The following is a 55,728-nucleotide window of genomic DNA, read 5'->3' as shown; positions in this document are numbered from 1 at the left end:
AAAAATAGTTGACATTTTATTTTTTAAAAGATATACTATAGTCAAATATATGTGACATAATCAAATAAGGAGGAAGAATGAATCGTGTGAAAGAATTCCGCAAGGAATTGGGCATATCCCAGCTCGAACTTGCAAAGGATATCGGTGTCTCTAGACAAACCATCAACATGATTGAGAATGACAAGTACAATCCTACTCTAGAACTCTGTCTCAATCTCGCTCGTAGTCTCCAAACAGACCTCAACAGTCTTTTTTGGGAAGATGATTTTTAACAAAAGGAGAAAAAATGAAAAAAGAAACCTTCACTGAAAAACTGATCAAACGCACATATGGTATTTCTGGACCACTTGATGAACACAAGCAACGTGAGGCTGACCGCATCGGAAATAAAATCTTTATGGTTCTCTTTTATCTCATGATTTTGGGCAATCTCATTCCCTTTGTCCTTGCTTATAAATATCCACAAATCGTCGCATTTGGATATCCAATCATCATTTTTCTGGTTTCTATGGTTTGTGCTATCTATGTTAGCATTCAAACTAAAAAAACAGGTATTACTGCTATCGACCCTGATATGCTGAGCCAGAAAGAACAAAAACAATTGCGCTACCCTGGTCTTAAAGCTGGTCTAGTCTATGGAGTTTTTATGTTCTTTGGCATGCCACTTCTCAATGTCTTAACGGATGATGGCAAGAACTATTTCAACTCTCTTTTCAATCTAGGTCATTTCACATCAATTCTTTTCGCAGCCTTCTTTTTCGGATTAATGATGCAACTTGTCGTCTGGCTTCGCATTCGAAAAGCCAAAAAAGATCAAGACGACTATTAGGAGGAAACTTATGAAATCATTACAAACTTTAATTCTCAGTCATATTTTGGTCAGCATCTTTGTTACCTTTTTCCTAGTTTATGGTCAAGTTACGCGTCCTTTTCTGATAGTCTTCCTTTTAGCCCTTCCGGTCTTGAATAAGGGACAAAGGTTTCAGAAAATCACATCAAAAAAAATACGTCTCTTAAACGCATCTCTCTGCTTTATCCTCGTATCTCTCCCACAACTAATTACGAATTCTATGGATTGGAGATATCTCCTATTTCTAACCATCTGTATCATTTTTAGTTTGGTCTACTTCTATACTCTCTATCAACTCTTTAAAGAAGTTAAGCAAAAAGAATGTTATTAATCGCTCTAAAAATCACCCCCTAACACTTCCTCGTGCTAGGGGTTCTTTTAGTTCCTTAAATATCGTATATACTCTACTAGTACGTAGATGAGGATTGTTAAACAAATGATAGTTTCTAGCCAAACGGCGAGGTTGAGGACCGGAAACTGCAGAATGCCTTGGGACATTTTCAATGAAGTTGCTGTGATGATGGTTGGAAAGGTTAGGGCTGAGAAGGCTGGTTGGAAACCTTGTTTTAAAATCCTTGGCAAGCGACTAAGGACAAAGAAAAAGAAGGTCTGTGATGCAAGGATCATAACTAGTAAAATCCAACTAGGAAGACTGTATCCTCCTACTCTCACTAATGCTGCCAAAAGGAGAGAAAATGGAGCACAATAGATTCCTTCTTGCCCCAGCAAAGCGAGCGGCAACGGATTTTTCCTCAAATCTTGATAAATTAGAGGGTAAAGGATAAGGGTTAAGATAAAACCAAAAATCCAAGCTCCATAGGCAATCCCAACAATCCCCACCACGGGGTAGGTCAAGCTCGCTACTGCTATTCCTACATAAAGAACTGTCCAAGTTGGTGTTGCACTGGCCCTTTGTTTAACCAAGGCATAGTTCTTTGTAAAGTATGAGATGAGATAAACATCTAGAAGAAAAGCAAACCACCAGAGAATCTGTGCAACAATGCTCATGTTCGGGGGTAAGATTCGTAATAAATACGTTGATAAAATCATCCCTGCCATGGGAAAGGTTGCCATTCCTGACAAAACAGGGGCTTTCTTTAATTCCTGCTTACTTTCATGCCAGTTATTGAGGTGGCTCACCCAAAAATAAAACCACAAAATCAAGCCTGACAAACTAAAGATGTGTGATAAAAGCGGAAAAATATCCAAAATGAGATTTCCTGCTCCAGCCAATCCCAATAAACAACCTGAAAAGGCTAAGGGGAGTTTTTTCATACCAACCTCCGAAAATGACGTTACTATCAGTATAGCATAAATAAAGCTCAGTTAGACAAGCCTTCATCAATTTTTTTTGGCTATAAAACGATTGTCCCCTTTTAAAATACTCACTAACAATAATGATTAAAATAAATTCATCAAAAAAGTACCTATCACTTGATAGGTACTCTTTTGACATTTCATTCTATAGCTTGGTTAGCCTTTAAAGGTTACGATAGTCGCTCCAGAACCACCTGCATTTTGTGGCGCATAGCCAAAGCTCTTGACTTGCTTGTTTCTTTGGAGGTATTTGGTTACTCCTTCACGGATGACTCCTGTACCGATACCATGGATGATGTCTACTTGAGCCATATTGTTGAGTAGAGCTTGGTCGATAAAGGCATCCAAGGCTTCCATAGCTTCCTCATAACGTTTGCCACGAAGGTCTAGTCGAGCCTGTGGACCTTTACCACCTGCCCGTTTGACAACGTTGACTTGTTTTTTCTTGACTGGTGCTTCTTGCTGAGCCTGAACCAAGTCAAACTCTCTTTCCTCAAGGGTCATCTTAATCAAGCCAACTTGAGCCTCCCAGCGACCATCCTTGAGTTGATTGGTCAAGGTACCTCGTTGACCATAGCTTAAAACGATGATATCATCCCCAACTCTTGGAGCTCGTTTTTTCTTAGCCTTTTGGAGGACTTTATTTTTAGAAAGATCAACTTTTTCAGGTGCTAACTTCTTGAGTTTGGCCTTGGCTTCGATAATTTCATGTGGTTTTAGTTGAGATTTACTGTGAAGATTTTTTAGAATATCATCACTTTCTGCCAGAGCTAAGTCAACAATCTCCGCAGCTTGCTCACGCGCCTTATTGAGTTCAGTTTCCTTTTCACGATTGAGCTCGTTATAAAGTTTTTTAAGGGCACGATTCATCTTGAGGTTTTCTTGCTCGACTTGGCGAATATTTTCAAGACGTTTACGGCTTTCAAGCGTCTGCTCTTCCAATTGCTCAATAATACGATTGACATCATTGTCTTGGTTAATCTGCTTGCTAGCGTCACCTACGATGACATCTGACAAGCCGAGACGTTTAGCAATCTCAAAGGCGTTGCTTCGACCAGGTACGCCTTGCATAAAGCGATAGGTCGGGCGCAAACTAGCTGTATCAAACTCCATGCTGGCATTCTGAACATAAGCCGTTTCAATCCCATAGGCCTTGAGTTCAGGATAGTGAGTGGTTGCCATAGTCTTGACCTGACGCAAGCGCAAGTCTTCTAGGATAGACATGGCAAGGGCTGCACCTTCTTGGGGGTCTGTTCCTGCTCCAAGCTCATCTAGCAACAAAAGCGAGTTTTGATTGACCTTACCAAGAATATCAACGATATTGGTCATGTGACTAGAGAAGGTTGAAAGACTTTGTTCGATGGATTGTTCGTCTCCAATATCCGCAAAGACCTCCTCAAAAATTCCCACACGACTTCCCTTATCCGCCAAAATCGGCAAACCTGACTGAGCCATCAATTGCGTCAAACCTAAGGTTTTAAGCATAATGGTCTTACCACCCGTATTGGGACCAGTGATGACGATGGCTGTTAGATCTTTACCAAAGTGTACATCATTAGCAACAGCATTTTGCACCAAGGGATGACGAACATGGAGGAGTTGAATCTCCTGGTCCTCAGAGACTTGAGGAACTACTGCTCCTGTCTCTTGGATAAAGCGAACCTTAGCCCGAATCAAGTCTAAATGTCCGATAATCCAGGCATCATTAGCAATTTCAGCCGCATGAGGTCGCACTCGCTCAGAGAGTTCCTGAAGAATGCGCATCATCTCATAGCGTTCGTCTGCACGTAGACTTGCGATTTCTTCACTCAGCTTGACTACTTCACGCGGTTCGATATAGACAGTGTTCCCGCTGGCAGAAATATCATGAACCACACCAGCAATCTTATTACGATAGGTATTTTTGACTGGAAGAACTTGGCGACCATTTCTACTAGCGATGATACCTTCTGTCAACATCTGAGCCTTTTGTTTGAGAAGTTCTTGCAAGACGTCACGAACTTGGCTCTCGCTATCATGGATTTTACGACGGATTCGTGCTAGTTCTTCACTAGCAAAATTCTCAATAAATCCAGCTTCATTGATGGCTTGGAGATTTCCCTGCAGATGTGGAAAATCATGAAGTTTCTCAAACCAATTTGCCAAGTGGTCCAAGCGGACATTTTCAAGATTATCATAGAAGTTTTTGAGTTCACGGCTGGCAAATATGACACGTTTGAGAAGGAGAAATTCCTCTATGTTGAGATCAGCACCCATCTCCAAACGTTTGCAGGTAGCCGCAATATCTTTTGTTGCCGAAATACTGAAATGAGGATGCTCAACAAAGAGTTCTTGCATCTCCTTCATCTCTGCAAAGGCCTGTCTAATTTTATCAGCTTTATCTGTTGGGACTAGCTCTTTTAACTGTTCTAGTCCTTGTTCCGTCAAAAGATGAGGTTCAAATAAAGCCTTGACCTTGTTAAATTCTAACGTTTCTAGTATTTTTGTATTCATCTTATTTCCTTAGTATAAAAAGTTATGGCTTTTCTTATTTTCAACTCTTTAAATCAATCTCTTACTTTTCGAAATTGTAAACAAAAGGCTAGGAATAGTTCCCGCCCTTTTTAACCGATTATTTTAGTAACCCAAAGCTGTTTAATAAAATTAGTTGTGAATGGAATGCTTTGGATGATATGTCTAGCTACAAAGCTATTTTCAAGTGAATTTTGAACAATTTGTAATGGCACAGTTGCGAGAATCGTTAGCATCATCTGGAAGACAAACAAGGTCACACCGATTGATAGCACACCCGCACCGATACGGTAGTATGTCCCATCAAGTATCTTACTTGGTACTAGGTTTAGAAAAAGACCAAGCAAACGGCCGATGCAGTAAAAAATCGTAAAGGCTAAGAGGAAGCCGACACCTGCATAAAAAACCTTATCTAGTTGGAAAAGTTGATTGGATGGGAAAAAGAAAGTTCCCTGTCCTTCCTGCGGATTAGCATAAGGGATTAATAAATTGAACTTCTGCCCTAAAGCTAGGTAATATTTGCTTGCAAAATAAGCAGAGACAATCGTTGCTACAAGATAATATGCTTGCAAAATAATTCCTCTGCGGTAGCCAATATAAAAGCTCCAAGCAAGGATTAATAAGAGTAGAATGGAAATCATAGGGAATCCTCAATCTTACTCTGCTCTTGTTTAGCCGCAACCACTTTATAACGGAGCGATTCTAACTCTTGCTCCTTGTCATCAAATTCAATCTCACGGCTGAGCTGTGTTGACAAGCAGTTAACCGCTAAGAGAATAGCTACTGTCTCATCATCAGCTCCAGGCATTTGTTCTTTGATTGCTTCATACTTTTCCGTCGCAACTTTAGCAATCTCCTCCATGAAAAGATTGTCATGTTCAGTTGTCAGCGTTAATGTTTTTTTCCCAAATGTAAACTTGAATCGATTTAAATTTGCCATAAAATTCACCTCAAGATATTATACCAAATTTCACTAAGTTTGTCAGTTTTTTCCAATTCTAGCGCTTTTATGGTACAATAAAGACTATGGCAAGTATCACATTAACTCCGAGCGAAAAGGAAATTCAGGCTTTTGTTCAAGAACATGAACAAGCACTCACTCCTAGTAAAAATCCTTATATTCGCTACTTTTTAAAACTTCCTCAAGCCAGCGTTTTCGTCTATACATCTGGGAAAGTCCTCTTGCAAGGAGAAGCTGCTGAAAGCTATGCTAGCTTTTTTGGTTATCAAGTAGCACAAATAGTTAGTGGGCAAAATTTCCCCTTGATTGGAACAGATGAGGTTGGAAATGGTTCCTACTTCGGTGGTCTGGCTGTAGTGGCGTCATTTGTAACTCCTAATCAGCATGACTTTTTACGAAAACTCGGGGTTGGAGATTCTAAAACACTAACTGACCAAAAGATTCGTCAGCTTGCCCCCCTTCTTAAGGAGAAGATTCGGCATCAAGCACTCCTTCTTTCGCCAAGTAAGTATAACGAAGTCATTGGTGAGCGCTATAATGCTGTTTCTGTCAAGGTAGCTCTTCACAATCAAGCAATCTTTCTCCTCCTTCAAAAAGGAGTCCAACCAGAAAAGATTGTCATTGATGCCTTTACGAGTGCTCAAAACTATGATAAGTACTTAAAAAATGAAGCCAATCATTTCTCAAATCCAGTTACACTTGAGGAAAAAGCTGAAAGTAAATACTTGGCTGTAGCAGTTAGCTCCATCATAGCGCGTGACCTCTTCCTAGAAAATCTTGAAAGCCTAGGGCAAGAGTTAGGTTACAAACTTCCTAGTGGTGCTGGTGCTGCTTCTGATAAGGTTGCCAGTCAAATATTAAAAGCATATGGAATGAAGGGCCTTAATTTCTGCGCCAAACTTCATTTTAAAAATACTGAAAAAGCCAAAAAACTTCTATAGAGGTGAACCATGAAATATTTTAAATCATTTATAAGAGAGTGGGGAGTTTTCTTCCTAATTATTGCCTTAGTAGGTCTCAGCCGTCTCTTTCTCTGGAGCAATGTTCGTGTAGAAGGACACTCTATGGACCCTACTCTAGCTGATGGAGAAATTCTCTTCGTTGTCAAACATCTCCCTATCGATCGCTTTGATATAGTTGTCGCTCATGAGGATGAAGGGAATAAAGATATCGTGAAGCGAGTCATCGGATTGCCAGGTGATACCATCCGTTACGAAAATGATAAGCTCTACATCAACAATCAAGAAACCGATGAGCCTTACCTAGCAGATTATCTCAAACGCTTTAAAGAGGATAAACTCCAATCAACCTATACCGGAGATAGCTGGGATGGGAAAAAAGGCGAGTACTTCAGAAGTCTTGCTGAAAAAGCTGATGCCTTTACCTTAGATGTTAACTTCAATACTAGCTTTACCTTCACTGTTCCAGAAGGACAATACCTCCTACTTGGTGATGACCGTCTGGTATCTAGTGATAGCCGACATGTTGGTACTTTTAAAGCAAAAGATATTATTGGAGAGGCAAAATTCCGTTTCTGGCCACTCAAACGTATCGGAACATTTTAAGAACACTAAGAGGCCGAGAACACGAATCTCAGCCTCTTCTCATTCTATTCTGAATGATAGATTTCATTCAGGAATGTAAAGGAATTATATGGAAGTCTATTTTACAGGTAAGATTGAACGTATTATTTTTGAAAATGTCAGTAATTTTTATCGTATTCTCCTCCTAGATATCGAAGACACCAATGCTGAGGACTTTGATGATTTCGAGATCATTGTTACAGGGACCATGGCTGATGTTATCGAGGGAGAAGAATACACTTTCTGGGGACAGATTGTCCAACACTCCAAATACGGAGAACAACTGCAGATTTCCCGTTACGAAAGAGCAAAACCAACTAGTAAGGGATTGGTCAAATATTTCTCTAGTAGTCATTTCAAAGGGATTGGTCTCAAAACTGCTCAGAAGATTGTGGAACTCTATGGAGAAAATACCATTGATGAAATCCTAGAACATCCTGAAAAACTTGAGACTATCTCAGGGCTGTCTTCAAAAAGTCGTGAGGCCTTTGTATCCACACTCCGTCTCAACTACGGGACTGAAATGGTTTTAGCCAAGCTTGCCAACTACGGAATCCCTAATAAATTAGCTATTCAAATTCAGGATACCTACAAAGAGGAAACTATCGATATCGTTGAAAATTATCCCTACCAGTTGGTAGAAGATATCAAGGGTTTGGGTTTTACCATCGCAGACCAATTGGCGCAAGAATTGGGCATTGAAAGTCAGGCACCTGAACGTTTCCGAGCAGGACTCATTCATAGCCTTTTAAACGCTTGTATGGAAAGTGGGGATACTTATGTTGAAGCCAGAGATCTATTGGAGAAGACTCTAAATCTACTTGAATCCTCACGTCCCGTGGAATTAGAGCCCAGCCAACTCGCTCAAGAATTGTCCAATCTCATTGAAGAAGAAAAAGTCCAACAAGTTGATACGAGAATCTTTGACAACAGCCTCTTTTTCGCTGAAGAGGGAATTCACAATCACCTCATTCGCATCCTTGAAAAAGAAGAACCCAATAAACATGAAATAGAAATCATCCAGGATCATATCGCAACTGTTGAGGAAGAATTAGGCATTCAATACGATGCCTTTCAAAAGCAGGCTATCTGCGACGCTATCCAAAACAAGGTCTTTATCCTGACAGGTGGACCTGGTACCGGAAAAACCACTGTTATCAATGGGATTATTGCCGTCTATGCTCTATTAGAAGGACTGGACCTTCGAAAGAAAAGTAATCTACCTATTCTCCTTGCTGCTCCAACCGGTCGTGCAGCACGTCGTATGAATGAACTAACAGGCTTGCCGAGTGCAACCATTCACCGCCACTTGGGTATGACTGGTGACGACGACACAAGCCATTTAGAAGATTATCTAGATGCTGACTTTATCATCGTAGACGAGTTCTCTATGGTAGATACTTGGCTAGCCAATCAACTTTTCTCAAATATTTCCTCTACTAGTAAAATTCTCATCGTTGGAGATAGTGATCAGTTGCCATCGGTTAGCCCAGGTCAAGTTCTGGCTGACTTACTCCAAATTCCAAGTATTCCGCAAACACGCTTGGAAAGAATCTACCGTCAGAGCGAAGAATCAACCATTGTCACACTTGCGAGTCAGATTCGTCAGGGAATTTTACCTGCAGATTTCACTCAGAAAAAGGCAGACCGTTCCTACTTTGAAATCGCTAGCAACCAGATCCCAGCGACCATTGAAAAAATCCTAGACGCTGCCATCAGAAGTGGCATCCCTGCACGAGACATCCAAGTTCTAGCTCCTATGTATCGTGGAGCAGCAGGAATCGATTCCATCAATCAACTCATGCAAGAACTGCTCAATCCTCTTCAAAAGGGACAGATTAGTTTTGAAGCAAGTCAGTTTCAGTATCGTAGTGGTGATAAGGTCATTCATTTGGTTAACGATGCAGAAGTCAACGTTTTTAACGGAGACTTAGGCTACATCACGGACCTCATTCCTGGAAAATACACTGAATCTAAACAAGATGAAATGATGATTGATTTTGATGGGAACGAAGTCGTCTATCCACGCAACGAATGGTATAAAATTCGTCTTGCCTACGCCATGAGTATCCATAAATCTCAAGGAAGTGAATTCCCCGTTGTGTTTCTTCCCATCACCAGTGCTAGCAAGCGTATGCTGGAGCGTAACCTTATCTACACTGCTATTACTCGGGCTAAAAGCAAACTCATTCTACTCGGTGAACTTCAAGCCTTTGATTATGCGACTAAACATATCGGAACTGCTCGAAAAACCTATCTGATTGAACGTTTCAGCGACTTAACTGAAAGCTCTCAAGAAGTAAATGAGCCAATTCTTGAAACAGAAAACCAGATTGATCCTCATCAACCTTACATCCTAACTGAAGATAACTGGACTAGTATCCCAGCCATGATTGGGATTAGCCAAGATGACCTTGAGGAGTTTTTCGGAAAATAAAGCACAAAAAAACCACCGAATCCGGTGGTTTTTTATCTTTTCAGATTATTTTACTGTTGCAGTGCTTGTGATCAATTCAACAGCTTTTTTAATTGTGATATCGTGTTTCAACATGTCAGCTGAAAGCAAGCTTTGTACTTGGGCAACTTCCATGTTGTAATCTGCAGCCAATTGCTCGATTTCTTTTTGGATTTCTTCTTCAGTAGCGTCAAATCCTTCAGCTTTCGCAACTGCTTCGATAACAAGGTTAGTCTTCGTACGTGACTCAGCTTCTGCTTCGTATTGTTTGTGAAGGTCTTCTTGAGTAGTTCCAGTGATTTGGAAGTACATGTCAGGGTTGATACCTTGACGTTGCAAGTTTCCAAGGAATTCATTTACTGAACGGTGAACTTCTTCGTGAATCATTTCTTCTGGAAGGTCAACGATTTCAGCGTTTTCTACAGCTTTATCGATTGCAGCACCTTCAACAGCATCAGTGTATGCTTCTTCTTTAGCAGCAGCTAATTCTTTGCGGTATTTTTCTTTCAATTCAACAAGAGTTTCAACTTCTTCGTCGATATCTTTTGCAAGTTCATCGTCAAGAGCTGGAACTTCTTTAGCTTTAACTTCGTGGATAGTTGTTACGAATTTAGCTTCTTTACCTGCAAGGTCTTCTGCTTGGTAGTCTTCTGGGAATGTTACGATAACGTCAACAGTTTCACCAGCTGAATGTCCAACTAATTGGTCTTCGAAACCAGGGATAAATTGACCTGAACCAAGTCCAAGTGAGAAGTTTTCACCTTTTCCGCCGTCAAATTCAACACCGTCGATAGAACCAACAAAGTCAATAACAACAGTGTCGCCGTTTTCAGCAGCACCTTCTTTGATCACCAATTCAGCCAAGTTATTGCGTTCACGTTCGATACGCTCTTCAACATCAGCGTCCGTTACTTCTTTATCTACATCAACTGATACTTCAAGGTTTTTGTATTCACCCAATTTAACCTCAGGTTTTGTAACAACTTCAGCAGTGATAACCCAATCTTGACCTTTTTCCATAGAAGTTACGTCGATTTTTGGTTGAGCAACTACTTCAAGACCAGCTTCTTTAACAGCTGCTTCATAAGCGTCTGGTAAAAGAGCGTTCATTGCATCTTGGTAAAGTGCTTCCTCACCAAATTTTTGGTCGAAGATAGGACGTGGAAGGTGACCTTTACGGAAACCTGGAACGTTAAGAGTTTTCTTTACTGAGTTAAATACACGGTCCAATTCTGGTTTGATTTGGTCTTGAGAGATAGTGAAAGTCAAGACACCACGGTTTGTTTCTTTGTTTTCAAATGATACAGACATTCTGTCATTTCTCCTTAAAATTTTTAATACAGTCCATTATACCACATAGTAGCGAACTTTTTCAAGTAATGGATGCGCTTTTCGTCCATGCTTCAATTACATCCTATATCCCTTAAAATTCATCAGAAGCCACCAAATGATGTTGAAAAGCATAAACTGCTGCCTGGGTACGATCACTGACCTCAAGTTTGGCTAGGATATTGGAGACATGGGTCTTGACTGTCTTTAGGGAGATAAAGAGCTCATCTGCAATGCGCTGATTTTCATAACCCTTGGCAATCAGTTGAAGGACATCGCGTTCACGCGCAGTTAATTCTTCGTGAAGTTCCATATGATTGCGGTGGTATTCTACTTTCTTACTCACCTCTTGTTCGATAGCTAGCTCTCCAGCTGCCACCTTTTGAACAGCATGAAATAATTCATCAGCACTTGACGTCTTAAGCATATAGCCTCTGGCCCCAGCATTCAAGACCGGCATGATTTTTTCATTGTCTAAATAAGAAGACACAATCAAAATTTTAGCCTCCGGCCATTCTTTGAGAATAGCTAGAGTTGCATCAATTCCGTTGACTTCAGGCATAACAATATCCATGACGATCACATCTGGACGAAGCTCCAAGGCCATGGAAATCCCTTCGGCTCCATTAGTTGCTTCTCCGACAACTTCTACATCATCTTGTAGTTCAAAATAACTTTTTAAACCAAGTCGCACCATTTGGTGGTCATCTACTAATAATAGTTTCATTTTATTTCCTTTTGTTAGTCAATCAAGCAAGGGGATCCGAATATCCACTGCCAAACCCTGCTTCGGTGCTGTTAATAGTTGTATGCTCCCTGCCATATCTTCCACTCGTTCTTTGATATTGCGTAGTCCATAGCTTAGTTCATCAACATCATCTAACTGAAAACCGCGACCGTTGTCCACTACTTTCAACTGTAATTCTGTTTCATTCTGATAAAGATAAACATCTAGACAAGAAGCTTGGGCATGACGGAGAGTATTACTAATCAATTCTTGGACGATACGAAAGACATGCTCCTCAATCTTTTTAGGCAATTCGTCTACCTGATATTTAAAACTGACTTTGAGTTCACTTTTTTCTTCCAATTCTTTGAGAAGCAACTGAATCCCCTCAACCAGACTCTTTTGTTCCAGTTCTATCGGTCGTAAATGCAAGAGTAGAATACGTAAATCTCTTTGGGCTGTCTCCAAAATAGCTGTCACACTCTGGAGTTGTGTCTGCATCTTCTCTTTGTCTAATCTGGAAGCTTGTTGACTGAGTCCTGACAAAATCATATGGGCAGCAAAAATTTCTTGGCTAACCGTATCATGCAAGTCACGCGCGATTCGCTTGCGCTCCTTTTCAATAATCACTTCTTCCTTGACCAAGGCTTGATTGTCTGCTTTTTGAATGGCTTCTGTCAATAAACCAAGCTTGCCTGATAAGTTTCTAAAACTTGCGTCTAAATCAGCATCTCCAAGGCTTTTAATATCTTTACCAGTTAGTAGACGATTAAGATTTGCTTGGATTCTTCTTCTTGAAATTTCGTCAACCATTGTCCAAAACAAGACCAATAAAAAGGCTAGAGCAAGGCTAAACATCAAAGCTAGAAATAGGATTTTCTCTGTCTTTTCTAAATCTTGGAAGAGAGAAGTCCATTCCAAATCTAAGACCTTAAAAATGCTTCGAAATAGAAAAGCAACAAAGAGAAAAGAGGTGACACCAATTAAAATATAGGGTTGCTTTTTCATTCTCTCACCACCTCAACATCTCCAACCATAGTTGTCAAAAGAATCTTAACACTCTTGGGACTCTTGAGATAATCTCTGGTTTCTTGATGAAATTGCTCATTACGCAAAGCACGTTTAGGCTGGTCAAAAAAGGTTAAATCTCCGTACAGAGAATTGACACTTAGACTGACTTCAACATCCACTGGTACGATAATCCTAGTCGTACCGACCAGTTTTCTCAAGATGATGACATTATCATGATTGCTCAAAATCACGTGCTCTAGATGAATGGTATCCTTTCCCATAAGGCGAAAGAGATTGATATCATCAAAACGACAAGTCTGGTAACTTGAAAAATGATGGAGATTCCCAAACCAGCGATTTTTCTCCCTCTTTACCGTCACTACTTCTTCAAAAAACAGATTGGTATCTTCTCTTTCCTGGTTCATCATAGGGTAAAGCAGGAACAGGCTGTATATCAAGGCCACAAAGATGGCTAAAATGACAAAGGGATTGAGCATGATGATAAAGAAAAATAAGATGCTCACCGCCACTAAAATAAAGTTATTTCCCTGTTTTCCAGTATAATATCGAATCAGCAGTAAAAACAAGAGCAACATCAGTAGAAAACGGGAAAAATGCTCTGATACCATCATAATCAGAGCTCCTGTTAATAAACAAGCTTCAATAAATAGAAAAATTTGAAATTTTCGCATGTATCCGTCCTCTCTATTTAATTGTATCACAAATCCCAAAAGTCACATCCGTCTGAGGAATGATAAAGAGGTCGGGACTAAAATCCCGACCTCTTTCTTTACATTTGGTCTTTTGCTTCTTTTAATTTTCCATATAGAAGATAGTCGACCTCTTGCAAATCCTCAATTTTTTTACAATTAAGGGCACACATAATCAAGCGTAGGTCTTCCTTCCAGCTTTCAATAATGGAAATAACGACATCAACAGAGTAATTTTCAACCAGCTCTAACATAGTGCGTGATAGACCAACTGCCTTGGCTCCAAACACTAAGCATTTGATGATATCTAGTGGATTGCGAACTCCTCCACTAACCAAAAGTTCCATCTTGTCTTTCCAGTCTTGGGCATTCAGAAGAGCTTGCATGGTCGATTGACCCCAATCATTGAGGTAGTCACGTTGACCACTGCGACGGTTTTCGATATAGGCAAAGCTGGTTCCCCCACGACCAGACAAATCAACGGTTCGTATTCCCATCTCATAAGCCTTAGCAATGGTTTTCACATCCATACCAAAGCCGACTTCTTTTAAAACAAGTGGCATAGAGATTTGCTCAGCATAATCTTTCAGATTATGTTGCCACAATCTAAATTGACGTTCACCCTCTGGCATGAGCAATTCCTGCATGACATTAACATGAATTTGCAAGAGGAGGGGATTCATCTCTTTCACTGTTTGTAATCCTAGTTCTACAGGTTTGTCTAAGCCAATATTGGTTCCAAGAAGGAGGTCAGGGTAACTAGTTTTGACTGAAAAAGAGTCATCTGAAGGATCCTTAAGAGCAGCACTGTAGGAACCTGTTACAAATAAAATCCCACAGGCTTCAGCCACCTGAGCCAATTTTTGATTGATTTCTCTCCCCTTATCGCTTCCACCCGTCATGGCATTGATATAAAAGGGGAAATCCCATTTTCGCCCTGCAAATTCTGTCGAAAGATCAATTTCATCTAAGTCATATAAGGGTAGCGAAGAATGAATCAGTTCAACTTCATCAAAACTATTATAAGAACTGTTTTGTTCAAGGGCATAGCGGATGTGTTCATCCTTCCGATTTGTCGTCATGTTCCATCCTTTCTTGATACAAGAGCTCAATTCCTAAATCAGCCCAGCGTTTTTTCAGTAATGTGGTCGAATCTTGGTCAAAACTAAGTGCTATCCCACAGTCTCCACCACCAGCACCACTGCTCTTAGCAACAGCTTTCAAATCTCGGCTGGCATTTTTTAGTTGTCTGAGCGAAGGTGTGTAAATGTCTGAACTCAAGCCTTCTAAAAGTTGGCTGGCTTGTTCCAGCAAGTCAATAATGGTTTCTTCTTGACCTACCTCCAAAGCCTTTACCAAGTTAGCTACTGTTTCTTTTGAAGCCTGTAAAAAGCTAGAGTTCATATTATCCTTGATTTGCTTGACCATATAACTTGATACAGCCACTTCCTTGGTCCAACCAACCAGAAAATCAAATTTCAAGACCGGTTCAACACTCCTAATAGAAAAGCCCCAATCACGGTCTAATACAGCCTGCAAATCTTCCTTTTCTAGCCATTGTGCCACTTTCTCGCGGTCAAATGACTGATAGAGGACGAGGTTTTCTGATACGATACAGGCAATGTCCCCCATAGAGCCATTATCTCCTCGTTTGAGAAGGACTGCACTCGCCAATTTAAACAAGAGTTCTCTATCAGCTAATCTTTCATAGAAGGCAAGCATGGCCTTGATGACCAAAACAACCACACTGCCACTAGAACCCAAGCCGAATTTCTTCCCCTCACGCTCCATTTTCCCACGAATCTCTAAAGAAAAAGGATGCAGTTCAACTCCTTGGGCAGTTAGATACTCCTCCACCAAGGCAACTGTTTCTTGAATCAAGGTATAAGAAGAATCCGGTCGCAAGTCTACACTATAGGAAAACATATCTGAGTAGAGTCTATAATCATTAGACGCTTTAATATCAGCCGTCATATAGATGGGAATAGCCTTAATTAAGGCTAATTGACCTGGTTCTAAAATGGCATACTCCCCAGCCCAATAGAGCTTCCCACAAGTCTTAACAATCGTCATCTTGGCTCAAATCCTTTGTTTTTGAAACGATTAAGCGATAGCGTTGACCTAAAAGTTCTGACAAATGTTCCAAGTCCTCTTCCAAGCAAAGAACCTTGACATTAGGTCCTGCGTCCATGGTAAAGTAGCAAGATTCTCCTTGTTCTCTAAGCTGACGAACAAAATCCATAGCCTCATAACTAGCATCTGTCAGATAAGAGAAGGAGGGAGTGGCTGTCTTTGTCGTAGCGTGCATAGCCAAGGCGTTTTTCTCTGTTAATTCTCCAACTTTCTTAAAGTCATTTTCCTTGAGGTAGACCAACATATCCTTGTAATCCTGTTCAGATTGACGAACCCACTCATCAAAAGTCGTAGAAGTTTCGACACAGAGCTTCATACCATCTCTACTGGAAATTGGTTTTTTCTGGTCTTCCAAGACCAACATAATCATAGCTAGTTTCAAGTCAGTTTCGACAGGATAAATCTCTCCACTATCCTTGTCCCAGGCTGCCAAGGGGCCATAAAAACTACGAGATGAAGAACCCGATGCAAACTTAGCTTCCAAGGCCAATTCTCTGCGATTCAGCCCAAATTGGAAATAGGCGTTACAAGCTTTGACCAAGGCAGATAAACCACTGGAACTTGAAGAAAGGCCTGCTGCTGTTGGCATATTGTTCTTAGTATCGATACGAACAAACCCTGCTCCTTCAGGACGGTAGCGGTCAATGATTTTACTCATCTTGGCATGCTCAGCTTCGTTTTGCAACTGACCATTGATGTAAAAGGCATCCGCCTTTGCATCTGCTGGTAAAGGAGAAAGTGTCGTCTCCGTATACATATTTTCTAAGGTTAGAGAGATACTGCTAGTCGCAGGAACCATCTCTTTTTCTGCTTTCTTTCCCCAATATTTAATAATAGCAATATTGGCATAGGAACGTACTGTTACAGGCTTTCGATCCATGTCTGAACAGCTCCTTTCTCTTCTAATCTTTCAGCTAAATCTTGAGCTTGGTGATAGTCGGCTACTAAGGCTATGATACAGCCACCTAAACCACCACCACTCATCTTAGCACCTAAAGCACCATGTTGAAGAGCAGTTTCAACCAAGGCATCAGCCTCAAGGCTACTAACTCCTATTTCTTTTAGATTTCCATGTGCTTTTGTTAAAATCTCTCCCAGCATCACGGCATCTCTTGCCTTTATTGCTTCTTCTGCTTGCTGGGTCAACTCTCCAAGTGCATACAAGAAAGGTAAAGCTTCCTTACCCTTGCTCTCTACAACTTGAATAGCTTCACGAGTGTGTCCATAGACTCCTGTATCTGCAATGACCAGATAAGCTGACAAGTCCATGGCTAGTTCTTCAAAACCAACATTCTTGATAAAACGAATAGGCTGGTCACTAAGACAGGTCTTGGCATCCAATCCACTAGGATTCATATGCGCAATCATCTCAGCGCGATTGACCAGAATTTCTAACACATCGTGTGGAAGTTCTGCTTGGTAATAATCAAATACCGCGCGAATAGCCGCAATACTAATGGCTGCCGAAGAACCCATTCCACGTTTTTCTGGAATAGCAGAGTCAATTTGGCAACGGATGTAAGCATCTTTGATATTCAGATACTCGAGGGAAGCATAAACTGCCATGGACAAGGTGTCCTCTTCAAAAAGACGCCATGGTGTCGTTGCCGGTACAACCCGACAGGTCACTTCAACCTCTAAAAGAGGCAAAGAGATGGCTGGATAGCCGTAAACGACTGCATGCTCTCCTATTAAAATAATTTTACTATGTGCCTGACCGACACCAACTTCTTTTGTCATTTAATCCTACTATCAGACGAAAAGCGTCTGTTTCTAGATAAAATTTTAGAACTTTATTCCTTTCTATTTTATTATATTTTCACAAAAAAAGCGATTGTTTCCTTCACAATCGCTTGTTTTCATTACTGAATCCACTCGCCATTATAGTTGACGTAGTAGCCACCTACTGTAGTATTCACAGCTAGGGCACCTGAACTATAGGCATAGTACCATTTCCCATTAACTTGGAACCAGCCTGTCTTCATATCGCCATTGCTTGCATTGAGGTAGTACCAAGTTGAGCCGTCTTGAAGCCAGCCTGTCGCCATAGCTCCTGATGAACGAAGGTAGTACCAATCGCCATTGATAGAAGTCCAACCTGTCATCATATCACCGTTTTGGTCATCTAGGTAATACCAAGTGGAACCTTCTTGATACCAGCCAGTTGCCATAGCACCTGAAGAACGGAGATAGTACCACTTGTTACCAAGATATTGCCAACCCGTTTGCATTGCAGCAGTTGTTGGATCTAGATAGTACCATGGAGCAGCTTTTAGCTTATCTTCATCATATGTAAGAGGAAAATCCTTAACCCAACCACGTGCTAGCTCCCCAACAGTCAATCTGTTGATGCGAGAATCAAAGCCACCATCCTTCTGTAAATAATACCAGTGCCCCTCATCATGAACCCAACCGGTTTTTAAGGTGTGATAACTTCTTTGGTCTTCAAAATAGTAGACTCGTTTCTCTGCTGGACTATCATATTGTTCCCCATGATGCTTGTTGACATTTGTAGCTGTTTTTGCTTCTAAAACTTGCTTACCAACAAATTCTTGTAGCACCCCATCTTGACCAAAGTAAAACCAATCTGGTCTAAAAGCAATATCTTGCCTTATAGAAGAACCAATCGTAACCCCTTCGTGTGGAGCAGGTATATATTGCCAGCCGACAACCATCTCTCCAGATAAAGGATCAAAATAATAGTACTTACCATCAATCACTCGCCAGTAGGTTTCTTTGAGTTCCCCCTTCTTGTAGTAGGTTCTACCATTTTCTTGGACAAATTGCCAACCTTCTGAATCAGTGACATCTGCTAATACTGTACTAGTTGCTAATAGACTAAAGAAAAATACTGCTAGTCCACCTTGCATCATTTTTTTCAAAAATTTCATTCTTGCTTCCTCCAAAATGATTGTAGCAAAGACTGAACTATATGTCAATATATAATGATTTCAAAAAAGCAGTTACACAAGGTAACTGCTTTTCTATTCTTGCATGGTATAACCCACACCACGCACGGTTTTAATGTAACTTTTTTGACCTTTTACGTCAAGTTTGCTACGTAGATAACGGATATAAACATCCACGATATTGGTTTCGGTCGCACTTTCGTACTTCCAAACACTTTCCAGCAACTGCTCTCGAGTTAAAACTTTCTTGCTTCCCATAAGGGTAGCCAAAAGGTCATATTCACGACGTGTGAGGGCGATCATTTCCTCACCACGATAGACAGTATGATGTTCTACGTCCATACGCAGATTGCGATAGGATGTCGGAACCTTCATTTGACTACAGTGTTGGTCGATAAAATCCCGACCTCGGAAAATTGCTGCAATACGAGCCACCAAATCATCAATAATGACTGGCTTGTAGATATATGAAACAGCGAAACGCTGGATTGTTTCAAGTTGGTCTTGCAATTCTTCTCGATGATCCAAGACTATAATAACCGAAGCTGGCTTAGTCCGACTCAACTGTTCTGCAAAACCCTGGGCTGTCATATCCCCTAGATGAGCATTCAGTAAAATCAAGTCATAGTCAGTCTGAAGAGCCATGGAGAGGGCTTTTTGACCCTCTTCTACCTGATCAACTCGGTATTGCTCTTTTTGGAGTTCCAGACTTAAAAAATGAGCTAGATTTCTTTCTTTCTCAAGTAATAAAATCCGTTTCCCCATGGCTGACCTACTTATTTTTCGTCATACCAAGAGTAGTGGAATGTTCCTTCTTTGTCTTTACGTTGGTATGTGTGGGCACCAAAGTAATCACGTTGTGCTTGGATCAAGTTTGCTGGAAGGTCAGCTGAGCGGTAGCTATCAAAGTAAGTGATGGCAGCTGAGAAGGTTGGTACTGGTACACCTGCTTGAACAGCAAGAGCTACGATATCACGAACTGATTGTTGGTACTTAGCTGTTACATCCAAGAAGTACTCATCCAAAAGAAGGTTAGCAAGGTCTGCATCACGGTTGTAAGCATCTGTAATCTTTTGCAAGAAACGAGAACGGATGATACATCCATCGCGCCAGATAGATGCGATATCTGCAAATGGCAAGTTCCAGTTATTTTCTTTAGAAGCTACACGCAATTGCGCAAAACCTTGTGCGTAAGAGATGATTTTTGAGAAGTAAAGGGCTTGACGGATTTTTTCGATCAACTCAGCCTTGTCTCCTTCAAATTTGAAAGCAGCTGGTTTTGGAAGCACCTTGCTAGCGTGTACACGTTCTTCTTTATAAGTTGAAATGTAGCGCGCAAATACTGACTCAGTAATCAGTGACAATGGCACACCAAGGTCAAGAGCTGATTGGCTAGTCCATTTACCTGTTCCCTTGTTTCCTGCAGCATCCAAGATGTAGTCTACGATTGGTCCATCTTGACCTTCATCATCTTTACGGCTCAAGATATCAGCTGTGATTTCAATCAAGTAGCTGTCCAATTCACCCTTGTTCCACTCAGAGAAGATTTCAGACATATCCTCTGCAGAAAGGCCAAGCAAGTGTTGCATCAAGTCATAGCTTTCTGCAATCAATTGCATATCACCGTACTCGATACCATTGTGGACCATTTTCACATAGTGACCAGCTCCATCAGGACCGATGTAAGTCACACATGGTTTACCATCTTCTGGTGCTTTTGCAGAGATTTCTTCAAGAACATCTGCTACCAATTCATAAGCTTCTTTTTGTCCACCAGGCATGATAGAAGGACCTTCAAGGGCACCTTTTTCACCACCAGAAACACCTGTACCAATGAAGTTGATACCAGAGTTCGCCAATTCTTCGTTACGACGGATAGTATCTTTGTAGAAAGTATTTCCTCCATCAATCAAGATATCGCCTTTGTCCAAGTGTGGAAGAAGGGCTTGGATCGTTGCGTCTGTACCAGGTCCTGCTTGAACCATGAGCATAATACGACGTGGTTTTTCAATTGAGTTTACGAAGCTTTCGATATCATAGCTTGGCACAAAGTTCTTTTCAGGATGGCAAGCAACAACATCTTCTGTTTTTTCTTTACTACGGTTATAGATAGCAACTGTGTATCCACGAGATTCAATATTAAGGGCAAGGTTACGACCCATTACGGCCATACCAACAACACCAAAGTTTGCTTTTGTCATGTGACACTCCTCTTATTTAATATGTTTTATTTTATCACGTTTATCTGTGAAAAGAAAGAATTTTATAACAATTTGACTAGTAGTCCAAATCATCCGCATGGCCAGAACCATTCCCAACAAAGTAACCTGTCTTACAGTTAAGGGTGAAGAGATAAGTTCCATCTGGTTTGTAAAGATTATAATAACCATTGCCATTAACGATATTTACAGGTTCCAAGATATATTGGTTTCCAGTGATATATCCACGTGCACGGGATGTCTCAAGTATTCGTTCAAGGACACCATCCGCAAAGGTCCAGGCAGGATTACTACTATCACTTACAGCAGATTGATTATACGGTACTCGACTGACACTTCTTTGCAAATTAACACCTTCGCTTGACAAGCCACTATTAGTAGATGCCGCAGTATCACTTGTTGAAGTAGATGGACTGCTTTCTGTCGTTGGGCTTGACGCTTCCTGGCTTGCTGCTGTTGTCGAAGCTGTTGTTGTACTTGCTAATTGACTCTTACCAAGGCTGATTGCTTTATCTAGAAGTTTATCAATTTCTGTATTACCAGTCTTGATATCTGTAAATTTAGCATCCGCTTTGATTTTTGCATTTGTATCCAAAACACCATCTGTAATAGCTGGAGTTTCAAATTGAGCATTCACTTCTTGGATAGCTTTTATTTGGGTTTCTAAGCTATCGTATTTTGACTTGGCAAGAGTGTATTCTCTCGCTCCCTCAAGTTTGTCTAGAAGTTCCTTCAATTGATTCAGTTGACTAAACTGGCTGTTTTTAAGAGCTGTTTTGTTTTCATCAGTATAAAACGTGTCGTAGAGCGTATTAAATTGTTCATAGACTGACTGATTGCTTACCAAGCCTGAATCTGTCGCCTTCGTTTGAAGCTCTTGAGAAGAACGCGTAATCTGACGATAAACGTAATAGCCACCTCCAAAAATTAAGAGGATTACTAAAATAATAGCTGACAAAATTGCCCATTTCTTTTTATTTTGTGGTTCATCATCTGCTTGAGCAGAACGAGATAAGGGTTGAAGTTGATCTTCATTTCCCTCATAAACCACTGCAACTTCGGAGTTATCAACCTCAGCCATTTCCACAGCTTCCAATTCATCCTTAAAAGGTTGCTCGAGAACTCTCGTTTCCTCTTCTTCGGCTTCTTGGGCAACGATTTCAGTTGTATCTGTGGCTACTGCAAGAGCAATTGCTTCCTCTTCCGGACTTAACACATTTTCTTGTTCAGTAGTTTCTCTCACTTCTTGGATCATATCATCCAAGCTTTGAGTAGACTCCTCTTTTTTCGTTTGTAAATTTTCAAATTTGTCTGCTTCGATTTCTTCACGGTGTTGCTTGATATATTTATCTAAGATAGTATCATCTGGAGTCACACCTGCTTCAACCTCTTCGTTCTTACGAATAGCCTGACCAACCGTTAAATCTTTAGCTTCTTCAAATTCAAATTTAGATTCTTGCTCATCCTTGTGATGGCGATTGCGTCTTTTCTCACTCATTTGCATTCCTTTCTATTTCGACATCTTGTCTTTTCACTCGTTGACCAAAATATTGATATAAATCAACTTTCAAAGTACCATTATAGAGTTTCCGTTTTTTATCAGCCTGACCACCAAATTTACTTTCAAAAGCTTCATCACTGGTCAGGATAAATTTACTCCAGGTTTTGAGTGGAGCAAATACGTCTCCCATCTCAGCATAGAGCTTGGTTACTCCTGCATCATCTGATAAGCGTTCCCCATATGGTGGATTCGAAATAATAACTCCATTAATCTTATCTGTTCGCAAATCCTGCACGCGCATCTGCTTAAAGTGGATATCCTTAGAAACCCCCGCAGCCTGAGCATTTGCCTTAGCAATTTCCACCATGCGGCCATCGATATCACAGCCCATGATGTCTAGCTCAATCTCACGATTAATCTTCTTGCTAGCTTCCGTACGAGTTTCTTGAATCAAACGATCACTAACCCAATTCCATTCTTCGAAAGCAAAGGAGCGGCGTAAGCCTGGCGCCATATTACGAGCAATCATAGCTGCCTCAATACAGAAGGTTCCTGAACCACAGGTTGGATCAATCAAAGGTTTATCTGGATACCAGTTTGATAATTGCAGAATTGCTGCTGCCATGTTCTCTTTAATAGGAGCACCACCTTTTTCAGTACGATAACCTCGTTTGAAAAGACTAGAGCCACTTGTGTCAATCATGATAGTCGCAACATCTTTAAGAATTGAAACCTCTATTTTAAACTCTGGACCATTTTCCATCAGCGGAACACCTTCTGGTCGAGCATAATGTTTCTGCAATTTCTTGACAACTGCCTTTTTAGAAATAGCTTGAACACTGGGTTCATTATGAAGTTTTGATTTGACACACTTAGCCTTAGAGATTGGGAAACGCGCTCCGAGTGGAAGATAGTTTTCCCAATCTAAGGCAAAAACTCCTTGAAAAAGTTCTTCAAATGTTTTAGCGGGAAAAGTCCCAACAACAATCTTAATCCTATCTGCAGCTCTTAGCCACAAATTAGTTTCAATAATTGCCTTTACATCCCCTTCAAAGCGAACGCGACCATTCTCAACTTGACAATCATAGCCAAGTGCACGTACTTCACGACCTACAACAGCCTCTAAACCCGCTGCAGCAGTCGCTATTATATTAAATGTTTGTTTCATGTCAGTCTTTAAAGACCTTTCTCTTGTTCACCTTTAAAAAATGAGGTTGAGAAAATTTCTCAGCCCCAACCTATATGCAATTTTCTATAAGCCATGTTTTGTTCCAGAAGTGACTAGGACCACTTCTTTCGATAATCATCTGTCTACCACTAACAGCTAGAAGCTGCTAGCAGTCAGAGTACTACGTTCGTTTCCGCGCACTCCATGCCCCGACCAAAATTTGGGTTGCTAGCTTGAGGGGTTTACCGCGTTCCACTCTCTCTGTTTCCAGAAAGACTACGTCACTGTGGCACTTTCAGAGCTACTAAAACATATCCGAAAACTTAGTCTCTTCACTCGCCGTAACGATCTCTCGTCCCTAGGCTTATGGTTTCGCCTAGCACAAACACTACAGGCATCACAGCCTGTGCTAGCATGGACTTTCCTCATGAAAAGATAAACTTTCCACGCGATTATCCAAAAATTGCACTACTGAATGATTCTTAGAAATCTGAGTTTTCTACGATTTGTTTACCAAATACTTCTTTTTCAAGACGATTCAAGCGTTTCAAGATATCAAAGTTAGTCATAGAAGTCGTACTTCCAAGCTCAGCAGGTTCAGACGTTACAGATACAGGTGCCGCCTGAGGTTTGTTCGCCAATTCTTCTTTCAATTCTGCGACTTCCAAGCGTAGTGATTTAACCAACGCTGCATAGGTTTCATAATCCTTGATAACATCATCTAAGAATTCATCTACCTCTGCTTTACTGTATCCACGTACTTCTCTTCCGAAATCCTGCTCAAAAATATCCTTTGCTGTAAAAATAATACTTGCCATGTCTCTCTCCATTCTCAGTTACTAGTATTATTATATAAAAAAAGGCAAACAAAAAGCAAGGTCAAAGCCTCAATTTTCGGAAAAATTTTCTGCTATTTCGTTTAAATCCTCAAATGTTAATCTTTTTGTCATATAGTTGTCTTTCTTTTTCATCAGTTCGTAAAAAAATCTCAGTTTTGTTTCATTTTCTTCATCATAAAAAAGATAGGCTCCATCTGTATTTTCAAGTAAGAAAAGTTGATAATCTCGTAATTGACCCTTGTGTTCATAGTTCGGATAGGCGTATTTAACAAAATCAACTTGTTTAAATCCACTAAGTTTGACCCGATTCCCCTCATTCCAGTTTTCCCCATGAGTCTCAAAATCAAAGATAGTCGCAAGTTGGAAACCAAAGTCATCTTTCATATCTCTGGCCACCTCCAAAACCCAGTGTTCAAATCCCAGGGTTCCCGTAAACACCAACCATTTCAATCCTTCGTCAGCCATTTTTTCCAAATCTCTACGAATGGCTTTTTTAATAATTTTTAAACGAATATCTTTGTCATTAAACAATCCTAAATCAAAGCTAGAATAGCCTAAAACCAAGGCTGTATGCATTTTTTCACCCTTTCTGTTGACCTTTGTGGTATAATAGAGTGATGTTATTGTACCAATAAGGAGGACTATGGTCAACTATCCACATAAACTTTCATCTAAACAAAGTAAAACTTCTCTACCTCAAACTAAAAATTTCGCAAATCGAGGTATGAGCTTTGAAAAGATGATTAATGCTACCAATGACTACTATCTATCACATGGAGTAGCAGTTATTCATAAAAAGCCAACCCCAGTTCAGATTGTTCGGGTCGACTACCCTCAACGAAGTCGCGCTAAAATTGTTGAAGCTTATTTTAGACAAGCTTCAACTACTGACTACTCGGGTGTTTATGAAGGATTTTACATTGATTTCGAAGCAAAGGAAACCAGACAAAAAAATGCTTTCCCGATGAAGAACTTCCATTCTCATCAGATACAGCATATGGAACAGGTTCTTGAACAAAAAGGAATTTGCTTCGTCCTAATCCATTTTTCTTCTTATCAGGAAACATATTTATTACCGGCGATTGACCTTATCCGTTTTTATCAACAGGATATGGGAAAAAAATCAATGCCGCTTGATTATATTCGAGAGCATGGTTATGTGATTGAACAACAAGCCTTCCCTCAAATACCTTATCTCGATATCGTCAAACAACATTTACTAGGTGGTAAAACAATATGAACAAACAACTTATCTGGCGCATTGCTAAATATCTAGGAATTGGATTTTTAGCAGCCTTTATCGCTGCAATATTGATTGGTGGAAGTGTCTTCTTCTACTATGTATCTAAAGCACCAGAACTTTCTGAAAGCAAACTTGTCGCAACAACTTCAAGTAAAATTTACGACAGTAAAAACGAATTGATCGCTGACTTAGGAGCCGAGCGTCGTGTCAATGCTCAAAGCAATGAAGTTCCAATTGAATTGGTCAATGCAATTGTCTCTATCGAGGATCACCGTTTTTTTAACCATAGAGGAATCGATAGCATTCGAATAGCTGGAGCTTTCCTGCGAAACTTAACTAGTAGAGGTGGACTCCAAGGTGGTTCAACCTTGACGCAACAGTTGATAAAATTAACTTACTTTTCAACTTCTTCGTCAGACCAAACAATCTCACGTAAGGCCCAAGAAGCTTGGCTAGCTATTCAGTTAGAAAGAACTGCGACCAAGCAGGAAATTTTGACATATTACATCAATAAAGTATACATGTCAAATGGTAACTATGGGATGCAGACTGCTGCTCAAAATTACTATGGTAAAGATTTAAAAGACCTTTCTATTCCACAACTTGCTCTTCTAGCCGGAATGCCACAGGCTCCTAACCAATATGATCCTTATTCCCATCCAGAAGAAGCAACAGAACGTCGTAATCTAGTCCTATCAGAGATGCAAAAGCAAGGTTATTTAACAGCTGAGCAATATGAAACGGCTATAAACACACCTATCACTGATGGTTTACAAAGTCTTAAAGGAAGCAACTCCTACCCTCCATACTTAGACAATTACCTCAAAGAAGTGATTGAACAAGTTGAAACAGAGACAGGCTACAACCTTTTAACCACTGGAATGGATGTCTACACTAACGTAGACCAAGACGTTCAAAAACGACTTTGGGATGTATACAACACGGATGAATATGTAAACTATCCAGATGATGAAATCCAAGCAGCTTCTACCATTATTGATGTATCAAATGGTAAAGTTATTGCTCAACTCGGTTCTCGTCACCAAGCTAGTAACGTATCTTTCGGTATTAACCAAGCTGTTGAAACTAACCGTGACTGGGGTTCTACCATGAAACCAATCACAGACTATGCCCCTGCATTAGAGTATGACATTTATGACTCTACTGCCTACATGCTCAAGGATGTACCATATAACTTCCCAGGTACTAGCACCCCAGTCTACAACTGGGATCATGGTTATTATGGTAACATCACTCTTCAAACTGCTATCCAACAATCTCGTAACGTACCAGCCGTTGAAACTCTCGATAGAGTTGGACTCGATAAAGCCAAAAGATTCTTAAACGGACTTGGTATTGATTATCCAACCATGGTATATGCAAACGCAATTTCAAGTAATACGACGGAATCAGGTAAACAGTACGGTGCAAGTAGTGAAAAAATGGCTGCTGCCTATGCTGCATTTGCTAACGGTGGTATCTACCACAAACCAATGTATATCAATAAAGTTGTCTTTAGCGACGGTAGTTCAAAAGAGTTTTCTGATCAAGGTACTCGTGCTATGAAAGAAACAACCGCCTATATGATGACAGAAATGATGAAAACAGTATTATACTCTGGTACAGGTCGAGACGCTTATATTTCATGGCTTCCACAAGCAGGTAAAACTGGTACATCAAACTACACTGATGAAGAGATTGAAAACCACATTAAAACAAGTCAATTTGTTGCTCCGGATGAAATGTTTGTTGGTTATACCCGTAAATATTCAATGGCAGTCTGGACCGGTTACTCAAACCGCCTTACTCCAATCGTTGGTGATGGCTTTACTGTTGCCACTAGCATCTATCGTTCTATGATGCAATATCTAGCAGAGGACGATCACCCTGGTGATTGGACAATGCCAGAAGGACTTTATAGAAGCGGTGATTACGTCTTTAAGAATGGGGCACGTAGCAACTGGATTCCTCAAACTACCCAACAAGCTACAACAGAAGCTGCTACTACAACGACCGAAAATCCAACTTCAGTTGTTGAAACGACTAATCCAAATACCGCACAGAACCCAACTGCTCCAAATACAAATCAAAATCCTCAACAAAATCAAAATTCTCAAAGACAACAATAATCAATAAAAACCTAGGAAACATCTTCCTAGGTTTTTATTTACCAAAAGATGGAGTTAATCACTAACTCCATCTTCTTTTATTTTACATGGTTTGCAAGATCTTCTTGTGCTTTTTTATTAGATTCTTCTTTTTCTTTCTTCCATTTATCTTGAGCTTTTTGATATTCATCAGCAGTTACTGGTTTATCTTGAAGTTCAAGGTACTTGTACAAGAGGGCTTCACTCATACCCTTGTTACCTGAGTATGCAAATGGAAGGGTGAATGGCACCATCTTAGACAACATTGGACGTCCAGTTTGAGAAGTTGTTGGAATAATCAAAGCGCTATCTGTCAACCAAGCTTGGGCAGCGGCATATTTATCATAACGTTTTGAAACATCTGTGACTTCATTGTCAGCTTCAACAACCATCTTTTCGTAATCTTCCAAACCAACTTGTTTGGCAGCGGCGTTGTTTGTACCAGAATCAAATCCTAGATAAGTCTTAGTATTTTCACCTACAGACGGTTTGATGATATCAAGGTAAGTAGATGGGTCAATGTAGTCTGGAGACCATCCAACGTTATCTGAGAGATCCCAATCTTCTCCAGCAGCTGTTTCAGCAAAGTAGGTAACATTTAAGACTTCATCTTTTTGAAGTTGTTGAATGTCAATGACAACATTGTCAGTTCCTAATGTTGCTTCAAGTGATTGTTTTAACGATTGAACACGTTGTACTTTTGTAGTACTTGTTTGGTCAACTGGCATATCCAAGTGAATTGGGAATTGAACACCCTCTGCTTGGAGAGCTGTCTTAGCTTTAGCAAATTCTGCTTTCGCTTTTTCAGGATTGTAAAGACCATCTTGAGCGTCATCTAGATTGACATCTTTCCACTCATCACCATAGCTTACTAATTTTTCTTTAACTAAGTCACCAAAGTTTTTACCATCAACTTGAACAAATGTTGGTGGTACAAACAAGTTACGAAGAAGTTTTGTTGCTCCACTTTCTCCATTTACTTGAGAAGCATAAGCAGTTCTATCAAAACCAAAGGCAAGAGCTTGACGGAAATCTTTGTTAAGGAGAGCTTTTTTAGTTGATGTCTTTTGCTCATCTGTAGTCTTAGAAGTGTACTTGTAAGACTGACGGTCAATATTTGTCCCAACTAAGTAAGTTGAAGAATCTTGAGGTGTATAAACGATGTTGTCTTTAAACTCTTTTTCGAGTTCAGGATAACTTGCACTTGTTGGGAAGAGACGAGCCATTGAAAAGCTTCCATCTTTGAAGTTTTCTGCAAGTTTGTTATTGTCTTGACCATCCCAGAATGATAGTTTTACTTTATCAATATGAACATTGTCCTTATCCCAGTAGTTTGGATTCTTTTCGAATTCTACTGAAGATTTAGCTACCAATGATTTCAACAAGTAAGGACCGTTATAAAGGATACTGCTTGGATCTGTTGCTTTGGCAAAGTCACTTCCTTTTGAAGTAAGAAATTCTTCATTGACCGGTGCAAGAACACCCATAGTTGTCTTAGAGTTCCAGAAGCTTTCTGGTTTATTCAAAGTGTATTGAACTGTCTGATCATCAATTGCCTTAATTCCAACTTCTGAGAAGTCTTTAACTTCACCTTTCACATATGCATCAAGACCTTTAATAGAATCTTGGACGAGATAAAGGGCTTCTGATTTATTGTCAGCTGCATATTTAAGACCTGTTACAAAGTCTTGAGCTTTCACAGCAGCATACTCTTCACCCTCAGAAGTGTACCACTTGGCATCTTTACGGATTGTATAAGTGTAAGTCAAACCATCTTGAGATACTGACCAGTCTTCTGCCATAGATGGCACAAAGTTTCCATAGCGGTCATTTTCCATCAAACCGTCAATGACGTTACTAGTGATATTAGCAGTTGCAGCCTTACCTGTTGTCAGATAGTTGAGGTTGTCTGGATCTGTTTCATAAACGTAAGAAAAAGTTTTCTCACCTTTTGCACTAGAGCCTGAACCTGAACAAGCTGCCAAAACACCTGACGCTAACAGAGTCACTCCTGCTAGGGCCATTACTTTTGAAAATTTCATAATAAACTCCTTTATGACTTTTTATACATTATAGTCCCTTTTCAGCCATGTGTCAATACAATTTTCAGAATTTTTCAAATTGATTTGAAAATATTTTCTTCCTCCATTTCTAATATGAAAATCTTTTTAGGAAAATTTCAATCATTGACATTTATCAACTATATCTTTATGATATAATGAAAGAAGAAAGTTGAAAGGAAATACCATGTCAAAAGAAGTTATTGTTGAAAGTTTTGAACTAGATCATACGATTGTAAAAGCTCCTTATGTCCGCTTGATTGGAGAAGAGACTGGACCGAAAGGAGATATCATTTCTAACTTTGATATCCGCTTGGTTCAACCAAATGAGGACTCTATCCCTACTGCTGGACTTCATACTATTGAGCACCTCTTGGCTAAGTTAATCCGTACTCGCATCGACGGTATGATTGATTGTTCACCATTTGGTTGTCGTACAGGGTTCCATATGATTATGTGGGGACGTCATTCTAGCGCTGAAATCGCAGCTGTCATCAAGGATTCACTGAAGGAAATCGCTGAAACAACAACTTGGGAAGATGTCCCAGGAACAACTATTGAATCTTGCGGAAACTACAAGGATCACAGCCTCTTTTCTGCTAAGGAATGGGCAAAATTGATTCTCCAACAAGGAATCTCAGACGATGCTTTTGAACGTCATGTCATCTAATAATAAAAAAAGAAACCAGCTTTTGAACTGGTTCCTTTTTTTATTTTCTAAATCTTGATTTAGTCTTTTTCACGAATGACCAAAACACCATCTTCCATGTCAGCTTCTAGGTGTTTAGCATCAAGATTATCCAAGTGGAAATCTGTCACTTTATCTCGGATTTGTTGTTCAACCACACGACGGAGTGGACGAACACCCATGACTTCATCGTAGCCTTCTTCAGTCATGTATTCTTTAGCAGCTTCGCTAACTGCCAAGTCAATGTCTTTCTTAGAAAGAGTCTTGTTAACTTCAACCAACATAAGGTCTACAATCTTAGAAAGATCCTCTTTGCTCAAGTGTGAGAATTCGATGACAGCATTGAAACGGTTAAGGAATTCTGGACGGAAGTAAGGTTTCAAACGATCCATAAGTTCTGGTTTATCAGCATCTTCTGTCAAGTTAGCTTCATAGCCAAAGCCTGCGTTTGAAGTTGCGATAATCACAGTATTCTTGAAGTTTACAGTGTTACCTTGACCATCAGTCAAACGACCATCATCCAAAACTTGGAGGAGAAGTGTGATAACTTGAGGGTCAGCCTTTTCAATTTCGTCGAGAAGGACGATTGAATATGGGTTACGGCGAACACGTTCTGTCAAAGTATTGCTATTGTCATCATAACCAACATAACCAGCTGTTGTACCAATCAATTTAGATACGGCTGTACGGTCGCTATATTCTGACATATCTAAACGGATGATAGCATCTTTCGTTCCGAACATATCAAGAGCCAATTGTTTAGCCAACTCAGTCTTACCAACACCAGTAGGACCTACAAAGAGGAAGCTACCGATTGGACGGTTACCTTCATCAAAACCAGCACGGTTACGACGGATAGCTTTTGCTACTGCCTCAACAGCTTTGTCTTGACCGATAACTTTCGTTTGCAAACGGTGACCCATATCTTTCAATCGTTCGATATCGGTTGCACCCATTTGTGATACTGGGATTCCAGTCATCCGTTCGACAGACTCAGCTACATCATTTACAGTAGCTGTAACCTTGTGATCTTCTGTATGATTAGCAATTTGCTTTTCAAGCTCTTCGATACGGACTTTTGCATTTAGAGCTGCTTCGTAATCTTCTTTAGCCGCAGCTTCTTCTTGTTTAGTTTTTTCCGCTTGAATTTCGTGCTCAACTGCATGTACATCTGTAACTGGGTGTTGTGCTGCCAAGTGAGCAGCTGTCACATCCACAAGGTCAATAGCCTTATCCGGCAAGCTACGTTGTGGAATATATTGTACTGAGTAATCAACAGCCGCTTTCAAAACTTCATCTGGCAAAATAACATTGTGGTGTTGTTGATAAAGATCTCGAATACCTTGAAGAATCTTGAAAGTATCTTCAGCAGATGGAGCATTAACCTTCACTTCGTTGAAACGACGAGCAAGGGCTGCATTTTTCAAGATAGTATTACGGTATTCATCTTGAGTAGTTGCGCCAATCACTGTCAATTCTCCACGTGAAAGAGCTGGTTTCAAGATATCAGCAAGACCTTTAGACCCTTGACCATCACCTGTGCTACCAGCACCAAGAATTTGGTGAATTTCGTCGAAGAAAAGGATAATATTTCCAGCTTCTTTAACTTCGTTTACCAAGTTTTGAATGTTTTCTTCAAAGCTACCACGGTATTGAGTACCAGCTTCAAGTCCAGAAATATCAATAGAAATGATCTCTTTGTTCTTGATTGCTGCAGGAACGTCACCGTTCACGATAGCTTGGGCCAATCCTTCTACTACTGCAGTTTTACCAACACCAGCATCGCCGACGAGAACTGGATTATTTTTTGTGCGACGTGAAAGAATTTCAGAAGTTTCTTGGATTTCTTTATTACGTCCAATAACCGGATCTAACTTACCTTCACGTGCTTCTGCTGTTAAGTTACGTCCAAGTTTTGCAAGAATCCCATCTTGTTTCATACCTTTACCTTGAACGTACTGAGCTTGTTCACTTCCTTCGCTTGGAAGTTGACCGGTTTGACGGTAAATAGCGAATTCTTCAGGTGTTACTTCACGGCCGTTAATCAAGTAACGACGATTTTCTGAACTGTATCCACGCATACCACCCATCAATTGGTTAAATAAATCATCCATGTTGTTAAAGTTATTAAAGTTGTTATTCATATTTCATACCTCGTTTATTTTCAAATTTACTTAGTCAAAATAATTTGACTTTCTCTGACCTTTGTTTTAAAAAATTTAGACTAGCTATTTGCTACTCTACGTATAATTTCAGGTTTTTCTTTATCCAATACAGGTTTTTCGATTGGACTTCTAAAAATACTAATGTTAACCATAGGTTGTACCTCTTTTCTAGGTTTTACCCATACTTTGATCTTAAGATAGTATATACAATCACCTTAAAATCAAGGTTTTCTAAGGACTTTCATGATCCTTATGTTTTTAGTATATCACTTTGGTCAGTTTTAGTCAAGAGATTTGACCAAATTTGACTAATTTTTTTTAAAAAATTTTTATAACAAAAAAACCAGTCAGAGTGACTGGTTTTTGATTTACTATTTATAAATCTTAGCTCAATGCATCATCCATTGAAAGAACTTCGTGGAAGACACGTTGTGTTAATTCAGTTTTTTGTTCTGGAGTGAGGTATTTAGTGTTTACACAGTATCCAGAGATACGTACGATTACGTCTTCACCTGACATGATCTTTTCGTAAACATCGTTCAAGTCCATAACGTTCAAGTTAACGTGTTGTCCACCGTTTTCGAAGTAACCATCAAGGATTGTTACCAAGTTATCAACTTGTTCGTCACGAGTTTTACCAAGAGCACGTGGTGAAACTTGAGTTGTCAATGAGATACCATCAGCTGCATAACCAAAGTCAAGGCTAGCAAGTGAGTTCAAGTTTTGCAACCATCCACCTTTAGCTTTGTTAGATGGGTTAGCACCTGGTGAGAAGAATTCAAGTTTAGACAAGTTCACAGAACCATCTTCGTTGAGGTATACACCTTTGTGGACTGGTGAGTTACCAGTTTGTTTAGAGTAAGCAACGTTAGATGTGATTGTCAAAAGTGATACAGTAGCTTCTGCGTCTTTGTAAAGTTTGTGGCTACGTAGACGAGTTGTGTAAGCTTCGATCAACCATTCTGCCAATTCGTTTGAACGTGGGTCATCTTCACCCCAACGTGGGTATTCACCGATTGTTTCGTAATCGTAGATGTAGCCATTTTCGTCACGGATTGGTTTAACTGTAGCGTACTTGATAGCTGACAATGTATCAACAGTGTTAGCAAATCCACAGATACCGAATCCCATGTTAGCACGTTGTTTAGTTGGCAAGAAGGCCATTTGAACAGCTTCGTAGTTGTACTTATCAGTCATGTAGTGGATGATGTTCAAAGCATCTACGTAAGTGTCAGTCAACCAGTCAAGAGATTTTTCAAAGTTTGCTTTAACTGATTCGAATTCAAGAACTTCGTCACGGATTGGTTCGATGTCAAATACTTTATAGTCTTTATGAACATCATCGTAACCACCGTTCAAACCAGTAAGAAGAGCTTTAAGAACGTTAACGCGAGCACCGAAGTACTGGATGTTGTGACGTTGTTCTTCGTTTTCTGGGTCAAGTGGAGACACACAACATGAGATACAGCTCATTTCACCGTATCCATCTTTAGCCATTGTTGTAACACCTTCGTATTGGATTGAAGAGTGTTTGTGGCTCATGTGCATACAGTAGCGACGGAAGTTGTATGGCAATTTGTCAGTCCAAAGAACTGTCAAGTTTGGTTCTGGAGAGTTACCGATGTTGTCAAGAGTGTTCAAGAAACGGTAGTCCATCTTAGTAACACGGTGACGACCGTCGTTACCCATACCAGCCATAGAAGTTGTGATGAAGGTTGGGTCACCTGAGTACAATTGGTCATAAGCTTTTGTACGAGCAAATTTAACTGTACGAAGTTTCATAACGAAATCATCAATAAATTCTTGGATTTCTGATTCAGTAAATGTACCACGAGCAAGGTCACGTTCTGCGTAGATATCCAATACGATTGGCACACGTCCTAGAGATGTAGCAGCACCGTTGATAACACGGCAGACAGCCATGAAGGCAATGTTTACCCATTGGATAGCTTCTTTAACGTTCATCGCTGGTTTGCGAACGTCAACTCCGTAAAGATCACCCAAGCGTACAACTTGTTGCAATGCTTGATACTGAAGGTTGATTTCTTCACGAAGACGGATTGTTTCTTCATCGATTTCTTCGATTGAGTTCCAATCGTTCACTTTTTCTTGCATCAAGTAGTCTGCACCGTAAAGAGCAAGACGCGCATAAACACCGATGATACGTCCACGTGAGTATGCATCTGGAAGACCAGTTACAGTGTGAGCGTGGCGAGCACGACGGATGTTTGAAGTGTAAGCACGGAAGATACCGTCGTTAACAGTTGTTACATATTTTGTGAAAATTTCGTGAACAGCTGGATCTGGTTCGTATCCGTTTTCTTTCAAAGTAGTTTCAGCCATACGGATACCACCTTTTGGCATGAAGTTCAATTTGAAGAGTTCGTCATTTTGGATACCGAAGATAACTTCGTTTTCTTTGTCGATAAATCCAGCAGGAATATCAGCAATAGAAGTTGGACGAGTGTCCATTGGGAAACGAGTTTCTTCGTAGTGTGCTTTAGTTTCTTCTACGATTTTTTTAATGTGAAGTGAACGCTCTGTTGGTCCTGCAAGGAAGCTTTCATCTCCATCATAAGGTGTGTAGTTAGCTTGTACAAAGCGTGATACACTTGCTTTTTCTTTCCAGTCAACACCTTTAAAGCCTTCCCAGGCTTTGTCAAAAATGTCCTGTGCTTCAACAACTGTCTTAACAACCATGTTAATGTCCTCTTTTATCTTTCTAGTAACAGTCATCTGTTACATTCATGTATTCAGTATACCACACAGTAAACGATTTCAACAAGTGAAATCACCTTTTTTTAACACTTTCTTTTATAATACAGTTGTTGTTTTCGCGATAACTGTATTATAGTTTTGAAAAAGATTTACTTATTTTCTATTTTTTCTGAAAAAGGTTATAATATAGCTAGTAATTCTATCAAAGAAAGGTCATTACATGCTCATATTTCCACTGATGAATGATTTATCTCGTAAAATCATCCATATTGACATGGATGCCTTTTTTGCTGCGGTAGAAATTCGAGACAATCCCAAACTAAAAGGGAAACCCGTTGTTATCGGTAGTGACCCAAGAAAAACAGGAGGTCGCGGAGTTGTTTCGACTTGTAGTTATGAAGCGAGAACCTTTGGCATCCACTCAGCTATGAGTTCCAAAGAGGCCTATGAACGTTGTCCACAAGCCGTTTTCATTTCCGGAAACTACGAAAAATATACTGCTGTTGGTCAACAGATTCGAGCTATTTTTAAACGTTATACGGATAGGATTGAACCTATGAGTATCGACGAAGCCTATCTAGATGTGACTGAAAATAAGCTCGGTATCAAGTCTGCTGTCAAGATTGCTCGCTTAATTCAGCAGGATATTTGGCAAGAACTCCATCTGACCGCTTCTGCCGGTGTATCTTATAATAAGTTTTTAGCTAAAATGGCTAGTGACTATCAAAAACCTCGTGGTTTGACGGTCATTCTTCCTGATGAAGCCGTAGATTTTCTCCAACAAATGGATATCGCTAAATTCCACGGTGTTGGCAAGAAAACAGTTGAAAAACTCCATCAAATGGGTGTATATACGGGTACTGACCTTTTAGAGATTTCTGAAATCACTCTCATTGATCGTTTCGGAAGACTCGGTTTTGACCTTTATCGTAAAGCTCGAGGTATAGATAACTCTCCCGTTAAATCAAATCGTATCCGTAAGTCTATTGGTAAAGAAAAAACTTACAGTAAGATTCTAAGTCTAGATGAAGATATAAAAAAAGAGCTAACTCTCCTTTCGGAAAAAGTGGCCCTTAGTCTTCAAAAACATGAAAAAAGTGGTAAAATCGTCATTTTGAAAATCCGCTATGCTGACTTTTCTACTTTGACAAAACGAAAAACTTTGGAGCAGCAAACGCAAGACCCTGAACAAATTGCTCAAAGCATTATCCAACTCTACGAAACACTGAGTTATAAAGACAAGGGTGTTCGCTTATTGGGTGTCACTGTGACTGGATTCTAAAAACCTTGAAGGAATCTCCCCTCAAGGTTTTTTTCTTATATAAATAATCGAACAAAGCTATAAAGTAGTAAGACACTACCAAGGACGATACGGTATTTACCAAACACTGTAAAGTCGTGTTTTTTGACATAGCTAGTTAAGAAACGAATGGATACCATGCTGACTGCAAAAGCAACTACCATAGCTACCAAGAGCAAGAAGAATTGACCAAAGCTCAACACTTCTCCCGCTTTGATAAATTTAAAAATCTTCAAAGCGCTGGCTCCAAACATAACTGGAATTCCTAGATAGAAGGTAAATTCAGTCACCACTGAACGACTAGTACCGTTCAACAAACCACCTACGATAGTGGCACCTGAACGACTAGTACCTGGCAAAAGGGCCAAGACTTGGAAAAGTCCAATATAGAGGGCTGTTTTATACGGTAATTTGTCTAACTCAGTGACTGTTGGCTCAATTGCTTGCGCTTTGTTGCGTTTTTCAAGAAAGATAAAGGCAACCCCATAAACAATCAACATAATGGCTACTGATACCATATTGTGAAAGTGAGTGTCAAACCAATCATCAAATTTAAAGACTAGAAGCAGAGGTAAAGTCGCAACAAAAACTTTGGACCATAACTGCCAAGTTTTACGAACTTGTACCTTATCCTTACCTAGCTTGAAGGGATTCAGCTTGTTAAAGTAGATAACCATAACGGCTAAGATCGCACCAAGTTGAATAACTACATTAAACATAGACATGAAGGCTTCATTTTGATCTTTATACTGGATAAACTCTTCCGCTAGGATTAAGTGGCCAGTACTTGAAATCGGCAACCATTCCGTAATTCCTTCAACAATACCAAAAAAGATTGATTTTAAAATTTCAATAAAATACATAGATTTCTCCTTTTTCTATCCTCCATTATATCATACTTTTAAAGGCTGTGTTTAGTTTTCTTTAGAAAGCACCAACACTTCCTCCACCGCCACCACCTGAGAAGCCTCCACCAGAGCCACCACTTCCAGATGATACAGAGAAGGTACTTGCTGTATTTGCGACCGAAGTGTATTGATGAATGTGAGCAGTAGACGTATGAAACTGTTTATCCCATCCAGCAGATACATAAAGATTCATATCTGCATTTTCAAGTTGGATATTGCGAAGCTTCATAATTTTATTCACTTTCTTGGCGTATCCATAGAGAGTTGCATAGACCAAAAGGCGATTCCAAAGTGCAATGCTCTCTAGTTCAGCCTTATCAAGATGAGCTATATCCCTAAGCATGTTTTCAAAACTTGTCCAGAGATAAAAGGCTTCTGATCCCTCTTCATTTAAGACTCCATCACGAGACGGCCCTCGAGTCACAAAATGAACCAAAGCACTAGCTAGCAAGCCCATTAAACCGAGTGACAGTAAAGGAAGTGAAAAATAACCATGTGTTTGTAAGCTATAGTAGAAGATGAGAAGGCCGAGAATACCCGTTACAGCCGAACAGACTTTCATTTTTTTCACAAGATTATTTTCTTTTTCCGTCAAAGGACGATAATAACTTGGAATTCGTAAAATGTTCACCTTGTCTCGAACACAACTTTGCATACGTTCAAGTCGTCTCTCGAAAGAACGCTTGAGGTGTAAGCCGAATTCTCGAATATGCTTCTCATCAGCTTCCTTAGCTCCATGGAACAAAACTGAAGAAACTTGATACTCAGGGAAAAGATCTGAAAGAGCCAGTTCTTTATTTGTAGAGAGAGTCATCCGTAGGCATTCCTTCTCAAAATTAGACAAACCTTTTTCACTGTTAATTTTGATCCATGGCTCTTCTTCACCTTGAAAAATGGATAAATGTCTGCGATCGACTAAATCTAACAAAGTTGCCTGGATTAGTTGTTCAAAGCTGAACTTACCAAACTTCTGCTTATTTAGAGGGCTAACTTCCTCTAAGGATGTTGAATAGATTGCTTCTGCCAAAACCATTGGAGGCAGGTCCATTGGGGGTTCGTAGAGACGATGATTCTTTGGATATACCTTTTTAAGAGTCGTATGCTGACGAAATTCTCTATAATAGTGGATTGTTACTAGCAACAGAGCCGTAAAGAAGATTGGAAAAATCCATTTTATCATGACATTGGCCTGGACTTTTTCAGCCTTTATTTCTACCTCAACTCTTTTAAAGTTACTTAGATTATCTTCGTCCAGTCCTTGGCTTGGAGCACTTGAGAAAGCTTCTCTCGGCCAATAGGCATGTAGCTCAACTTGATGGTTTCTAGGAAGATTTTTCATCTTCACTCGATAAATATCGTTTACTTTTTCGACACTACCCTCATTGAGGAGTTTACCAGTATGGAAAAAGAGTTTCTCGGCTGGTTTGTCCGATGTTACTCGAAATTCTAAATCTTTAATATCCCCTGAACTATCTGTCAGTGGTTGCCAATTCAGCTCAGCAATATCCTGATATAAGAAAAGAAGATTTTTCAATTGCCAAGTAACGGTTACCCGAACAGTATCTCCTGCATTTCCTGGATTAAGAATGATGACCTTGTAGCCATCCTCTTCTTCCTTAGTATATGAGAGAACATCCTGAACGATTTGCCCATTTTTAGATACAAGGACAGTTGGGTCATCATCAATCTCAAATCCCTTTGGCATCTTCCCTGCTTTACCGAGCCCAATCAATTGACCATTAAAATCATCTTTAAAATGGTAGGTAATTGTTTCTTGGAAAACTGCTGTATTATCTGCATGAATATTCAAATCCCCCTTATAGGATAGAATGTCGAAGTCTACTGCAAAAACAAGGCTCGGGATAAATAGTAAAAAAGTAAATACCAGGGCAAGTAACCATCTCTTTTTCATCTTACATTCCCTTTCACGTTTTTTCACTATTATATCATTTTTTAGAACTTAAGGTTTGCTTGTATTGAAAATCTCATCATTTTTAGATACAATAGAGGGAGCCATTTTTAGACTAGAAATAGGAGAAAACATGAAAAAATTATGCTTAACTATCCTTGCTAGCCTAGCCCTGACCCTAGGACTAGTTAGCCAGGTCCAAGCCGATGAATATTTACGCATCGGGATGGAAGCAGCTTATGCACCCTTCAACTGGACTCAAGACGACGATAGCAACGGTGCTGTCAAGATTGACGGGACCAACCAGTACGCCAATGGTTATGATGTTCAAATTGCAAAAAAAATCGCTAAAGACCTCGGTAAAGAACCCCTCATTGTTAAGACAAAATGGGAAGGACTTGTTCCAGCTCTGACTTCCGGTAAAATCGATATGATTATCGCTGGTATGAGCCCAACCGCTGAACGCAAGCAAGAAATTGCCTTCTCAAGTAGTTACTACACTAGTGAGCCTGTTCTCGTAGTGAAGAAAGACTCGAGCTACGCTAATGCTACTAGCTTAAATGACTTTAAAGATGCAAAAATCACTTCTCAACAAGGGGTTTACCTTTACGACTTGATTTCTCAAATTCCAGGCGCTAAAAAAGAAACTGCCATGGGTGATTTCGCTCAAATGCGTCAAGCTCTTGAAGCTGGTGTCATTGACGCCTATGTTTCTGAACGCCCAGAGGCTCTAACTGCTGAATCAGCAAATGCCAAATTTAAAATGATTCAGCCTGAACCTGGTTTTAAAACTGGAGAAGAAGATACCTCTATCGCTATCGGTCTTCGTAAGGATGACGAACGTATCAGCCAAATCAATGCTAGCATTGAAACCATCACTAAAGAAGAACAAGTTGCCCTAATGGATCGTATGATTAAAGAACAACCTGTTCAAGCTACAACTACTGAAGAAAACAGCAGTAATTTCTTTAGCCAAGTTGCTAAAATTCTAAGTGAAAACTGGCAACAACTCTTGCGAGGTGCCGGAATCACACTTTTAATTTCCATTATCGGTACTATCGTTGGTCTCGTTATTGGTCTTGCTATCGGTGTTTTCCGTACTGCGCCCCAATCTGAAAATCAATTTTTCTACGTCATACAAAATATGGTTGGTTGGATTCTCAATATCTATATTGAAATTTTCCGTGGAACTCCTATGATTGTACAATCTATGGTTATCTACTATGGAACTGCCCAGGCTTTCGGAATCAACCTAGACCGTACTCTCGCTGCTATCTTTATCGTTTCTATCAATACCGGTGCCTACATGACCGAAATCGTTCGTGGTGGTATCCTAGCTGTTGACAAGGGACAATTTGAAGCAGCAACTGCACTTGGTATGACTCATAATCAAACCATGCGTAAGATCGTTTTACCTCAGGTAGTTCGAAACATTTTACCTGCGACTGGTAATGAGTTCGTCATCAACATCAAGGATACTTCTGTATTGAATGTTATCTCTGTTGTAGAACTTTACTTCTCAGGAAATACGGTAGCAACACAAACCTACCAATACTTCCAAACCTTTACTATTATCGCAGTTATCTACTTTGTCCTCACCTTTACAGTAACACGTATCCTACGCTATATCGAAAAACGGATGGATATGGATACCTACACAACAGGAGCTAACCAAATGCAAACGGAGGATTTGAAATAATGAATCAACCCATTCTTGAAATCAAACACCTCAAAAAATCCTATGGACAAAACGAGGTTCTAAAAAATATCTCTCTCACTATCCATAAAGGAGAAGTTATTTCTATCATTGGAAGTTCCGGTAGTGGTAAATCAACCTTCCTACGTTCGATCAACTTACTTGAAACACCGACTGAAGGCGAAATCCTTTATCATGGTGAAAACGTCCTTGAAAAAGGCTATAACCTCACTCACTATCGAGAAAAACTAGGAATGGTCTTCCAGTCCTTCAACCTCTTTGAAAATCTTAACGTGCTAGAAAATACAATCGTTGCCCAAACAACTGTACTCAAACGTGATCGCTCAGAAGCAGAGAAAGTTGCTAAAGAGAATCTTGAAAAAGTTGGCATGGGAGAACGTTACTGGCAAGCAAAACCTAAACAACTTTCTGGTGGTCAAAAGCAACGTGTTGCCATTGCTCGTGCACTTTCTATGAATCCTGATGCCATTCTCTTTGATGAGCCTACATCAGCTCTTGACCCTGAAATGGTCGGTGAAGTTCTCAAAATCATGCAAGATTTGGCTCAAGAAGGCTTGACCATGATTGTTGTAACACACGAGATGGAATTTGCTCGCGATGTATCAAACCGCGTCATCTTTATGGATAAAGGTGTCATTGCAGAAGAAGGCAAACCAGAAGATCTATTTACTAATCCCAAAGAAGAACGTACAAGAGAATTTTTACAACGCTATCTTCGATAAGAAAAAAGACTGCAATGGCAGTCTTTTTTTATTTCCAAAAATGAAAAGGCAGATTCTTTTCGAACCTGCCTATATCCAAAGACTAATCTTCAAATTTTTCATGATTTTTATTGTAGAAATCAATTAAGCCGAGGGCTGTTTCAAAGGAAATGTTTTTAACTTTTGCACGTCCTTGAGCCAAAGCAATGATAGACATCTCACGCGCATTCGTTTCCTTAGAAATACGATACCCTGTGATCTTCTTATCACGAACCCAGCTAACAACTGCTTCTACTTTTTCAAAGTTAGACTTAGCCATGTTATTCTCCTATTTTTTTCTTTACGCAACTTCATTCTATATGTTTTTATAGTATTTGTCAATTGAAACACATATATTAATAAAGTTATTGCGTTAAGATTATAATTATTTAGCTTTCAAAGCTGATAATATATGGGTTCGAATATCTTCAACTCCATTAGGATTTGCTGGCAAGAATATTGTATTATTTCCTTGTTTATCTGCAAAATTATTCAATGTATCCAAATACTGATTGGTTAATAGGATTGACATAATTTGTTCTTCAGTTAATTCGACATTGGCTCCTTTTAACTCTTTAATAGAATCAGCAAGTCCATCAACAATTGCTTTCCGCTGCTCTGCGATCCCCACACCATGGAGGCGATCTTTTTCTGCCTCAGCTTCTGCCGCTGTAACGATCTTAATTTTATCTGCTTCAGCCAATTCTTGAGCTGCCACTCTCTTACGTTGGGCAGCATTAATTTCGTTCATTGATTGTTTGACTTCTGCATCCGGCTCAACTTTGGTAATGAGCGTCTTAACGATAATATACCCATACGTTGACATTTCTTCCGCTACTTGCTTTTGAACTTCTAATGCAATTTCATCTTTTTTCTCAAACAATTCATCCAAAGTTAACTTAGGAACAGATGAGCGCAATGCATCTTCAATATAAGATTTGATTTGAGCTTCAGGTCTCATCAATTTATAGTAAGCGTCTGTAACGTTTAACTCATTTACACGATACTGAGTTGCGACATTCATAGTCACAAAAACGTTATCTTGGGTTTTGGTTTCAACCACGATCTCACTTTGTAAAAGGCGTAGCTGCACACGAGCTGCAATTTTGTCAATGCCAAATGGTGCCCGTAGATGAATACCACTATTACTTAACTTTTGATACTTACCAAATCGTTCGATAATTGCAACAGACTGTTGACGAACGACATAAACAGAGCTCACTAACATAGCTCCTACAATAAGCATTAGAATCACTAGAACAAGTAAAACTTGTAAAACCATGGGAATCTCCCCCTTTCTTCACTTACATTATAGCACTCGTATATAGGTTAGGCAAATGATATGATAAAAATTTTATAGGATATTAAACAAGCATATTATATAGAGTTTCATTCCCATTCAAGTTAATATAAGACGGATCAAATTTCTCCATTCGGTGAATCAAGCCCGCATAATCATGCTTGTTAGCAAGAGCAATCCCGATTAAGACTGGTCCTGTTCCCTTGCTAGCACGTTTAATATACTCAAAACGTGTGATGTCGTCATTCGGTCCTAAAATATCATTTACAAATTCTCGAAGAGCCCCTGGACGTTGCGGGAAGTTGACCACAAAGTAATGCTTGATACCATCATAAATCAAGGCACGTTCTTCCATCTCTGGCATACGATTGATATCGTTATTCCCTCCAGAGATGATACAACAAATGGTCTTACCTTTTATATAATCTGACAGTACTTCCAAGGCAGCCACACTAGCAGCGCCTGCAGGCTCAGCTACAATCCCCTGTTTAGAGTAAAGATCTATCAAGGTCTCAGAGATTAAACCTTCATCCACTCCGATAAGCGTTTCAACATTTTTACGGGTTGCTTCATAGGTCAATTGTCCAACCTTCTGCACAGCAATCCCGTCTGCAAACTTATCAATTTCTTTGAGTTTAACCGGACCTCCAGCCTCAAATGCTGCCTTCATGGAACGAGCTCCGTTGGCTTCTACACCCAGAACTTCAATAGCCGGATTCGTTTCCTTTATATAAGTAGAAACTCCTGCAATGAGTCCTCCACCTCCTACAGGCACCAAGACAGTATCAAAATCAATGGATTCTTTTCGCGCTTCTTCTAAAATTTCATAAGCTACTGTTCCTTGACCAGCTTGAACATAGGGATCATCAAAAGGATCAATAAAGGTACGATTTTCAGCAACTGTATAGTCTTGAGCTGCCTTGGCCGAAGCATCAAAGGTATCTCCTACCAATTTGATAGTTACAAAATCTCCACCAAAGAAACGAACCTGACCAATTTTCTGTTGAGGCGTTGTAATTGGCATAAAGATTGTTGCAGGAATTTTCATCTCGTTACAAGTGTAGGCAACACCTTGAGCGTGATTTCCCGCTGATGCGCACACTACACCACGTTCACGTTCTTCCTTAGTCAATTGTGAGATGGCATAATAAGCTCCACGAATTTTAAAAGAGCGGACTCGTTGAGCATTTTCTTTTTTGAGATAAATTTTAGCTCCGTATTTTTCTGATAAATAATGATCGTAGTCAAGTGGTGTATTGGCTACGACACCACTCAGAACCTTGTGGGCCTTCACCACATCTTTTGCACTAAGCATAATCTTCTCCTTGATTCTTTTTCAAGATAAAAAGCGGGTTAGGTACCCCCCAACTCGCCTTCTATTTTTATTCTCAAAAATTAGTTGTAGATTTTGAATGCGTCATCGTCGTTTTTACCAACAAATGGCATTGCTTTACGCAACTCTGCACCAACCTTTTCAATTTCAAGGTTAGCTGCTTGTTCACGGTAAGCAGTCAATTTTGGACGTCCAGCTTTGTAGTCGTTGACAAAGTCGTTAGCAAATGTACCATTTTGGATATCAGCAAGAACGGCTTTCATGTTTTCTTTCACTTGTTCAGTGATCACACGTGGACCTGAAACGTAGTCACCGTATTCAGCTGTGTTAGAAATTGATTGACGCATTTTCTTGAATCCACCCTCGTAGATCAAGTCAACGATGAGTTTCATTTCGTGAAGCACTTCAAAGTAAGCCAATTCTGGAGCATATCCAGCTTCAGTCAAGACTTCAAAACCAGCTTCAATAAGGGCAGTCAAACCACCACAAAGAACTGCTTGTTCACCAAACAAATCTTCTTCGGTTTCTTCTTTGTAAGTTGTTTCCAAAAGACCAACGCGTGCTGCACCAACACCTTTACACCAGTCCATAGCGATGTTTTTAGCATTTCCTGTTGCATCTTGGTAGACAGCGTAAAGTGCTGGAACACCAAAGCCTTCTTCGTAAGTACGACGTACCAAGTGGCCTGGTCCTTTAGGAGCACACATGAAGACATCTACATCTGCAGGAACTTTGATGAATTCGAAGTGGATGTTAAAACCATGCGCAAATCCAACTGCATTCCCAGCTTCCAAGTTTGGAGCAATTTCTGCTTCGTACAATTCTTGTTGGATTTCGTCTGGTGCCAAAATCATGATAACATCAGCCAATTTAGTTGCTTCTGCTACTGTATAAGTATCAAAACCATCTTCTTTTGCCTTATCAAATGATTTACCTGGACGAACACCGATAATCACATCGTGACCTGAATCACGCAAGTTTTGAGCATGCGCATGTCCTTGTGAACCATAACCGATAACGGCGATTTTTTTACCGTCAAGTGCTGCTACTTTTACATCTTTTTCGTATTCCATTTGAACTGCCATAGTTTTTCTCTCTTTTCTATTTTTATTGCCTGTTAGGCTAGATTAACAAATTTAGGTTGGATTTTTAATCACGGGTAAATCCAGTTGCACCCGTACGAGCAATATTCTTGATACCGTATGGTCGAATAACACGAATCAAGGCTTCACTCTTTTCTGCATTTCCCGTCATCTGAACGGTAATGGAGCTTGGGGCTACATCGACCACAGTTGCACGGAAAGGTTGAATGATGGCCAAAATTTCTGCTCGCTTCTCAGCTGGTGCAGCAATCTTAACCAAGATAACTTCTCGCTCTAGGTGAGGTTTATCAGTGATATCACGAACACGGATAACGTCGACCTGACGGTTGAGTTGTTTGATGATTTGCTCCACTTCATCGTGAGATGCAACATCAATGATAATGGTAATCCGTGACACATTAGGATTTTCTGTCGCCCCTACCGAGATACTCTCAATATTGACTTGGCGTCTAGACAAAACACCGGTAAAACGATTGAGAACTCCTGACCGGTTTTGAAGTTTGGCTGTTAACATTCTACGCATTAAACTTCACCCCCAACATCTCATGATTACTCTTACCAGCTGGTACCATCGGTAAAACATGCTCTTTACGAGAAATATCTACCTCGATAAACATTGGTACATCTTCCAAGATGACTTCCAAATCCTTTTCTAAGGTTTCAGGATTATCAAATTTATAATTCTTAACTCCATAGGCTTGAGCCATCAATTGGAAATCTGGGAGACTGTCAAAGACTGACTCTGATGTTCGCCCATCGTAGAAGGCTTCTTGCCATTGACGAACCATTCCAAGTGAATGGTTATTAAGCATGATGACCTTGATTGGAATCTTGTAGATGTTCAAGATTGCCAATTCCTGATTGGTCATTTGGAAACCACCATCACCGACAAAGAGCACGACCTCCTTATCTGGATTAGCAATTTTTGCTCCAATGGCTGCAGGAACTCCAAATCCCATGGTTCCTAGTCCACCTGAAGTTACGAGTTGACGCTCGTTTTGGTATGGATAGTATTGAGCCGTCCACATTTGGTGTTGTCCGACGTCAGTTACGACAATGGCATCACCCTTAGTCAATTCACCAATTCGTTCAATAACTGCTTGTGGTTGGACGACACGTTCCTTCTTATCATAAGAACGAACACGATTCTTATCTTTGGTAACTTTTTCAATCCATTTTTCAGTGTTGTTACGAACGATTGGCTCCGCTAGTAACTGTTGCAAGGCCTTTTTAGCATCTCCAACAACTGGGATATCAACAGCGATAATCTTACCAATCTCTGCTGGATCGATATCAATATGCGCTACTTTGGCATTCTTCGCAAATGTCTTAGGATTACCAGTCAAACGGTCATCAAAACGACACCCAATCGAAATCATAAAATCAGCTTCTGTCATTGCGATATTAGCTGCAAAGGAACCATGCATACCACCCATTCCTAAAAATAGTGGATGGCTAGTTGCAATTGTCCCCTGTCCCAAAAGACTGGTAACAACAGGAATTTGATAACGCTCTGCAAATTCATTTAACTCCGTAGCAGCCTCTGCATAACTAATCCCACCACCAGCTAACAAAACTGGCTTCTTAGCCTTAGAGAGTTGCTTCAAGATCTTCTTGATTTGCATCTCATTAGGCTCTAAAGTTGGTTGATAACTTGGTAAATCTATCTCTGAAGAATAGACAAAGTCCGTTTCAAGAGCAGAAACATCTTTTGGCAAGTCAATAACAACTGGCCCTGGGCGACCTGTAGTTGCAATATGCACAGCCTCTGTAATCACACGCGGAATATCAACCGTCTCACGAACCTGATAGTTGTACTTGGTAATTGGCATGGTAATACCAACAATATCTGCCTCCTGGAAAGCATCCTTACCGATTCCCGCTCTTGCCACCTGACCTGTGAAGACCAAAAGGGGAACACTGTCACTCATAGCATCTGCAATACCAGTAATGGCATTGGTAGCTCCTGGTCCACTTGTGACGACTGCGACACCAAGTTTTCCTGTTGACTTAGCATAACCTTCTGCTTCATGAAGACAACCTTGTTCATGGCGACCTAGAATATGGCGGATGCCTTTAAAATTATAAATAGCATCATATAAAGGCAATACAGCCCCGCCTGGATAACCAAAAATCGTATCGATTCCTAGGTCACGGAGTGTTTCCAAAACGAGTTCCGAACCTGATTTTGGTGAGTCTAAAATGATTTTCTCCATCGTTCCCCTTTCTCTTCTCTTAAAATGACTTGTTTCTATAATACCATTTTTTCAAAAATTTTCAAGACAAAAGAAACAATTTTCTGAATTTTCTATCTAGATACTTTACAATATCAAATAGATTAGAAAGTTTATACGTATTTTTACCTTTTAATAGAAAAAAGGTTGAGACAAAATGTCCCAACCTTTCGATTATTTACTAATTAAAGTGAGTTAACGTCAACCTTGATACCAACACCTTGAGTAGTTGTGATTGTCAAGCTTGTTACGTAAGTTCCTTTAGCAGTAGCTGGTTTAGCTTTTTGGATTGTTTCGTTGAATGCTTTGAAGTTTTCAACTAACTTGTCAGCTTCAAATGAAACTTTACCGATGATAGCTTGTACGATACCTGCACGGTCAGCACGGTAAGTGATTTTACCACCTTTAGACTCTTCAACTGCTTTTGCAACATCCATTGTTACAGTACCAGTTTTAGGGTTTGGCATCAAGTTACGTGGTCCAAGGACACGTCCAAGACGTCCAACAAGAGCCATCATGTCAGGTGTAGCGATAACTACGTCGAAGTCCAACCAACCGTCGTTGATTTTAGCAACTAGGTCGTCTTCACCAACGAAGTCTGCACCAGCAGCTTTAGCTTCTTCAGCTTTTGCACCACGTGCAAATACAAGAACACGAGCTGTTTTACCAGTACCGTTTGGCAATACCATTGCTCCACGGATTTGTTGGTCAGCTTTTTTAACGTCAATGTTCAAGTTGTAAGCAACTTCTACAGTTGCATCAAATTTTGCAAAGTTAGTTTCTTTTGCAAGAGCTACAGCTTCTTCTACGCTGTATGCTTTTGTGCTGTCGATTTTCTCAAGAGCAGCACGAAGTTGTTTGCTTTTTTTAGCCATTTTCTATTCTCCTTGTAAGTGGTTCAATCGATTTTCATCTCCCACGTCACTTCTCGAAATGATGAAGTCTTGCGGGTTATATAGGGAAGTTATTGATTAGTCAACAACAGTGAATCCCATAGAACGAGCAGTACCTTCGATCATACGCATTGCAGACTCAATGTTTGCAGCGTTCAAATCTGGCATCTTAGTTTCTGCAATTTCTTGTACTTGTGCACGAGTAACTGTAGCAACTTTAGTTTTGTTAGGTGTACCTGATCCTTTTTCAACACCTGCAGCTTTTTTCAAAAGAACAGCAGCTGGTGGTGTCTTAGTAACGAAAGTAAATGATTTATCTTCGTATACTGAGATAACAACTGGAATAATCATACCAGCTTGATCAGCTGTACGAGCGTTGAACTCTTTTGTGAATCCCATGATGTTGATACCAGCTTGACCAAGAGCAGGTCCAACCGGTGGAGCTGGCGTAGCTTTACCAGCAGGGATTTGCAATTTTACAAGTTTTTCGACTTTTTTAGCCATTTCTAAATCCTCCTTTGTGGTTTTGGCGGTAATTTAAAGATTTTTACCTCCCACAAGTATGTTTTACACATACCCTACTATTATACACTAATTTATCCCAAATGCAAGAGAAAAATTCTATTTTTAGAGAAATTTTATAACTGAATTTGCCTATCATTTCGATTTTAAAAGTGTTGCAAACTATGAATTTAAAAACCGCTCTATTTTTGAGCGATTTTTAAAAATAATTTAGCCTAGTTAGTGTCCAGTTTTAAGAGAAAGCCAACCCCAATTTCAGTTCTTCTACTCTCAACAAAACCAAGGGATTCAAAACATCGTCTGGAGGCATGATTGAAATCATAGATTTCCTGAACTTTTAATTCTTTCCATCCCCTTTGACGAGCTAGATCAATCAAGACCTTCAAAACTTTGCGTCCAAGTCCTTGATACTGATAAGTTGGATTGCCAATCACAATAGGAAGATTCTCCTGAGATAAGGTGACATCACCAATGGAAACCACTCCCCCTTTTCTCGAAACTCAATCCAGAACAAATCCCCGTTACTTTCTAAATAGGAATACATGGTATTTAATTTTTCCAAACTATAGGGTATTCTAATGCCGTCTACAAGTTCTACCAAATCCACATCTTGATACCAGCCCAAAGCTGCATCATGATGATCTGCTAAAAAATAGGGAACTAGACGTAAGGAATCATCTATCTGAATGATTTTTGTCATCATTTTCTACTCCTAATACTAGCTCCGCTGCTTGATTAAAACCATCACACCAGTTATACCATTTTGCCTCATATTCATCTTGAGATAAGACATGATTTTTTAAATCCAGAATAGAGTATATCTTTCTTTCCTCACAAGCTTTTGCATAAAGATGATAGATTTCATCACCACCATCTTTATCCCACTCAGCAGAAATCGTATCTTGGCCCATTAACAAAGCCTGATAAGCCCTGTGATGCCCATCTGTAATCAACAAGCAATTTCCAAATGCAAGAATACTAATTGGATCAACATTGATTAGTTTTACCGACTGATAAAGCATCTGAATATCTTGCAACTTCTTCTCTGATAAGTAAAGTTGACTCGGATGAAGATCTTTTATCTTGACTTCCATTTTTACTTCCTCACAAAGGATTAATGCCTACTTCTGCTTGCCTGTAAAGCGCCATTGAAAACGGAGTTTGTCATAAAATGGAAATTCAATAAACAAGATTCCTAGACCTAGACTCAGGCTTGCCAGAACATCTGATGGGTAGTGGACACCAAGATAAACTCTAGAGACAAGAACACTAACTAGGTAAAGTCCTAGTAGTCCTTGTAAAGCTAGCTTTGTAGTAGTGTTTTTCACTCTCTGACCTAGGATAATGATCAAGGAACCGATGAGTAAAGTCACCGCCAGTGAATGCCCACTTGGGAAAGAAAATCCTTTCTCCTCCACTAAGTGTAAAATATCTGGTCGTGGACGTTGATAGAGGTGTTTTAAAGACACAATTAAAATACCAGCCAGACCAAGATTCCCAGCTACCAATAGGCTCTCAGTTTTCCACTTTTTCAGGTAAAAGATAGCAATCAAAATAATAGCCCAACTAATGACAATAGGTAAATCAATCAGACGTGTAATTCCACGAAAAATCAAAGTTAAGGTCTCGGGTAAATCACCTCGAATAGCTGTTTGAACCGAGGAGTCCAATGCTACCAGTTGCTCTGGATAAAACTTAACGACATAACCCAGAATTACAAATAGTAAAAGGGCAAAAGAGCCCTTTGTTAAATATGTTTGTTTATCTTTCATAGTATTTCAAAGTTGGTTTCAAGAGGACAAATAATAACCAGAATGAGAGGGCAAAGATGACACCTTCAATCAAATTGAATGGTAAAACCATTGCCAACAAGTAATTACTAAGTCCTAGAATATTCTCTATATCGAAGTTAGCAAATTTTGCGTACAAAGGTACAGCATAAACGTAGTTTAGAACCAGCATAGCTAAAGTAAGACCAATCGTCCCTGCTAATGAAGCTAGGACAAAACGCATGGTTGTACGCTCTTTTCTCCAAATCAGACCAAAAGCAAGAACAAAGACTCCTAAGGCTACGATATTCATCGGCAAACCAATATAGGTACTAACTCCTTGATTGTTCAGAAGGATTTTCAGCAAGGAGCGAAGAAAAAGTACTCCTAAAGCCGCTGGCAAATCGAGTACTATTAACCCTATCAAAACCGGTAAGATACTGAACTCAATCCTTAAAAAGGATGCCGCCGGTAGAAGCGGAAAGTCAAAGTACATCAACACAAATGAAAGTGCTGATAAAATTGCAATGGTCGAAAGTCGACGTGTGTTTGTCATAACAGGTTCCTCCAATTTTCTATAAAATCAGAAGAAGTTGGAAAGTTTCTCTCTATCTACTCTCTTAACTATCTCAAAAAATAACCTAAGCTTACAAAGAAACTGGTTTTATTTCTATTATAATGAAGCAGAATAGACAAAGCTATCCTTTCGTCTTCTCCCATCCAGACTATACTGTCGGTTGTGGAATCTCACCACATCAGCTTGCGCTCGCGGACTTATTTGGCTAAGATATTTTAGATTTATCTAGACGTCGCAGTCGAAGATAATACTTAAAGTATATCGAGACAAGACAACGAAGAGAAAGCTAAAATAGCTAGTCAAATTTACCGCCGGTCGGGAATCACACCCTGCCCTGAAGACCCTCTAATGATAACAAAAAAAGCTTGCAAGCGCAAGCATTTTATCTCTTATCAGTGTTTATTTCAACTTATCCGTTTCGTAAGTATGAACCAGTTCGAGACCCGCAAAATTTTGTTGACGAAGGGCCTCATAGACAATCATACATACAGTATTGGATACATTGAGACTACGGACATGTTCATCATTCATAGGAATTCTGAGAGCTTTTTCCGGATATTCCCGCATAAATTCCTCAGGCAAACCTTTATCTTCACGTCCAAAAAGAAAATAATGGTTTCCTTCTATCGTGAAGTCAGCATCTGAATAGACCTTTTCTGCAAACTTAGAAATCAAGTAGACTTGACCATCCATTTTTTTCATAAATTCATCTAAACTATCATAAAAATAGATTTCAAGTTTGTCCCAATAGTCTAGCCCAGCTCTCTTCATTTTACGATCATCAATCGGAAAGCCCATCGGTTTGATAATATGAAGGGGCGCATTCGTCGCCGCACAGGTTCGTGCAATATTTCCCGTATTTTGTGGAATTTGTGGTTCAAACAATACAATATGATTGGCCATGCCTTGCTTCCTCTCACTAGTGCAAAAAAATAGCCACACTGCCCGGAGTCAAGCTCAGCAAACAGCGTGGTTAAGGCATCGTTAACTTACCTCACAACAGGTTTGAAGTAAATCAGCGAAACTACTTTTTTAGTATAACACTTTCAGCCTGATTGTCAATAGAAATGACTTGATTTTTTCATTTTTTTTACAAGCATATTTACAAAAGTTAAAATTTCAACTTTCAGCAAGCAATATCATAGAATTTACATAGATTAAGAATTTTCGGAACAAGTTTTTTCATAAACATATGATATTTAAAGCAAAATATTTATTCGAATTCCCCTAATCCCTTTATTAAACAAGGAAACAGTCGGTTGTTGAGTGCATTTTTTTCTAAAAAAAGGTATGATAGAGACATATTGAAAAAGTAGGTTAACTAACTATGAAGATTATTCTTGTCGGAGGGGGAAAAGTAGGTTCTGCCCTCTGTCGTTCACTTGTTGCTGACAACCATGATGTTGTCTTAATTGAACAGAACGAAACTGTTCTAAAATACTTGACCAGCCGTTTTGATATTATGGGAATCGCAGGTAACGGAGCTGACTTTGCGATGTTAGAAGCAGCCAATGTTCAAGATTGTGATATTTTCATTGCCATGACTCAATACGACGAGGTCAACATGGTTTCGGCTGTTTTAGCCAAAAAAATGGGAGCAAAGGAAACCATTGTTCGTGTACGAAATCCTGAATATTCCAACCCTTACTTTAAAGAAAAAAATATTCTTGGATTTTCACTCATTGTAAACCCTGAACTCCTAGCAGCTCGTGCTATCGCTAATATTATAGACTTCCCCAATGCTCTTTCTGTTGAGCGTTTTGCAGGTGGATTAGTCAGCTTAATGGAATTCAAGGTACGAAATTTCAGTAATATTTGTCAGATGTCTATTGCAGATTTTCGTAAAAAGTTTGGTAATGTTATTGTCTGTGCTATCGAACGCGACCACAAACTCATGATTCCTAGTGGAGATATGATTTTAGAAGATAAAGACCGTATCTTCGTGACAGGAAGTCGTGTCGATATGATGCTCTTCCACAACTATATTAAGTCCAGAGTTGTTAAGAGTTTACTCATCATAGGAGCTGGGAAAATTGCTTACTATCTCTTAGGTATGTTAAAAGACAGTCGTATCGATACCAAGGTTATTGAGGTCAATCCTGAAATAGCTGCCTTTTTCAGCGAAAAATTCCCTAAACTCTATATAGTCCAAGGTGATGGAACAACTAAGGACACCCTCTTAGAAGAAAGTGCACAAAACTATGATGCCGTTGCCACTTTGACAGGAGTCGACGAGGAAAATATCATTACCTCTATGTTTTTGGATAACATAGGTGTTCAGAAAAATATTACTAAGGTAAACCGAACAAGCCTATTGGAAATCATTCATGCGACAGATTTCTCAAGTATCATCACCCCTAAAACAATCGCTGTTGATACCATTATGCACTTTATCCATGGTCGTGTAAATGCGCAATATTCTGACCTTCAAGCTATGCACCATCTAGCAAATGGACAGGTAGAAACTCTTCAATTCCTGATCAAGGAAGCCAATAAAATGACTGGCAAGCCTTTATCTCAATTGAAGCTCAAAAAGGATGTCTTGATTGCTGCTATTATCCGCAATGGAAAAACGATCTTCCCAACAGGAGAAGACACACTCCAAGTCGGTGATAAGCTTGTGGTTATCACTTTGCTATCAAACATCACCAAGATTTATGATTTGTTAGAGAGGTAAGCTATGAATAGAAGTATGGTACGCTTTCTTCTTGCAAAACTACTCTTGATTGAAGCTGGGTTACTTTTAGTTCCTGTTGGTATTGCTCTTTACTATCGAGAATCTAATCAAGTTTTTACAGCTCTTTTCTCTACCATCGGGATTCTTGTTGTCCTAGGTCTACTCGGAATCATCAAAAAGCCTAAAAAACAACGTATCTATGCTAAAGAAGGAGTCTTAATTGTTGCCCTATGTTGGATCCTCTGGTCTTTCTTTGGCTCCCTTCCCTTTGTCTTTTCAGGTCAAATCCCCAATTTTATCGATGCCTTCTTCGAAACTAGTTCCGGCTTCACTACTACGGGAGCAACTATCTTAAATGACGTTTCTGTCTTAAGCCGTTCTCTTCTATTTTGGAGAAGTTTCACTCACCTCATCGGAGGTATGGGGGTGCTAGTTTTTGCCCTAGCTATTATGGACAATGCTAAAAATAGCCACTTAGAGGTTATGAAGGCCGAAGTCCCTGGACCAGTATTTGGTAAGGTGGTATCTAAGCTAAAAAATACTGCACAAATCCTCTACATCCTGTATCTGGCAATGTTCGCCCTCTTTGTAGTGATTTATTATCTTGCCGGTATGCCACTCTACGATAGTTTTGTTATCGCTATGGGAACTGCTGGGACTGGTGGTTTCACGGTTTACAATGATGGAATCGCCCACTATAATAGTTCTCTTATTACCTATCTGACGAGTGTTGGGGTCTTGATGTTTGGTGTCAATTTCAACCTCTACTACTATCTCATGCTTCGTCGAGTCAAGGAATTCTTTTTCGATGAGGAGCTTCGTGCTTATCTCTTGATTGTCGTCGTTTCTACCGGCTTAATTACTCTCAATACACTCCACCTTTATAGTGGCGTTTCACAAAGTTTTGAGATGGCCTTCTTCCAAGTTTCTAATATCATCACTACAACTGGTTTCGGTTATGGCAACATTACAAATTGGCCTTTGTTTTCACAATATATTTTACTGATGCTGATGGCGATTGGTGGTTCTGCTGGATCTACTGCTGGTGGTCTCAAAGTAATGCGTGGAGTTATTCTAGCTAAAATTGCTAAAAATCAATTTTTGTCTACCATATCCCCTCACCGTGTTTTAACTCTCCATGTTAATCAAACGGTAGTCGACAAGGACACCCAACATAAGATTCTCAAGTACTTTGTAGTTTACATTATGATTCTACTCAGCTTAATGTTCATTATCAGTTTAGATGCTAACAATTTAATGATTGTTACGAGTGCCGTTTTCAGTTGCTTTAACAATATCGGCCCAATTCTCGGAACAACCTCAAGTTTTTCAATATTTAGTCCGTTTTCAAAACTCCTCCTATCCTTTGTAATGATTGCAGGACGTCTTGAAATTTATCCAATCATATTACTCTTTATGAAGCGAACCTGGTCTAAGCGTTAGCAATGTTATTATCAAAAAGCACATCCCTCATTTTTTGAGGGATGTGCTTTTTGTTGATA

50 protein-coding genes, 1 other RNA gene, 1 pseudogene and 1 riboswitch are annotated in these 55,728 nt (G+C 39.7%); of the genes and pseudogenes, 14 read left to right on the top strand and 38 right to left on the bottom strand.

Annotated elements, in window-relative coordinates:
- The first annotated feature begins 77 nt into the window (after positions 1 to 77).
- From I1J71_RS05675 to I1J71_RS05665, 3 genes are read left to right on the top strand one after another with little or no spacing between them, the layout of a single operon-like run.
- On the top strand, positions 78 to 272 hold the full coding sequence (locus tag I1J71_RS05675; protein WP_001082470.1) for a helix-turn-helix transcriptional regulator: 195 nt from the start codon (positions 78 to 80) through the stop codon (positions 270 to 272).
- Between the two features lie 14 nt (positions 273 to 286).
- The gene (locus tag I1J71_RS05670) at positions 287 to 829 is read left to right on the top strand and encodes a DUF6773 family protein (RefSeq protein ID WP_195184042.1); all 543 of its coding nucleotides are present in this window, start codon (positions 287 to 289) and stop codon (positions 827 to 829) included.
- 10 nt (positions 830 to 839) lie between these two features.
- Positions 840 to 1,181, top strand: a complete 342-nt coding sequence (locus tag I1J71_RS05665) for a hypothetical protein (protein ID WP_195184041.1) — start codon at positions 840 to 842, stop codon at positions 1,179 to 1,181.
- Positions 1,182 to 1,228: 47 nt separating this feature from the next.
- Here I1J71_RS05665 and I1J71_RS05660 read toward each other — a convergent pair whose 3' ends face one another.
- From I1J71_RS05660 to zapA, 4 genes are all read right to left on the bottom strand, one after another.
- Positions 1,229 to 2,125: a TDT family transporter gene (locus I1J71_RS05660; RefSeq protein ID WP_195184040.1), complete on the bottom strand. Its 897-nt coding sequence runs from the start codon at positions 2,123 to 2,125 to the stop codon at positions 1,229 to 1,231.
- A gap of 198 nt (positions 2,126 to 2,323) precedes the next feature.
- A complete protein-coding gene (locus I1J71_RS05655) occupies positions 2,324 to 4,660 on the bottom strand; it encodes an endonuclease MutS2 (protein ID WP_195184039.1) in 2,337 nt (778 codons plus the stop codon).
- 110 nt (positions 4,661 to 4,770) lie between these two features.
- Positions 4,771 to 5,319, bottom strand: a complete 549-nt coding sequence (locus tag I1J71_RS05650; protein WP_195184038.1) for a CvpA family protein — start codon at positions 5,317 to 5,319, stop codon at positions 4,771 to 4,773.
- Positions 5,316 to 5,618, bottom strand: coding sequence for a cell division protein ZapA (gene zapA, locus I1J71_RS05645; protein WP_004252047.1), 303 nt, complete (start codon positions 5,616 to 5,618; stop codon positions 5,316 to 5,318). The genes I1J71_RS05650 and zapA overlap by 4 nt, the downstream gene beginning before the upstream one ends.
- An 86-nt stretch (positions 5,619 to 5,704) precedes the next feature.
- Between zapA and rnhC the strand changes: the two genes are divergently transcribed.
- From rnhC to I1J71_RS05630, 3 genes are all read left to right on the top strand, one after another.
- The gene (gene rnhC / locus I1J71_RS05640) at positions 5,705 to 6,580 is read left to right on the top strand and encodes a ribonuclease HIII (RefSeq protein ID WP_195184037.1); all 876 of its coding nucleotides are present in this window, start codon (positions 5,705 to 5,707) and stop codon (positions 6,578 to 6,580) included.
- A gap of 9 nt (positions 6,581 to 6,589) precedes the next feature.
- Positions 6,590 to 7,204 (top strand): signal peptidase I, encoded by a 615-nt coding sequence (gene lepB / locus I1J71_RS05635; RefSeq protein ID WP_195184036.1) that lies wholly within the window; start codon positions 6,590 to 6,592, stop codon positions 7,202 to 7,204.
- 88 nt (positions 7,205 to 7,292) lie between these two features.
- Entirely contained in the window at positions 7,293 to 9,659 is a 2,367-nt protein-coding gene (locus I1J71_RS05630) for an ATP-dependent RecD-like DNA helicase (RefSeq protein WP_195184035.1), read from the top strand.
- Between the two features lie 45 nt (positions 9,660 to 9,704).
- On the opposite strand, the gene tig is transcribed toward I1J71_RS05630, so the two are convergent.
- The 16 genes from tig to I1J71_RS05550 form a co-directional block, all read right to left on the bottom strand.
- On the bottom strand, positions 9,705 to 10,988 hold the full coding sequence (gene tig / locus I1J71_RS05625) for a trigger factor (RefSeq protein ID WP_195184034.1): 1,284 nt from the start codon (positions 10,986 to 10,988) through the stop codon (positions 9,705 to 9,707).
- A 112-nt stretch (positions 10,989 to 11,100) separates the two neighbouring features.
- Positions 11,101 to 11,733, bottom strand: coding sequence for a response regulator transcription factor (locus tag I1J71_RS05620; protein ID WP_195184033.1), 633 nt, complete (start codon positions 11,731 to 11,733; stop codon positions 11,101 to 11,103).
- 18 nt (positions 11,734 to 11,751) lie between these two features.
- On the bottom strand, positions 11,752 to 12,741 hold the full coding sequence (locus tag I1J71_RS05615) for a sensor histidine kinase (RefSeq protein ID WP_195184032.1): 990 nt from the start codon (positions 12,739 to 12,741) through the stop codon (positions 11,752 to 11,754).
- Positions 12,738 to 13,436 carry a cell wall-active antibiotics response protein LiaF gene (gene liaF / locus I1J71_RS05610; protein ID WP_195184031.1) on the bottom strand — a complete coding sequence of 233 codons (699 nt, stop codon included), beginning with the start codon at positions 13,434 to 13,436 and terminating at the stop codon, positions 12,738 to 12,740. Before liaF ends, I1J71_RS05615 begins: the two co-directional genes overlap by 4 nt.
- A 98-nt stretch (positions 13,437 to 13,534) precedes the next feature.
- Complete coding sequence (gene fni / locus I1J71_RS05605; protein WP_195184030.1) at positions 13,535 to 14,536, bottom strand: type 2 isopentenyl-diphosphate Delta-isomerase; 1,002 nt, start codon at positions 14,534 to 14,536, stop codon at positions 13,535 to 13,537.
- A complete protein-coding gene (locus I1J71_RS05600; protein WP_195184029.1) occupies positions 14,514 to 15,527 on the bottom strand; it encodes a phosphomevalonate kinase in 1,014 nt (337 codons plus the stop codon). Before I1J71_RS05600 ends, fni begins: the two co-directional genes overlap by 23 nt.
- The gene (gene mvaD / locus I1J71_RS05595) at positions 15,514 to 16,467 is read right to left on the bottom strand and encodes a diphosphomevalonate decarboxylase (protein WP_195184028.1); all 954 of its coding nucleotides are present in this window, start codon (positions 16,465 to 16,467) and stop codon (positions 15,514 to 15,516) included. The genes I1J71_RS05600 and mvaD overlap by 14 nt, the downstream gene beginning before the upstream one ends.
- A complete protein-coding gene (mvk, locus tag I1J71_RS05590; protein WP_195184027.1) occupies positions 16,449 to 17,327 on the bottom strand; it encodes a mevalonate kinase in 879 nt (292 codons plus the stop codon). Before mvk ends, mvaD begins: the two co-directional genes overlap by 19 nt.
- A 122-nt stretch (positions 17,328 to 17,449) precedes the next feature.
- Positions 17,450 to 18,478 (bottom strand): choline-binding protein CbpF, encoded by a 1,029-nt coding sequence (cbpF, locus tag I1J71_RS05585; protein ID WP_195184026.1) that lies wholly within the window; start codon positions 18,476 to 18,478, stop codon positions 17,450 to 17,452.
- Positions 18,479 to 18,571: 93 nt separating this feature from the next.
- Positions 18,572 to 19,261 (bottom strand): response regulator transcription factor, encoded by a 690-nt coding sequence (locus tag I1J71_RS05580; RefSeq protein ID WP_006147978.1) that lies wholly within the window; start codon positions 19,259 to 19,261, stop codon positions 18,572 to 18,574.
- Positions 19,262 to 19,272: 11 nt separating this feature from the next.
- On the bottom strand, positions 19,273 to 20,697 hold the full coding sequence (gene gndA / locus I1J71_RS05575; protein ID WP_195184025.1) for an NADP-dependent phosphogluconate dehydrogenase: 1,425 nt from the start codon (positions 20,695 to 20,697) through the stop codon (positions 19,273 to 19,275).
- Between the two features lie 76 nt (positions 20,698 to 20,773).
- On the bottom strand, positions 20,774 to 22,213 hold the full coding sequence (mapZ, locus tag I1J71_RS05570) for a cell division site-positioning protein MapZ (RefSeq protein WP_195184024.1): 1,440 nt from the start codon (positions 22,211 to 22,213) through the stop codon (positions 20,774 to 20,776).
- Complete coding sequence (locus I1J71_RS05565; RefSeq protein ID WP_195184023.1) at positions 22,206 to 23,384, bottom strand: THUMP domain-containing class I SAM-dependent RNA methyltransferase; 1,179 nt, start codon at positions 23,382 to 23,384, stop codon at positions 22,206 to 22,208. Before I1J71_RS05565 ends, mapZ begins: the two co-directional genes overlap by 8 nt.
- 82 nt (positions 23,385 to 23,466) lie before the next feature.
- Positions 23,467 to 23,848, bottom strand: an RNA gene (gene rnpB / locus I1J71_RS05560) — RNase P RNA component class B.
- A gap of 18 nt (positions 23,849 to 23,866) precedes the next feature.
- A complete protein-coding gene (gene gpsB / locus I1J71_RS05555; protein WP_324248683.1) occupies positions 23,867 to 24,202 on the bottom strand; it encodes a cell division regulator GpsB in 336 nt (111 codons plus the stop codon).
- Positions 24,203 to 24,271: 69 nt separating this feature from the next.
- Positions 24,272 to 24,799, bottom strand: coding sequence for a DUF1273 domain-containing protein (locus tag I1J71_RS05550; protein WP_195184021.1), 528 nt, complete (start codon positions 24,797 to 24,799; stop codon positions 24,272 to 24,274).
- A gap of 67 nt (positions 24,800 to 24,866) precedes the next feature.
- Between I1J71_RS05550 and recU the strand changes: the two genes are divergently transcribed.
- Complete coding sequence (gene recU / locus I1J71_RS05545; protein WP_195184020.1) at positions 24,867 to 25,463, top strand: Holliday junction resolvase RecU; 597 nt, start codon at positions 24,867 to 24,869, stop codon at positions 25,461 to 25,463.
- A complete protein-coding gene (pbp1a, locus tag I1J71_RS05540; RefSeq protein WP_195184019.1) occupies positions 25,460 to 27,595 on the top strand; it encodes a penicillin-binding protein PBP1A in 2,136 nt (711 codons plus the stop codon). Before recU ends, pbp1a begins: the two co-directional genes overlap by 4 nt.
- Before the next feature lie 77 nt (positions 27,596 to 27,672).
- On the opposite strand, the gene I1J71_RS05535 is transcribed toward pbp1a, so the two are convergent.
- The gene (locus I1J71_RS05535) at positions 27,673 to 29,655 is read right to left on the bottom strand and encodes a peptide ABC transporter substrate-binding protein (RefSeq protein WP_195184018.1); all 1,983 of its coding nucleotides are present in this window, start codon (positions 29,653 to 29,655) and stop codon (positions 27,673 to 27,675) included.
- 205 nt (positions 29,656 to 29,860) lie between these two features.
- On the opposite strand from I1J71_RS05535, the gene I1J71_RS05530 reads away from it, so the two are divergent.
- Positions 29,861 to 30,343 carry an S-ribosylhomocysteine lyase gene (locus I1J71_RS05530; protein ID WP_004251981.1) on the top strand — a complete coding sequence of 161 codons (483 nt, stop codon included), beginning with the start codon at positions 29,861 to 29,863 and terminating at the stop codon, positions 30,341 to 30,343.
- A gap of 59 nt (positions 30,344 to 30,402) precedes the next feature.
- Here I1J71_RS05530 and I1J71_RS05525 read toward each other — a convergent pair whose 3' ends face one another.
- Together I1J71_RS05525 and pflB are read right to left on the bottom strand one after the other, a co-directional pair.
- Positions 30,403 to 32,505, bottom strand: a complete 2,103-nt coding sequence (locus tag I1J71_RS05525) for an AAA family ATPase (protein WP_195184017.1) — start codon at positions 32,503 to 32,505, stop codon at positions 30,403 to 30,405.
- Positions 32,506 to 32,910: 405 nt separating this feature from the next.
- Positions 32,911 to 35,226 (bottom strand): formate C-acetyltransferase, encoded by a 2,316-nt coding sequence (gene pflB, locus I1J71_RS05520; RefSeq protein ID WP_004251975.1) that lies wholly within the window; start codon positions 35,224 to 35,226, stop codon positions 32,911 to 32,913.
- A gap of 238 nt (positions 35,227 to 35,464) precedes the next feature.
- Between pflB and dinB the strand changes: the two genes are divergently transcribed.
- Positions 35,465 to 36,526, top strand: coding sequence for a DNA polymerase IV (gene dinB / locus I1J71_RS05515; protein WP_195184016.1), 1,062 nt, complete (start codon positions 35,465 to 35,467; stop codon positions 36,524 to 36,526).
- Positions 36,527 to 36,561: 35 nt separating this feature from the next.
- Here the strand turns inward: dinB and I1J71_RS05510 are convergent, their stop codons facing one another.
- Positions 36,562 to 37,407 carry an undecaprenyl-diphosphate phosphatase gene (locus I1J71_RS05510; RefSeq protein ID WP_195184015.1) on the bottom strand — a complete coding sequence of 282 codons (846 nt, stop codon included), beginning with the start codon at positions 37,405 to 37,407 and terminating at the stop codon, positions 36,562 to 36,564.
- Positions 37,408 to 37,468: 61 nt separating this feature from the next.
- Positions 37,469 to 39,364, bottom strand: coding sequence for a DUF2207 domain-containing protein (locus I1J71_RS05505; RefSeq protein ID WP_195184014.1), 1,896 nt, complete (start codon positions 39,362 to 39,364; stop codon positions 37,469 to 37,471).
- Positions 39,365 to 39,494: 130 nt separating this feature from the next.
- Here I1J71_RS05505 and I1J71_RS05500 point away from each other — a divergent pair, with 130 nt between their 5' ends.
- Together I1J71_RS05500 and I1J71_RS05495 are read left to right on the top strand one after the other, a co-directional pair.
- A complete protein-coding gene (locus tag I1J71_RS05500) occupies positions 39,495 to 41,060 on the top strand; it encodes an ABC transporter substrate-binding protein/permease (protein WP_195184013.1) in 1,566 nt (521 codons plus the stop codon).
- Entirely contained in the window at positions 41,060 to 41,800 is a 741-nt protein-coding gene (locus tag I1J71_RS05495) for an amino acid ABC transporter ATP-binding protein (RefSeq protein ID WP_195184012.1), read from the top strand. The genes I1J71_RS05500 and I1J71_RS05495 overlap by 1 nt, the downstream gene beginning before the upstream one ends.
- Positions 41,801 to 41,882: 82 nt before the next feature.
- Here I1J71_RS05495 and I1J71_RS05490 read toward each other — a convergent pair whose 3' ends face one another.
- From I1J71_RS05490 to I1J71_RS05430, 13 genes and pseudogenes are all read right to left on the bottom strand, one after another.
- A complete protein-coding gene (locus tag I1J71_RS05490; RefSeq protein WP_004251963.1) occupies positions 41,883 to 42,098 on the bottom strand; it encodes a hypothetical protein in 216 nt (71 codons plus the stop codon).
- 105 nt (positions 42,099 to 42,203) lie between these two features.
- The gene (locus tag I1J71_RS05485; protein WP_004251962.1) at positions 42,204 to 43,100 is read right to left on the bottom strand and encodes an SPFH domain-containing protein; all 897 of its coding nucleotides are present in this window, start codon (positions 43,098 to 43,100) and stop codon (positions 42,204 to 42,206) included.
- Between the two features lie 82 nt (positions 43,101 to 43,182).
- Positions 43,183 to 44,433 (bottom strand): threonine ammonia-lyase IlvA, encoded by a 1,251-nt coding sequence (gene ilvA, locus I1J71_RS05480; protein ID WP_004251960.1) that lies wholly within the window; start codon positions 44,431 to 44,433, stop codon positions 43,183 to 43,185.
- An 80-nt stretch (positions 44,434 to 44,513) separates the two neighbouring features.
- Positions 44,514 to 45,536: a ketol-acid reductoisomerase gene (ilvC, locus tag I1J71_RS05475; RefSeq protein WP_006147961.1), complete on the bottom strand. Its 1,023-nt coding sequence runs from the start codon at positions 45,534 to 45,536 to the stop codon at positions 44,514 to 44,516.
- A gap of 64 nt (positions 45,537 to 45,600) precedes the next feature.
- The gene (gene ilvN / locus I1J71_RS05470; RefSeq protein WP_195184011.1) at positions 45,601 to 46,077 is read right to left on the bottom strand and encodes an acetolactate synthase small subunit; all 477 of its coding nucleotides are present in this window, start codon (positions 46,075 to 46,077) and stop codon (positions 45,601 to 45,603) included.
- Positions 46,070 to 47,770, bottom strand: coding sequence for an acetolactate synthase large subunit (locus I1J71_RS05465; protein ID WP_195184010.1), 1,701 nt, complete (start codon positions 47,768 to 47,770; stop codon positions 46,070 to 46,072). The genes ilvN and I1J71_RS05465 overlap by 8 nt, the downstream gene beginning before the upstream one ends.
- A gap of 203 nt (positions 47,771 to 47,973) precedes the next feature.
- Positions 47,974 to 48,663, bottom strand: coding sequence for a 50S ribosomal protein L1 (rplA, locus tag I1J71_RS05460; protein WP_001085672.1), 690 nt, complete (start codon positions 48,661 to 48,663; stop codon positions 47,974 to 47,976).
- 96 nt (positions 48,664 to 48,759) lie between these two features.
- Positions 48,760 to 49,185, bottom strand: a complete 426-nt coding sequence (gene rplK, locus I1J71_RS05455) for a 50S ribosomal protein L11 (protein WP_001085808.1) — start codon at positions 49,183 to 49,185, stop codon at positions 48,760 to 48,762.
- Between the two features lie 233 nt (positions 49,186 to 49,418).
- Positions 49,419 to 49,903 (bottom strand): annotated as a pseudogene (locus tag I1J71_RS05450) (GNAT family N-acetyltransferase).
- The gene (locus I1J71_RS05445) at positions 49,878 to 50,297 is read right to left on the bottom strand and encodes a chromosome partitioning protein ParB (RefSeq protein WP_195184009.1); all 420 of its coding nucleotides are present in this window, start codon (positions 50,295 to 50,297) and stop codon (positions 49,878 to 49,880) included. The pseudogene I1J71_RS05450 and the gene I1J71_RS05445 overlap by 26 nt, the downstream one beginning before the upstream one ends.
- Before the next feature lie 27 nt (positions 50,298 to 50,324).
- Entirely contained in the window at positions 50,325 to 50,975 is a 651-nt protein-coding gene (locus I1J71_RS05440; RefSeq protein WP_195184008.1) for a phosphatase PAP2 family protein, read from the bottom strand.
- Positions 50,965 to 51,528: an ECF transporter S component gene (locus I1J71_RS05435; RefSeq protein WP_195184007.1), complete on the bottom strand. Its 564-nt coding sequence runs from the start codon at positions 51,526 to 51,528 to the stop codon at positions 50,965 to 50,967. Before I1J71_RS05435 ends, I1J71_RS05440 begins: the two co-directional genes overlap by 11 nt.
- 148 nt (positions 51,529 to 51,676) lie before the next feature.
- Positions 51,677 to 51,895, bottom strand: a riboswitch (FMN riboswitch).
- A gap of 53 nt (positions 51,896 to 51,948) precedes the next feature.
- Positions 51,949 to 52,452: a tRNA (cytidine(34)-2'-O)-methyltransferase gene (locus I1J71_RS05430; RefSeq protein WP_195184006.1), complete on the bottom strand. Its 504-nt coding sequence runs from the start codon at positions 52,450 to 52,452 to the stop codon at positions 51,949 to 51,951.
- 424 nt (positions 52,453 to 52,876) lie between these two features.
- On the opposite strand from I1J71_RS05430, the gene trkA reads away from it, so the two are divergent.
- Together trkA and I1J71_RS05420 are read left to right on the top strand one after the other, a co-directional pair.
- Entirely contained in the window at positions 52,877 to 54,226 is a 1,350-nt protein-coding gene (trkA, locus tag I1J71_RS05425) for a Trk system potassium transporter TrkA (RefSeq protein WP_195184005.1), read from the top strand.
- A 3-nt stretch (positions 54,227 to 54,229) separates the two neighbouring features.
- Complete coding sequence (locus I1J71_RS05420; RefSeq protein ID WP_195184004.1) at positions 54,230 to 55,669, top strand: TrkH family potassium uptake protein; 1,440 nt, start codon at positions 54,230 to 54,232, stop codon at positions 55,667 to 55,669.
- The last annotated feature ends 59 nt before the right edge of the window (positions 55,670 to 55,728 follow it).

This window comes from Streptococcus infantis (assembly GCF_015546995.1).
GTDB lineage: Bacteria > Bacillota > Bacilli > Lactobacillales > Streptococcaceae > Streptococcus > Streptococcus infantis_J.
Note: the sequence above shows the minus strand (reverse complement) of the source record. Positions and strands in the feature narration are given on the sequence as shown.

What these genes read in the sequence shown, in the direction of transcription:
- I1J71_RS05675 (WP_001082470.1), top strand. Translation starts at nt 78, where the DNA reads ATGAATCGTGTGAAAGAATTCCGCAAGGAATTGGGCATATCCCAGCTC.
- I1J71_RS05670 (WP_195184042.1), top strand. Translation starts at nt 287, where the DNA reads ATGAAAAAAGAAACCTTCACTGAAAAACTGATCAAACGCACATATGGT.
- I1J71_RS05665 (WP_195184041.1), top strand. Translation starts at nt 840, where the DNA reads ATGAAATCATTACAAACTTTAATTCTCAGTCATATTTTGGTCAGCATC.
- I1J71_RS05660 (WP_195184040.1), bottom strand. Translation starts at nt 2,125, where the DNA reads ATGAAAAAACTCCCCTTAGCCTTTTCAGGTTGTTTATTGGGATTGGCT.
- I1J71_RS05655 (WP_195184039.1), bottom strand. Translation starts at nt 4,660, where the DNA reads ATGAATACAAAAATACTAGAAACGTTAGAATTTAACAAGGTCAAGGCT.
- I1J71_RS05650 (WP_195184038.1), bottom strand. Translation starts at nt 5,319, where the DNA reads ATGATTTCCATTCTACTCTTATTAATCCTTGCTTGGAGCTTTTATATT.
- zapA (WP_004252047.1), bottom strand. Translation starts at nt 5,618, where the DNA reads ATGGCAAATTTAAATCGATTCAAGTTTACATTTGGGAAAAAAACATTA.
- rnhC (WP_195184037.1), top strand. Translation starts at nt 5,705, where the DNA reads ATGGCAAGTATCACATTAACTCCGAGCGAAAAGGAAATTCAGGCTTTT.
- lepB (WP_195184036.1), top strand. Translation starts at nt 6,590, where the DNA reads ATGAAATATTTTAAATCATTTATAAGAGAGTGGGGAGTTTTCTTCCTA.
- I1J71_RS05630 (WP_195184035.1), top strand. Translation starts at nt 7,293, where the DNA reads ATGGAAGTCTATTTTACAGGTAAGATTGAACGTATTATTTTTGAAAAT.
- tig (WP_195184034.1), bottom strand. Translation starts at nt 10,988, where the DNA reads ATGTCTGTATCATTTGAAAACAAAGAAACAAACCGTGGTGTCTTGACT.
- I1J71_RS05620 (WP_195184033.1), bottom strand. Translation starts at nt 11,733, where the DNA reads ATGAAACTATTATTAGTAGATGACCACCAAATGGTGCGACTTGGTTTA.
- I1J71_RS05615 (WP_195184032.1), bottom strand. Translation starts at nt 12,741, where the DNA reads ATGAAAAAGCAACCCTATATTTTAATTGGTGTCACCTCTTTTCTCTTT.
- liaF (WP_195184031.1), bottom strand. Translation starts at nt 13,436, where the DNA reads ATGCGAAAATTTCAAATTTTTCTATTTATTGAAGCTTGTTTATTAACA.
- fni (WP_195184030.1), bottom strand. Translation starts at nt 14,536, where the DNA reads ATGACGACAAATCGGAAGGATGAACACATCCGCTATGCCCTTGAACAA.
- I1J71_RS05600 (WP_195184029.1), bottom strand. Translation starts at nt 15,527, where the DNA reads ATGACGATTGTTAAGACTTGTGGGAAGCTCTATTGGGCTGGGGAGTAT.
- mvaD (WP_195184028.1), bottom strand. Translation starts at nt 16,467, where the DNA reads ATGGATCGAAAGCCTGTAACAGTACGTTCCTATGCCAATATTGCTATT.
- mvk (WP_195184027.1), bottom strand. Translation starts at nt 17,327, where the DNA reads ATGACAAAAGAAGTTGGTGTCGGTCAGGCACATAGTAAAATTATTTTA.
- cbpF (WP_195184026.1), bottom strand. Translation starts at nt 18,478, where the DNA reads ATGAAATTTTTGAAAAAAATGATGCAAGGTGGACTAGCAGTATTTTTC.
- I1J71_RS05580 (WP_006147978.1), bottom strand. Translation starts at nt 19,261, where the DNA reads ATGGGGAAACGGATTTTATTACTTGAGAAAGAAAGAAATCTAGCTCAT.
- gndA (WP_195184025.1), bottom strand. Translation starts at nt 20,697, where the DNA reads ATGACAAAAGCAAACTTTGGTGTTGTTGGTATGGCCGTAATGGGTCGT.
- mapZ (WP_195184024.1), bottom strand. Translation starts at nt 22,213, where the DNA reads ATGAGTGAGAAAAGACGCAATCGCCATCACAAGGATGAGCAAGAATCT.
- I1J71_RS05565 (WP_195184023.1), bottom strand. Translation starts at nt 23,384, where the DNA reads ATGAAACAAACATTTAATATAATAGCGACTGCTGCAGCGGGTTTAGAG.
- gpsB (WP_324248683.1), bottom strand. Translation starts at nt 24,202, where the DNA reads ATGGCAAGTATTATTTTTACAGCAAAGGATATTTTTGAGCAGGATTTC.
- I1J71_RS05550 (WP_195184021.1), bottom strand. Translation starts at nt 24,799, where the DNA reads ATGCATACAGCCTTGGTTTTAGGCTATTCTAGCTTTGATTTAGGATTG.
- recU (WP_195184020.1), top strand. Translation starts at nt 24,867, where the DNA reads ATGGTCAACTATCCACATAAACTTTCATCTAAACAAAGTAAAACTTCT.
- pbp1a (WP_195184019.1), top strand. Translation starts at nt 25,460, where the DNA reads ATGAACAAACAACTTATCTGGCGCATTGCTAAATATCTAGGAATTGGA.
- I1J71_RS05535 (WP_195184018.1), bottom strand. Translation starts at nt 29,655, where the DNA reads ATGAAATTTTCAAAAGTAATGGCCCTAGCAGGAGTGACTCTGTTAGCG.
- I1J71_RS05530 (WP_004251981.1), top strand. Translation starts at nt 29,861, where the DNA reads ATGTCAAAAGAAGTTATTGTTGAAAGTTTTGAACTAGATCATACGATT.
- I1J71_RS05525 (WP_195184017.1), bottom strand. Translation starts at nt 32,505, where the DNA reads ATGAATAACAACTTTAATAACTTTAACAACATGGATGATTTATTTAAC.
- pflB (WP_004251975.1), bottom strand. Translation starts at nt 35,226, where the DNA reads ATGGTTGTTAAGACAGTTGTTGAAGCACAGGACATTTTTGACAAAGCC.
- dinB (WP_195184016.1), top strand. Translation starts at nt 35,465, where the DNA reads ATGCTCATATTTCCACTGATGAATGATTTATCTCGTAAAATCATCCAT.
- I1J71_RS05510 (WP_195184015.1), bottom strand. Translation starts at nt 37,407, where the DNA reads ATGTATTTTATTGAAATTTTAAAATCAATCTTTTTTGGTATTGTTGAA.
- I1J71_RS05505 (WP_195184014.1), bottom strand. Translation starts at nt 39,364, where the DNA reads ATGAAAAAGAGATGGTTACTTGCCCTGGTATTTACTTTTTTACTATTT.
- I1J71_RS05500 (WP_195184013.1), top strand. Translation starts at nt 39,495, where the DNA reads ATGAAAAAATTATGCTTAACTATCCTTGCTAGCCTAGCCCTGACCCTA.
- I1J71_RS05495 (WP_195184012.1), top strand. Translation starts at nt 41,060, where the DNA reads ATGAATCAACCCATTCTTGAAATCAAACACCTCAAAAAATCCTATGGA.
- I1J71_RS05490 (WP_004251963.1), bottom strand. Translation starts at nt 42,098, where the DNA reads ATGGCTAAGTCTAACTTTGAAAAAGTAGAAGCAGTTGTTAGCTGGGTT.
- I1J71_RS05485 (WP_004251962.1), bottom strand. Translation starts at nt 43,100, where the DNA reads ATGGTTTTACAAGTTTTACTTGTTCTAGTGATTCTAATGCTTATTGTA.
- ilvA (WP_004251960.1), bottom strand. Translation starts at nt 44,433, where the DNA reads ATGCTTAGTGCAAAAGATGTGGTGAAGGCCCACAAGGTTCTGAGTGGT.
- ilvC (WP_006147961.1), bottom strand. Translation starts at nt 45,536, where the DNA reads ATGGCAGTTCAAATGGAATACGAAAAAGATGTAAAAGTAGCAGCACTT.
- ilvN (WP_195184011.1), bottom strand. Translation starts at nt 46,077, where the DNA reads ATGCGTAGAATGTTAACAGCCAAACTTCAAAACCGGTCAGGAGTTCTC.
- I1J71_RS05465 (WP_195184010.1), bottom strand. Translation starts at nt 47,770, where the DNA reads ATGGAGAAAATCATTTTAGACTCACCAAAATCAGGTTCGGAACTCGTT.
- rplA (WP_001085672.1), bottom strand. Translation starts at nt 48,663, where the DNA reads ATGGCTAAAAAAAGCAAACAACTTCGTGCTGCTCTTGAGAAAATCGAC.
- rplK (WP_001085808.1), bottom strand. Translation starts at nt 49,185, where the DNA reads ATGGCTAAAAAAGTCGAAAAACTTGTAAAATTGCAAATCCCTGCTGGT.
- I1J71_RS05445 (WP_195184009.1), bottom strand. Translation starts at nt 50,297, where the DNA reads ATGGAAGTCAAGATAAAAGATCTTCATCCGAGTCAACTTTACTTATCA.
- I1J71_RS05440 (WP_195184008.1), bottom strand. Translation starts at nt 50,975, where the DNA reads ATGAAAGATAAACAAACATATTTAACAAAGGGCTCTTTTGCCCTTTTA.
- I1J71_RS05435 (WP_195184007.1), bottom strand. Translation starts at nt 51,528, where the DNA reads ATGACAAACACACGTCGACTTTCGACCATTGCAATTTTATCAGCACTT.
- I1J71_RS05430 (WP_195184006.1), bottom strand. Translation starts at nt 52,452, where the DNA reads ATGGCCAATCATATTGTATTGTTTGAACCACAAATTCCACAAAATACG.
- trkA (WP_195184005.1), top strand. Translation starts at nt 52,877, where the DNA reads ATGAAGATTATTCTTGTCGGAGGGGGAAAAGTAGGTTCTGCCCTCTGT.
- I1J71_RS05420 (WP_195184004.1), top strand. Translation starts at nt 54,230, where the DNA reads ATGAATAGAAGTATGGTACGCTTTCTTCTTGCAAAACTACTCTTGATT.